55 protein-coding genes and 1 tRNA gene (2 of these 56 running past the window's edge) are annotated in these 57,671 nt (G+C 37.9%); 45 read left to right on the top strand and 11 right to left on the bottom strand.

Annotation, left to right across the window (positions count from 1 at the left end; translation table 11 throughout):
• The 3 genes in view from LS48_RS04620 to LS48_RS04610 are tightly spaced (at most 18 nt apart) and all read left to right on the top strand, a layout consistent with a single transcriptional unit that may run on beyond the window.
• Positions 1-401, top strand: the 3' portion of a protein-coding gene (locus tag LS48_RS04620) for an MBL fold metallo-hydrolase (protein WP_062620421.1). 460 nt of this gene lie to the left of the window's left edge; the window shows 401 of its 861 coding nt (coding positions 461-861); its start codon lies beyond the left edge, outside the window; the stop codon is at positions 399-401.
• An 18-nt stretch (positions 402-419) separates the two neighbouring features.
• Entirely contained in the window at positions 420-2,090 is a 1,671-nt protein-coding gene (locus LS48_RS04615; protein ID WP_062620419.1) for a S8 family peptidase, read from the top strand.
• Entirely contained in the window at positions 2,087-3,919 is a 1,833-nt protein-coding gene (locus tag LS48_RS04610) for a M1 family metallopeptidase (protein WP_062620416.1), read from the top strand. Before LS48_RS04615 ends, LS48_RS04610 begins: the two co-directional genes overlap by 4 nt.
• 29 nt (positions 3,920-3,948) lie before the next feature.
• Here LS48_RS04610 and LS48_RS04605 read toward each other — a convergent pair whose 3' ends face one another.
• Positions 3,949-4,503: a transposase gene (locus LS48_RS04605; protein WP_062620414.1), complete on the bottom strand. Its 555-nt coding sequence runs from the start codon at positions 4,501-4,503 to the stop codon at positions 3,949-3,951.
• A gap of 133 nt (positions 4,504-4,636) precedes the next feature.
• Between LS48_RS04605 and rnpA the strand changes: the two genes are divergently transcribed.
• The 6 genes from rnpA to LS48_RS04575 all read left to right on the top strand — a co-directional run bounded on the left by rnpA (position 4,637) and on the right by LS48_RS04575 (position 9,217).
• The gene (gene rnpA / locus LS48_RS04600; RefSeq protein WP_062620412.1) at positions 4,637-5,002 is read left to right on the top strand and encodes a ribonuclease P protein component; all 366 of its coding nucleotides are present in this window, start codon (positions 4,637-4,639) and stop codon (positions 5,000-5,002) included.
• Positions 4,989-5,816, top strand: coding sequence for a DUF4349 domain-containing protein (locus LS48_RS04595; RefSeq protein ID WP_062620409.1), 828 nt, complete (start codon positions 4,989-4,991; stop codon positions 5,814-5,816). The genes rnpA and LS48_RS04595 overlap by 14 nt, the downstream gene beginning before the upstream one ends.
• A 51-nt stretch (positions 5,817-5,867) precedes the next feature.
• Positions 5,868-7,490 (top strand): S41 family peptidase, encoded by a 1,623-nt coding sequence (locus LS48_RS04590; RefSeq protein WP_062620407.1) that lies wholly within the window; start codon positions 5,868-5,870, stop codon positions 7,488-7,490.
• Positions 7,491-7,540: 50 nt separating this feature from the next.
• A complete protein-coding gene (locus LS48_RS04585; protein ID WP_062620404.1) occupies positions 7,541-7,957 on the top strand; it encodes an FEKKY domain-containing protein in 417 nt (138 codons plus the stop codon).
• The gene (locus tag LS48_RS04580) at positions 7,954-8,772 is read left to right on the top strand and encodes a sterol desaturase family protein (RefSeq protein ID WP_062620402.1); all 819 of its coding nucleotides are present in this window, start codon (positions 7,954-7,956) and stop codon (positions 8,770-8,772) included. Before LS48_RS04585 ends, LS48_RS04580 begins: the two co-directional genes overlap by 4 nt.
• A 73-nt stretch (positions 8,773-8,845) precedes the next feature.
• On the top strand, positions 8,846-9,217 hold the full coding sequence (locus tag LS48_RS04575) for a hypothetical protein (RefSeq protein WP_045080375.1): 372 nt from the start codon (positions 8,846-8,848) through the stop codon (positions 9,215-9,217).
• 68 nt (positions 9,218-9,285) lie between these two features.
• Here the strand turns inward: LS48_RS04575 and LS48_RS04570 are convergent, their stop codons facing one another.
• The 4 genes from LS48_RS04570 to LS48_RS04555 all read right to left on the bottom strand — a co-directional run bounded on the left by LS48_RS04570 (position 9,286) and on the right by LS48_RS04555 (position 11,936).
• Positions 9,286-9,726, bottom strand: a complete 441-nt coding sequence (locus LS48_RS04570) for a GNAT family N-acetyltransferase (protein ID WP_062620399.1) — start codon at positions 9,724-9,726, stop codon at positions 9,286-9,288.
• A gap of 15 nt (positions 9,727-9,741) precedes the next feature.
• Positions 9,742-10,671 (bottom strand): cation diffusion facilitator family transporter, encoded by a 930-nt coding sequence (locus tag LS48_RS04565; protein WP_062620396.1) that lies wholly within the window; start codon positions 10,669-10,671, stop codon positions 9,742-9,744.
• Between the two features lie 9 nt (positions 10,672-10,680).
• A complete protein-coding gene (gene rpiB, locus LS48_RS04560; protein ID WP_062620394.1) occupies positions 10,681-11,112 on the bottom strand; it encodes a ribose 5-phosphate isomerase B in 432 nt (143 codons plus the stop codon).
• Positions 11,113-11,696: 584 nt separating this feature from the next.
• The gene (locus LS48_RS04555) at positions 11,697-11,936 is read right to left on the bottom strand and encodes a hypothetical protein (RefSeq protein WP_062620392.1); all 240 of its coding nucleotides are present in this window, start codon (positions 11,934-11,936) and stop codon (positions 11,697-11,699) included.
• 111 nt (positions 11,937-12,047) lie between these two features.
• Here LS48_RS04555 and rnr point away from each other — a divergent pair, with 111 nt between their 5' ends.
• A complete protein-coding gene (rnr, locus tag LS48_RS04550; RefSeq protein ID WP_062620390.1) occupies positions 12,048-14,255 on the top strand; it encodes a ribonuclease R in 2,208 nt (735 codons plus the stop codon).
• Positions 14,256-14,301: 46 nt separating this feature from the next.
• Entirely contained in the window at positions 14,302-15,015 is a 714-nt protein-coding gene (locus tag LS48_RS04545; RefSeq protein ID WP_062620387.1) for a LysE family translocator, read from the top strand.
• A gap of 116 nt (positions 15,016-15,131) precedes the next feature.
• Here the strand turns inward: LS48_RS04545 and LS48_RS04540 are convergent.
• A tRNA-Cys gene (locus LS48_RS04540) sits at positions 15,132-15,202 on the bottom strand.
• A 57-nt stretch (positions 15,203-15,259) separates the two neighbouring features.
• Positions 15,260-15,616, bottom strand: coding sequence for a dihydroneopterin aldolase (folB, locus tag LS48_RS04535; protein ID WP_062620384.1), 357 nt, complete (start codon positions 15,614-15,616; stop codon positions 15,260-15,262).
• A 108-nt stretch (positions 15,617-15,724) separates the two neighbouring features.
• On the opposite strand from folB, the gene LS48_RS04530 reads away from it, so the two are divergent.
• The 4 genes from LS48_RS04530 to LS48_RS04515 all read left to right on the top strand — a co-directional run bounded on the left by LS48_RS04530 (position 15,725) and on the right by LS48_RS04515 (position 18,654).
• Entirely contained in the window at positions 15,725-17,404 is a 1,680-nt protein-coding gene (locus tag LS48_RS04530) for a glutamine--tRNA ligase/YqeY domain fusion protein (protein WP_062620696.1), read from the top strand.
• A gap of 167 nt (positions 17,405-17,571) precedes the next feature.
• Positions 17,572-17,949: a YtxH domain-containing protein gene (locus LS48_RS04525; protein WP_062620382.1), complete on the top strand. Its 378-nt coding sequence runs from the start codon at positions 17,572-17,574 to the stop codon at positions 17,947-17,949.
• A 1-nt stretch (position 17,950) separates the two neighbouring features.
• Positions 17,951-18,397: a hypothetical protein gene (locus LS48_RS04520; protein ID WP_062620379.1), complete on the top strand. Its 447-nt coding sequence runs from the start codon at positions 17,951-17,953 to the stop codon at positions 18,395-18,397.
• A gap of 5 nt (positions 18,398-18,402) precedes the next feature.
• A complete protein-coding gene (locus LS48_RS04515) occupies positions 18,403-18,654 on the top strand; it encodes a DUF6327 family protein (RefSeq protein WP_062620376.1) in 252 nt (83 codons plus the stop codon).
• An 82-nt stretch (positions 18,655-18,736) separates the two neighbouring features.
• Here the strand turns inward: LS48_RS04515 and LS48_RS04510 are convergent, their stop codons facing one another.
• Positions 18,737-19,729 carry an SPFH domain-containing protein gene (locus tag LS48_RS04510; protein ID WP_062620694.1) on the bottom strand — a complete coding sequence of 331 codons (993 nt, stop codon included), beginning with the start codon at positions 19,727-19,729 and terminating at the stop codon, positions 18,737-18,739.
• A gap of 83 nt (positions 19,730-19,812) precedes the next feature.
• Here LS48_RS04510 and LS48_RS04505 point away from each other — a divergent pair, with 83 nt between their 5' ends.
• Positions 19,813-20,469 (top strand): hypothetical protein, encoded by a 657-nt coding sequence (locus LS48_RS04505; RefSeq protein ID WP_062620374.1) that lies wholly within the window; start codon positions 19,813-19,815, stop codon positions 20,467-20,469.
• On the opposite strand, the gene gltX is transcribed toward LS48_RS04505, so the two are convergent.
• Positions 20,466-22,004 carry a glutamate--tRNA ligase gene (gltX, locus tag LS48_RS04500; protein ID WP_062620371.1) on the bottom strand — a complete coding sequence of 513 codons (1,539 nt, stop codon included), beginning with the start codon at positions 22,002-22,004 and terminating at the stop codon, positions 20,466-20,468. The genes LS48_RS04505 and gltX overlap by 4 nt on opposite strands.
• Before the next feature lie 163 nt (positions 22,005-22,167).
• Here gltX and LS48_RS04495 point away from each other — a divergent pair, with 163 nt between their 5' ends.
• The 4 genes from LS48_RS04495 to LS48_RS04480 all read left to right on the top strand — a co-directional run bounded on the left by LS48_RS04495 (position 22,168) and on the right by LS48_RS04480 (position 28,872).
• On the top strand, positions 22,168-25,557 hold the full coding sequence (locus LS48_RS04495) for a DUF4175 family protein (protein ID WP_062620368.1): 3,390 nt from the start codon (positions 22,168-22,170) through the stop codon (positions 25,555-25,557).
• Entirely contained in the window at positions 25,550-25,969 is a 420-nt protein-coding gene (ybeY, locus tag LS48_RS04490) for an rRNA maturation RNase YbeY (RefSeq protein WP_062620365.1), read from the top strand. Before LS48_RS04495 ends, ybeY begins: the two co-directional genes overlap by 8 nt.
• A 105-nt stretch (positions 25,970-26,074) precedes the next feature.
• The gene (mnmG, locus tag LS48_RS04485) at positions 26,075-27,946 is read left to right on the top strand and encodes a tRNA uridine-5-carboxymethylaminomethyl(34) synthesis enzyme MnmG (RefSeq protein WP_062620363.1); all 1,872 of its coding nucleotides are present in this window, start codon (positions 26,075-26,077) and stop codon (positions 27,944-27,946) included.
• 80 nt (positions 27,947-28,026) lie between these two features.
• Entirely contained in the window at positions 28,027-28,872 is an 846-nt protein-coding gene (locus tag LS48_RS04480; RefSeq protein WP_062620359.1) for a class I SAM-dependent methyltransferase, read from the top strand.
• Between the two features lie 143 nt (positions 28,873-29,015).
• Here LS48_RS04480 and LS48_RS04475 read toward each other — a convergent pair whose 3' ends face one another.
• A complete protein-coding gene (locus LS48_RS04475; RefSeq protein WP_062620357.1) occupies positions 29,016-30,170 on the bottom strand; it encodes a DNA polymerase III subunit in 1,155 nt (384 codons plus the stop codon).
• Between the two features lie 150 nt (positions 30,171-30,320).
• Here LS48_RS04475 and LS48_RS04470 point away from each other — a divergent pair, with 150 nt between their 5' ends.
• The 3 genes from LS48_RS04470 to LS48_RS04460 all read left to right on the top strand — a co-directional run bounded on the left by LS48_RS04470 (position 30,321) and on the right by LS48_RS04460 (position 34,260).
• A complete protein-coding gene (locus LS48_RS04470) occupies positions 30,321-31,508 on the top strand; it encodes a phosphoglycerate kinase (protein ID WP_062620354.1) in 1,188 nt (395 codons plus the stop codon).
• Between the two features lie 186 nt (positions 31,509-31,694).
• A complete protein-coding gene (locus LS48_RS04465; protein ID WP_045080396.1) occupies positions 31,695-33,263 on the top strand; it encodes a LysM peptidoglycan-binding domain-containing protein in 1,569 nt (522 codons plus the stop codon).
• 19 nt (positions 33,264-33,282) lie between these two features.
• Positions 33,283-34,260, top strand: a complete 978-nt coding sequence (locus LS48_RS04460) for a DUF4837 family protein (protein ID WP_045080397.1) — start codon at positions 33,283-33,285, stop codon at positions 34,258-34,260.
• Between the two features lie 76 nt (positions 34,261-34,336).
• On the opposite strand, the gene tatA is transcribed toward LS48_RS04460, so the two are convergent.
• On the bottom strand, positions 34,337-34,528 hold the full coding sequence (gene tatA, locus LS48_RS04455) for a twin-arginine translocase TatA/TatE family subunit (RefSeq protein WP_045080398.1): 192 nt from the start codon (positions 34,526-34,528) through the stop codon (positions 34,337-34,339).
• 119 nt (positions 34,529-34,647) lie between these two features.
• Between tatA and LS48_RS04450 the strand changes: the two genes are divergently transcribed.
• The 22 genes from LS48_RS04450 to LS48_RS04345 form a co-directional block, all read left to right on the top strand.
• On the top strand, positions 34,648-35,511 hold the full coding sequence (locus LS48_RS04450) for a M23 family metallopeptidase (RefSeq protein ID WP_062620352.1): 864 nt from the start codon (positions 34,648-34,650) through the stop codon (positions 35,509-35,511).
• A 6-nt stretch (positions 35,512-35,517) separates the two neighbouring features.
• A complete protein-coding gene (locus LS48_RS04445; RefSeq protein WP_062620349.1) occupies positions 35,518-37,020 on the top strand; it encodes a GH3 auxin-responsive promoter family protein in 1,503 nt (500 codons plus the stop codon).
• 17 nt (positions 37,021-37,037) lie between these two features.
• Positions 37,038-38,738, top strand: a complete 1,701-nt coding sequence (locus tag LS48_RS04440; RefSeq protein ID WP_062620346.1) for a DUF6909 family protein — start codon at positions 37,038-37,040, stop codon at positions 38,736-38,738.
• Between the two features lie 2 nt (positions 38,739-38,740).
• On the top strand, positions 38,741-39,751 hold the full coding sequence (gene rfbB / locus LS48_RS04435; RefSeq protein ID WP_062620344.1) for a dTDP-glucose 4,6-dehydratase: 1,011 nt from the start codon (positions 38,741-38,743) through the stop codon (positions 39,749-39,751).
• Positions 39,752-39,817: 66 nt separating this feature from the next.
• Positions 39,818-40,675 carry a glucose-1-phosphate thymidylyltransferase RfbA gene (rfbA, locus tag LS48_RS04430; RefSeq protein ID WP_045080403.1) on the top strand — a complete coding sequence of 286 codons (858 nt, stop codon included), beginning with the start codon at positions 39,818-39,820 and terminating at the stop codon, positions 40,673-40,675.
• A gap of 2 nt (positions 40,676-40,677) precedes the next feature.
• Positions 40,678-41,223 (top strand): dTDP-4-dehydrorhamnose 3,5-epimerase, encoded by a 546-nt coding sequence (rfbC, locus tag LS48_RS04425; protein WP_062620342.1) that lies wholly within the window; start codon positions 40,678-40,680, stop codon positions 41,221-41,223.
• Entirely contained in the window at positions 41,220-42,083 is an 864-nt protein-coding gene (gene rfbD, locus LS48_RS04420) for a dTDP-4-dehydrorhamnose reductase (RefSeq protein ID WP_062620338.1), read from the top strand. Before rfbC ends, rfbD begins: the two co-directional genes overlap by 4 nt.
• An 11-nt stretch (positions 42,084-42,094) precedes the next feature.
• Positions 42,095-43,060: a hypothetical protein gene (locus tag LS48_RS04415; RefSeq protein ID WP_062620336.1), complete on the top strand. Its 966-nt coding sequence runs from the start codon at positions 42,095-42,097 to the stop codon at positions 43,058-43,060.
• Positions 43,061-43,070: 10 nt separating this feature from the next.
• The gene (locus tag LS48_RS04410; protein WP_062620334.1) at positions 43,071-43,826 is read left to right on the top strand and encodes a cytidylyltransferase domain-containing protein; all 756 of its coding nucleotides are present in this window, start codon (positions 43,071-43,073) and stop codon (positions 43,824-43,826) included.
• Positions 43,823-44,875, top strand: coding sequence for an N-acetylneuraminate synthase family protein (locus LS48_RS04405; RefSeq protein WP_062620332.1), 1,053 nt, complete (start codon positions 43,823-43,825; stop codon positions 44,873-44,875). The genes LS48_RS04410 and LS48_RS04405 overlap by 4 nt, the downstream gene beginning before the upstream one ends.
• A complete protein-coding gene (locus tag LS48_RS04400; RefSeq protein ID WP_062620330.1) occupies positions 44,856-45,392 on the top strand; it encodes a 3-deoxy-D-glycero-D-galacto-nonulopyranosonate 9-phosphatase in 537 nt (178 codons plus the stop codon). The genes LS48_RS04405 and LS48_RS04400 overlap by 20 nt, the downstream gene beginning before the upstream one ends.
• Before the next feature lie 67 nt (positions 45,393-45,459).
• A complete protein-coding gene (locus tag LS48_RS04395) occupies positions 45,460-46,692 on the top strand; it encodes a lipopolysaccharide biosynthesis protein (RefSeq protein WP_078056370.1) in 1,233 nt (410 codons plus the stop codon).
• 3 nt (positions 46,693-46,695) lie between these two features.
• A complete protein-coding gene (locus tag LS48_RS04390; protein ID WP_062620326.1) occupies positions 46,696-47,721 on the top strand; it encodes a polysialyltransferase family glycosyltransferase in 1,026 nt (341 codons plus the stop codon).
• Positions 47,722-48,437: 716 nt separating this feature from the next.
• Complete coding sequence (locus tag LS48_RS15520; RefSeq protein ID WP_204376465.1) at positions 48,438-49,004, top strand: DUF6418 domain-containing protein; 567 nt, start codon at positions 48,438-48,440, stop codon at positions 49,002-49,004.
• The gene (locus LS48_RS04380) at positions 48,979-50,211 is read left to right on the top strand and encodes an O-antigen ligase family protein (protein ID WP_062620322.1); all 1,233 of its coding nucleotides are present in this window, start codon (positions 48,979-48,981) and stop codon (positions 50,209-50,211) included. The genes LS48_RS15520 and LS48_RS04380 overlap by 26 nt, the downstream gene beginning before the upstream one ends.
• Complete coding sequence (locus tag LS48_RS15435) at positions 50,212-50,511, top strand: hypothetical protein (RefSeq protein WP_062620320.1); 300 nt, start codon at positions 50,212-50,214, stop codon at positions 50,509-50,511.
• Positions 50,462-51,529: an MBOAT family O-acyltransferase gene (locus LS48_RS04370; protein ID WP_062620318.1), complete on the top strand. Its 1,068-nt coding sequence runs from the start codon at positions 50,462-50,464 to the stop codon at positions 51,527-51,529. The genes LS48_RS15435 and LS48_RS04370 overlap by 50 nt, the downstream gene beginning before the upstream one ends.
• Positions 51,530-51,641: 112 nt before the next feature.
• Entirely contained in the window at positions 51,642-53,345 is a 1,704-nt protein-coding gene (locus LS48_RS04365) for an alginate O-acetyltransferase AlgX-related protein (RefSeq protein WP_062620316.1), read from the top strand.
• 133 nt (positions 53,346-53,478) lie between these two features.
• The gene (locus tag LS48_RS04360) at positions 53,479-54,612 is read left to right on the top strand and encodes a glycosyltransferase (protein ID WP_235811008.1); all 1,134 of its coding nucleotides are present in this window, start codon (positions 53,479-53,481) and stop codon (positions 54,610-54,612) included.
• 97 nt (positions 54,613-54,709) lie between these two features.
• A complete protein-coding gene (locus LS48_RS04355; protein ID WP_062620314.1) occupies positions 54,710-55,933 on the top strand; it encodes an O-antigen ligase family protein in 1,224 nt (407 codons plus the stop codon).
• A 77-nt stretch (positions 55,934-56,010) separates the two neighbouring features.
• Positions 56,011-57,324 carry a UDP-glucose dehydrogenase family protein gene (locus LS48_RS04350; RefSeq protein WP_062620312.1) on the top strand — a complete coding sequence of 438 codons (1,314 nt, stop codon included), beginning with the start codon at positions 56,011-56,013 and terminating at the stop codon, positions 57,322-57,324.
• A gap of 82 nt (positions 57,325-57,406) precedes the next feature.
• Positions 57,407-57,671: the beginning of a UDP-glucuronic acid decarboxylase family protein gene (locus LS48_RS04345; RefSeq protein WP_062620311.1), read on the top strand. Its footprint extends 722 nt past the window's final position; only the first 265 of its 987 coding nucleotides appear in the window; its start codon is at positions 57,407-57,409; the stop codon falls past the right edge of the window.

Below are 57,671 nucleotides of genomic sequence, written 5' to 3'. Positions count from 1 at the left end.
AAAACATTTTGCCTATGCAGGAAAGCGGACAATTGAAATTTGTATCGCAGCCCAAATCAGAATTTGCAGAGCCCGATGAAATGGACTTTGGAATTCTTTTTGTGGATGGACATACCGACAAACAAATGATTCCACACATCAACTATAAAGGAAAGACCCTGGTTTTTATGGCAGATTTACTTCCCACGGCGGGCCATTTGCCGCTTCCCTTTGTAATGGGATATGATACACGGCCTTTACTGACACTTCCCGAAAAGGAAAAATTTCTGAACAAAGCTGCCGAGAATAACTTCTATCTTTTTTTGGAGCACGATGCCCACAACCCGATAATAACGGTTAAAAATACCGATAAAGGCGTTCGATTAGACGAAACCTTATCACTTAACGAATTTTTTAATTAACACTTATTTCAAAAGAAAATGAACATTTTTAAGACTACACTATTCGCAGTTGCCATCTCAACTGTTTTGGCAGGCTGCGGAAGCGGAGCAGCCATCGTCGCCACTCCCATTCAGAATATTGATTCCAATCCTTTAAAAATTACGCCGCTAACCGAGGAACAGCTAAAGCACTGGCCAGCAATGGATTTAGTAAAAGATACCGTGCCCGGGATGAGTGTGGACAAAGCCTACAGCGAAATCATAAAAAAACGCAAAGGCGAAACAGTTATCGTGGGCGTTATTGATAGCGGGGTAGATATTGAACACGAAGATCTTAAAAATGTGATTTGGACCAATCCAGGCGAAATAGCTGGAAACGGAATAGATGACGACAACAACGGTTTTATTGACGATATTCACGGTTGGAATTTTCTAGGAGATATTGTTGGTGAAAACATGGAGTACGTTCGCATCATCAGAAAATTTAAACCGAAGTTTGAAGGAAAGAGTGAAGCTTCAATCAGCGCTGCAGAGCGAGATAATTATGCAACTTATCAAAAAGCCAAAGCTGAATATGAGAAGGAATTTTCAGAAATAACGGCAAACAAGGCACGTTACGAGCAGATTCTTTCGCAATTAAAGCCAACACATGAGACAATGGTCAAAAAGCTTGGAAAAGAAAATTATACCAAGGAAGATCTTTCTGCGGTACAAAACCCATCACCACAGGAACAACAGCAAATAGCGATGCTTAGCCAAATGCTGAATTTTGCCGATTCGGTTCCGGAAGTTTTGGAAGAACTGGAGGGAGGCATTGAGTATTTTACCGATAGATTGGATAACAATTTCAATATGACTAAAGATTTCCGTGGCGTTTTGGGTGATAATCCTGAAGATATTGCAGATAATATTTACGGCGACAATAACGTATCCGGGCCAGACCCCACAAGAGAAAATGTAAAGCACGGAACCCACGTGGCAGGAATTATTGCAGCAGAGCGCAACAATAACATCGGAATGGACGGAGTTGCAAACAACGTAAAGATTATGGCAATCCGTGCAGTGCCGGATGGTGATGAATATGATAAAGACATTGCATTGGCCATTCGTTATGCGGTTGACAATGGTGCAAAAGTACTTAACACTAGCTTCGGAAAATATTATTCCCCACAAGCAGATTGGGTTTATGACGCCATTAAATATGCAGCCTCAAAAGATGTTTTAATTGTGAATGCAGCCGGAAATGACGGCTTTGATTTGGATACCGTAAACGTTTATCCAAACGATCAATTTGATAACGGTTCCGAAATGGCAGATTCATTTTTGACTGTTGGAGCACTTAATTATAAATATGGAAGCGAAATGGTTGCAAACTTTTCAAACTACGGAAAAACCAACGTGGATGTTTTTGCGCCAGGCGTTAAAATTTGGGCAACTACACCTTTAAATACCTACGAATTTTTACAAGGAACCTCAATGGCTGCACCTGAAGTTGCAGGTGTTGCAGCAATGATCCGTTCCTATTACCCAAGCCTTTCCGCAGCACAAGTAAAACAAATTTTGATGGATAGCGGCCTTTCAATCAACACTCAGGTTGTTTTGGGCGGGGAATCTTCGAACACTGAATCTTTCTCAAATATTTCAAAATCGGGAAAAATGGTGAATATGTACAACGCCCTAATTATGGCAGATAAAATGGCTAACTTATGAAGCATGTTTTAACCAGCTTATTCTTTATTGCTGTATTTTTTTCCGCCTTTGCACAGAATAGCAGCTATTGGCAACAGGAAGCTGATTATAAAATGAACGTCGATGTGGACGTAAAAAACTTTCAATATAAAGGAACACAGGAGTTGAAGTACACAAACAATTCTCCCGATACTCTAAACAAGGTTTTCTATCATCTTTACTTCAACGCATTCCAGCCGGGCAGTGAAATGGACGTGCGCTCGCGTACCATTGCCGATCCGGATAGCCGTGTAATGGATAGGATTTCCAAATTATCACCTTCGGAAATTGGATATATTAAACCAACGCTTTTCACACAAAATGGCGTTGCTGCAAATTATACCATAAAAGGCACGGTGATGCAGGTATTGCTGAACAAACCTATTCTGCCGGGCGAAAGCACCGTTTTCAATATGAACTGGGACGCGCAAGTGCCGTTGCAGATCCGACGTTCGGGGCGTGACAGTTCTGAGGGCGTTGCTTTAACGATGACCCAATGGTACCCAAAAATAGCCGAATACGATTTTGAAGGCTGGCACGCCGACCCATACATAGCCCGCGAATTTTACAGCGTTTGGGGCGATTATGACGTTACCATAACCATAGACGCCGATTATACCATTGGCGGAACCGGTTATCTTCAAAATCCCGCCGAAGTAGGTCACGGTTATACTTTACCCGGCCAAAAGTGGATGAAACCCAAAAAAGGAAAATATACTTGGCGTTTTTTAGCGCCTGACGTGCACGATTTTGCTTGGGCTGCAGATGATGAATATATACACGATACCTATCCCGGTCCCAATGGTGTCACGCTTCATTTTTTCTATAAAAATGATCCTGAAATTGCCGAAAATTGGAAAAACCTGCAACCGAAAACGGCGGCATTGATGGAATTTTTCAACGAGCAGATTGGGGAATATCCCTATGAGCAATATTCCGTAATTCAAGGTGGTGACGGCGGAATGGAATATGCCATGAGCACAATGATTACAGGAAAACGTGAGTTTGGAAGTTTAGTTGGCGTAACTGCCCACGAGCTTGCACATTCCTGGTTTCAGTTTGTTTTGGCTACCAACGAAAGCAAACACGAATGGATGGATGAAGGCTTTACTTCTTACATTTCAGATGAAGCCATGAATTATGTAATGGAGGAAAACAAACCAAATCCGCACGCCGGTTCCTACAGAAGTTATTTCTATATGGCCACAAGCGGCGCGGAACAGCCCCTCAGTACCCACGCAGACAGATATGCAAGCAATCGCTCGTACGGTATCAATGCTTACAGCAAAGGCTCGGTTTTCATTACCCAGCTTGGTTATGTGATTGGTCCCGAAAATCTTGCAAAAACACTGAAACGTTACTATTCAGATTTTAAATTTAAGCACCCAACACCAAACGATTTTATCCGCACTGCGGAAAAAGTTTCGGGCTTTGAGTTGGATTGGTACCTAACAGATTGGACGCAAACCACAAACACCATCGATTACGGAATAAAAGCTGTGGAAAGCGAAGGTGAAAGCACGAAGATAACTCTGGAAAGAATTGGCTTGATGCCAATGCCCATAGATCTTTACGTAACCTATGAAGACGGTTCGCAGGAATTGTTCTACATTCCATTGCGGATGATGTGGGGCGAAAAACCAAACCCTTTTACCGATTTAAATCGCACTGTTTTGGCAGATTGGGCTTGGGCATATCCAACGTATACCTTTGAAATAAAAAACGGTAAAAAAGTAAAAAATATGATGATTGACGCCACCCGAAGGATGGCAGATATTAATCCTGAAAACAATCTTTGGGAAGTAAAATAATTTAAACCAATAATCTTGCAGGCGCGCGATTAATCGCGCGCCTGCATTTTTAAACCTGCTTCATTATTCCGGTCTCTATACCACATTTTCGGGTTGTTTTGAATATAATCCTGAATTTTTAAAAATGATGTTTGGTTTCGGATGATATGATCGTAAAATCTTGGCTGCCAACCAAATTTTGTATTTATTTTTCTACAGTCAAACGTTGTTTTTCCTTTAAACCAACGAACCGCAGTTGAAATATTCTGATGCAACATGGGGTTTTTATTTCCTGTAATTCCTCCTGTTTTTTCATCAATGGCGAAATCATTGGTTTTTAAATGTTTTAAACCATCTATTATCAAAATACCATGCAAATGATTCGGCATAATCACAAAATCGGCAATTTCAATATTTGAATATTGTGTTTCAATATTACGCCAATTTGATTCCACAATTAAGCCCACTTCATTTAAAACCATTATATCATTTTCAATATTTCCAAAAAAATGTTCTTTCTTCTTGGTACAAATTGTCAAAAAATATAATCCAATATTGGAATAATCCCAATTTTTTAATCTGAATGAACCATCTTTGTGTTTCACAATAAATGTTTTATTTAACTAAATGTAACCCATTTTCTTAAATTTATCACTACAATTGAGGATTGACGATGCGCAGAAATGGCGTGCGATTATACGGAAAGGCGCGCGATAAATCGCTCGCCTACAAATAATTATGGCCCAAAAATTTCACAAAAACGAAAAATTAAAAAGCGCCAAGACAATTGAAAATTTGTTTTTGGAAGGGATAACACATTCCAAATTTCCCATAAAAATATTTTTTCTTCCGAAGGAAAACTTGAAAAACCATCTCGCTGCTTTCGCCGTTCCGAAACGGAATTTTAAATCGGCAGTGGAGCGAAACCGAGTGAAAAGACAGCTTCGCGAAGTCTATCGTCTTAATAAACACATGCTTGACGAAATTCACGGCAAGAAATTTGTGATGCTCTTTCTTTTTTTGGGAAAAGTCAAACCGCAGTACACCGAACTTGAAAAAGCGATGATAAAGCTGCTTAAAAAATTAGGATATGAAAATAGTTAGTCTTTTATTGTTCGTTTTTATGATGGCCTGTTCGCAGGGTAGTTCCAACAAAAGTTATGAGGGAGGTTCGTCGATGTCGGATTTGGAAATAGCTGAAGAAATTCCGACAGCGCAGCAACTTACACCACCGCCCCCTCCATTGAATAAAGAACAAAAAATAATCAAAACTGCCCGTCTCGCTTTTGAAACCAAAGATGTGGAAGCAACGCACAAAAAAATCCTGCAATTAGCCTCGCAGTACAAGGGATTGGTTCAGAATGACAATAGTGGCAAAGACTACAACCGTATTTATAAAAATATGACCGTCCGCATCCCCACGGAAAATTTTCAGCAATTTATCGACGGCATTTCAGAAGGTGTAGCCTATTTTGACCAAAAAGACATTTCAAGGCAGGACGTTTCCGAAGAATTTGTGGATTTGGAAGCGCGTTTAAAAGCAAAGCGTGTGCTTGAGGAACGCTATCTTGAACTGCTTAAAAAAGCGAATAAAGTTGAGGAAATGTTGCAAATAGAACGCGAACTTTCAACCATTCGTGAGGAAATTGAAGCTAAACAAGGACGATTGCAATATCTGCAGAGCCAGGTTTCAATGAGCACCGTAAACATTGAATTTTATAAAACCACTGCGGAAACTGGTATTACACAATCCTACGGCCAAAAAATGAAAAACGCGCTGCAAGGCGGTTGGAACGGCATTTCGGTATTTTTCTTGGGCATTTTATACCTTTGGCCTTTATTCCTCGTTGCAATAATAGTTGTTATCATTCTTCGTATATTTCTGAAGAAGAGAAAACCAAAAAATCCCAAAAACTAAAACTCCAAATTCCAAGTTTTGGAGATTCCTTTTAAATTAAATTTTCAGAAAATGAAAAAAAGAATAATAGTTCCCATCATCGCTGTCGGTATATTTTTTACCACGGTAAGTTTCAAAAGTGACTTTTTTGAAATAGCCAAGCAGATTGAAATCTTCACCACGCTTTTCAAGGAATTGAACATGAACTACGTGGACGAAGTAACGCCCGCAACGCTTATGGACAAAGCCATTAAAGGTATGTTGGAAGATTTGGATCCATACACCGTTTATTGGAACGAACAGCAAGTAGAGGATGCCAAAATCAACAATTCCGGTATTTATACGGGCATTGGCGCAACCGCGCAGAGCAGAAAGGATAAAATTATAATCGTGGAGCCCTACAAGGATTATCCTGCCGATAAAGCGGGATTGAAGGCTGGGGACGAAATCGTAAAAATAGGCAACGTTAATATTGCCGATTTGGAAGACGATGCCGGCGAATTATTAAAAGGCGCACCCGGTTCAACCGTTGATGTAACCTACAAAAGACAAGGAAAAACCGCCACTGCAACCATTACAAGAGGGGCGGTAGATTTAAAAGCGGTTCCCTTTTACAAATTGATAAATAACGACATTGGATATATTGTGCTTTCACAATTCAACCGAAAAACTACTATTGAAACCAAAGCTGCGCTGATTGATTTAAAATCGCAGGGCGCAAAAAAAATCATTTTGGATTTACGCGGAAACCCAGGCGGCTTGCTAAATGAAGCCATAAACGTAGTAAACCTATTTGTGGATAAAGGCGAAGTGATTACCACGACCAAATCGGTTATTGAAAAATACAACCAAACCTATAAAACCAAAAGCGACCCCGTAGATACTGAAATTCCACTTGTAGTTTTGGTAAACGGAAGAAGCGCTTCGGCCAGTGAAATTGTTTCGGGCGGATTGCAGGATTTGGATCGTGCGGTAATTGTGGGCGCCCGAAGTTTCGGAAAGGGACTCGTGCAGCGTCCAAAAAAATTGACTTACGGAACACAGCTGAAAGTTACCATTTCGCGTTATTATACCCCCAGCGGCCGCTGCATACAGGCCCTTGACTACTGGCACCGTGACGAAAACGGCGACCCCATCCGGAAAGATGCCAAGGAATACAACGCCTTTAAGACCAAAGGTGGCAGAACGGTTTATGACGGCGGCGGAATCTTGCCCGATGTGGAATTGAAATCGGCGGTATTTAGCCCTATAACCACGGCTTTGCTGAAGGACAACGCCATTTTTGATTATGCCACAAAATACTATTACAGCCATCAAATGACCGATTGGAAAAACTTCAAATTTACCGAAGCCGATTTTCAGGATTTTCTGAAATTTTTAAAAGACAACAATTTTGAATACGAAACCGAGACCGAAAAGAAGTTTGCCGAAGGTTTAAAAATCTCGGAAGATGACGATATGAGTAAGGATATTTCAGCAAGTTATAACCAACTTATGGCCGCAATTGACAAAGCCAAGGACAAAGCGATTGTGGACAAAAAAGTGGAAATAGAATCGTTGTTGACCGATGAAATTTTAAAGCGCTATTTCTACCGCGAAGGTTTGTACAATTACCAAATAGAGCACAATCCTGAGATTTTGGAGGCCGTTGCTGTTTTGAATGATGCTGGGCGGTATGCTAAGATTTTGAAGTAGATTTTTTTAAAAAAATTTACTATTCAAATTTGATATAGATCAAAGAAAATATGAAAAGAACTCTATTTACAATTTCAATAATTCTATCTATTTCAGCTTTTGGTCAAGAAGAAATTGAAGCTGTTGATTCTAACAATTTTGAAAATAGTTATGCTTCAAAAGTTATAAGCGCAGACAATATTTCTGATGCAGAAGTATTTGCTAAGGAAGACATTAAAAATAATTCTCTATTTCTAATTGTTCCTGGAGGAATTGCTCCAGTGATTTATAAATCTGACTTTGATTTTAAATCTAAATATGGTGTTTCAATGATAAATTTTGGTTGTGAGCCATTAAATAAAGAAATTTCGATAAGTTATAATATGAAAGTTTTAGATTTTCTAACAGAAAATTACGGAAAAGAATGGCTAAAAGAAATTAGAGATGACGTGATTGGTTTGGCAGAATATAAAATGAAAATAGAGTGAACTCCTTCCTAACCTTCTTCGAAACCATGCCCGTTTGGATGAAAGCCGGTTGGGTGTTTTTTGTACTTACCATTTTCTGGATTCTTGAAGGGTATTACAAACTCGTTTTTACCAAATACAACAAATGGCGGCACGCAAAAACCAATTTAATTTTGCTGGCCTTTGTGATGCTGATAAACGTGGTTTTCGGGATTGCGACCGTTGGTATTTTTCTGTGGTTAAACGATTCCAACTTTGGGTTGCTACAACTTTTTGATGGGCCTGTTTGGTTGGAATTACTGCTTTCCATCCTGGTTTTGGATTTGATTGCACAGTATTTTGTGCATTATCTGCTTCACAAAGTAAAGTGGATGTGGCGGCTGCACACCGTGCACCACAGTGATAAAAATGTGGATGTTACAACAGGCACGCGCCACCATCCTTTCGATTTTATTATTCGGGAAACTTTCGCCTTGATTGCCGTTGTAATTATGGGAATGCCAATTGCTTTCTATCTTTTTTACAGAATTTTGAGCGTGCTTTTTACCTATTTCACCCACGCCAATATTTCACTTCCGAAGCAATTGGACAAAGCGCTCAGCTACATAATTGTAACCCCGAATATGCACAAATTTCATCATCATTACGAAATGCCGTGGACGGATAGCAACTTTGGAAATATGTTTTCAATTTGGGACCGCTTGTTTGGCACGTTTGTCTACGGAAAAACTTCGGATATTAAATACGGGTTGGACATTGCCGACCATCGCGATGATGAAAATATTTTGCAACAATTGAAACTTCCATTTGACAAATCCATTCGCTATAAAAATTAATTTAACAGCTAATTTTTTTCGCTTAACATAACCTTAACTGACTGTTTATCAATGATATTGTATCTTAGCAGTTATGGTACAATCAGAAAGAGACGAAAACAAGGAGATTCTAAAGGAATCTGTGGCCTATTTAGAGAACCGGGGTTTTGAACACATCCAGGCCGATGTGGACGGTTATGAAACTCCAAAATCCTATCACAAAAAAGATAGCGATGTGGTAATTACTCCAGACATAGTAGCAGATCGCGCGGGAATTAAGCATTATTTTGAAATCAGTCTAAAATCTGAAAAACCGCGATTGCTAAAATCCAAATGGCAGTTTTTGGATACATTGACGCGTATGCGGAACCAGCGTTTTAAAATCATTACCCGCCGAGGGCATTACAAGTTTACGGACGAAATGCTGAAAGACCTTAATTTGGAAAAAAATCTTATTAAACTGTAATCAGTTTATACTTGAAAATTTCCTCCTTTTTTACCCTAACCCTAAAGGGAAAAGAAGAGGAAATTTTTTTAAACTCTAAGCATGGCAATGTGCGGAATACCATCTTCCATATAACGATCGCCGATGGTTTTAAACCCGTGGCTTTCGTAAAAAATAACCAAATACACCTGGGCCGATATCTTTATTTTATCGGCTTTATAGTTTGTTTTAATGGCTTCTATTGATGCTTTGGTAATCGCGTGGCCATAGCCCATTTTTCGGTAGTTTTCGCGTACCAAAACCCTTCCTATGGACGCTTCGTCAAAATAATCGCCCGCTTGGAAACAGCGCGCATAGGCTACTAAATTACCGTCTTCCCAACCCATAATGTGCAAGGCGCGTTCGTCCTTTCCATCAATATCTTGATAAACACAATCTTGCTCCACCACAAAAACCTCGCTTCGCAATTGTAAAACGTCATACAATTCCTTTGTGCTCAATTCACCGAAATTCTTTACTTCAATTTTCATAGCATTTTAAATAAATCAATCCTGAACAATAATATCCTTTGGATCATCCTTTTGGTGTTCGGGCTGGATGGTTACGTGGTTTATTCCGAAATCGTGATACAGCATTTCCTCTACCTTGGTCAAAGCGGCATCAAATTGGGTTAGCGTTATGTCCTCGTGAAATTCCACATGCGCCTCCAAATGGGTTTCCTGCTCATTCAATTGCCAAATATGGATATGGTGCATATTCTTTATCTCAGGAATTTTGCACACCGCCTTGTTAATTACTTCCAAATTTAAGTCATCCGGCGTGAAAAGCATCAAAACCTTGAAAGAGCTTTTCAACAAATCGTAACCCATTATCAATAAATAAAGTGCAATCAAAACGGTCAAAAGGCTATCGACCCAAAACCATTCGTAATATTTCATGAGCAGACCGCCAATCAAAACGGCAACGGAAGCTGCCATATCAGTCAACAAATGTAAATAGGCAGAGCGCATATTCATATTGCTTTTTGAATCTTTAAAAAGAAGCAAAACACTGAACCCGTTGAAAATAATTCCTAAAATAGCCAGCCAAATAACCAATCCGCTTTCAATGGTATGCGGATCCATAAAGCGAAGGATTGCTTCATAAATAAGATAAACTGCAACGATAATTAAGGTAGCGGAATTCACGAAAGCAGCAATAATTTCTGCACGTTTGTAACCGAAAGTTTTGGTTACCGAAGCATCTTTTTTTGAATACCTATCGGCAATGTAACTCACAACCAGTGAAAGCACATCGCTAAAATTGTGAAGCGCGTCCGAAAGCAGCGACAAACTCCCGGAAATTACCCCACCGATTGCTTGTGCCACGGTAATTCCTATGTTCAAAAGAATGGAAAGCAACAGCTTCCTTCCCTTTAAATCGGGATGCGGATGCCCATGCGAATCGTTAGGGGAATGTGCGTGGTTATGCGCCATTTTATTGGGTTATGAGCAGGCTATTTTTTCAACCCGGTTTTGGTGGCGGCCGCCTTCAAATTCGGTTTTTAGAAAAGTTTTTACCATCTCAACTGCTTGTGGTTTGCTGGTAAAACGTGCTGGAATACTCAAAATATTGGCATCGTTGTGCTGACGGGCAAGCTCGGTAATTTCTTTGGTCCAACAAAGTGCGGAACGCACTTTTTGGTATTTGTTGGCGGTCATATTTGCACCGTTTCCGCTACCGCAGATTATGATTCCCATATCTACATTTCCGTTTTCAACATCGTTTGCAACGGGATGTACAAAATCTGGATAATCCACACTTGCTTCGCTGTCGGTTCCGTGGTTAATAACTGTATGGCCTTCTTTTTCAAGAAAGGAAACGATTTCAAATTTATACTCTGTACCTGCGTGGTCGTTACCGATGGAGATTTTCATGATGCTAATTTTTTTTCAAAGATAAAACATCACGTATTTATTTAAGCAGAAATACATTTATAATTATCCCAACAATCATGTTCGATACCTATTGATTTTCAATTGATAACGATTTCTTAACGCTACCGTCATTATTTGGTTAACAACATTGTTGATATTTGTTTGCGGAATTACGACAATTAAAATTGCACGTTCGGGGATTATTTACAATAGGTTTAAAATTTGCAGAACACCAAAAATTTAAGTCATTTTTTACGTGTAATTTATTAGCAGCATTTCTTTCTTTTCAAACAACATTTCCATAAAAACTTATAAGATTTTAATTGTCAAAATACGTTATACACCGTTGTTAACTACTTTTGTTATTCCATTATTTCCAAGGCTTTTAAATCTTAAATATATGTTAACAACATTTTATTAAATGGCAATAAATTCATTTCAAAACAAAACCTCAAAAAGTTATTGTACATATTAACACCCTATCATCATCACTTTTTTTTATTTTAAAATTTTCAAAAAAAGAAATGATATATAATTATATGTTGATAACAATAAAAATTACTGAAATGGATTTTAGAAAAGTACTATACTATTTTTAAATTGGAAGGATGGTCTAGATTTTTTATAATTTCCTCTGCCTTGGCAATATCTTCTATATGAACTTGGAGGCGAATCCCGCCAATAGCGTTGGAATAGAAAGGAAAAACACTGATCATGGTTTCATTTTGAAAAATGTACCGAATCTCTGCCTGGTCAAACAAAAGCTGAAGCACCGCATATTCTGCAGGATACTGAAATATAGCTATGGTTTTAAAATGCTTCATTGTAAACTTTTAATTAATATTCCATATGCTTTCCTAAGGTACTAAATCTTTCCTAATGTAAACACGTCATTCTTTGAGAAGTAGTACTTTTACGATAATTACAAAACAACTATGCCAAAACACAAACGAAAAAAGAAAAACAATAAAATTGAAAATCTTTCCCAAACCATACTGAACATACTTCGGAAAGATCATTCACAAGCTTTCAACTATAAACAAATTGCCGCAAAACTACAATTGGACGACCCCAGCAGTAGAAACCAAATAGTAAAAAAACTAAAGGATCTGCAGGGCAAGGGAAGCATACAGGAAATTGAGCGCGGCAAATACATACTTACCCCTTCCCAAAATTATTACACCGGAAAAGTAGATATAGCAGGCCGTGGCCAAGGTTATATTATCGTTGAGGATTTAGAGGACGATATTTATGTGAAAAGCAAAAATTTAAACAAAGCTTTAAACGGCGATATTGTTGAAGTTTATGTTTTTAAGCGTAAAAAAGGCGGAAAGACTGAAGGCGAAGTAACCAAAATTTTAGAGAGAAAACGAACCGAATTTGTAGGTACCATCCAAGTGCAGGAAAACTTTGCCTTTGTGGACGTTACCGATTATAAAATGTACACCGATATTTTTGTTCCGAAGAATAAAATAAACGGGGCAAAAAATGGTGAAAAAGTATTGGTTGCAATGGAGGAATGGCCCGAAAAAGCCGATTCTCCTTATGGAAAGGTAATCAAAGTACTCGGAATGCCGGGCGAACACAATACCGAGATCCATTCCATTTTGGCGCAGTACGGTCTTCCGTATGAATTTCCAAAAGAAGTGGAGGATTTTGCCAATAAAATTGACACTTCCATAAAAGCTTCAGAAATAAAAAAACGCCGCGATATGCGCGATGTTCTCACGTTTACCATAGATCCAAAGGACGCTAAGGATTTTGACGATGCTCTTTCATTTGAAAAATTGGAAAATGGAAATTACGAAATAGGAATTCACATCGCGGACGTTTCACATTACGTAAAACCCGGAACGGAGTTGGATGACGAAGCGTATGAACGTGCAACTTCGGTCTATTTGGTAGATAGGGTTGTACCCATGCTTCCGGAAATTCTTTCAAACAACGCATGTTCACTTCGGCCCAATGAGGAAAAATATACGTTCTCTGCAGTTTTTGAAATAACGCCCAAAGCGGAAGTAAAAAAGCAGTGGTTTGGAAGAACAGTAACGTACAGTGACGCCCGATTTGCGTATGAAGAGGCGCAGCATATTATTGAAAATCCGAAGGATGAAACACATACAATTCCCTCAAAAATTTCAATCACCGATAAGGAATATACGGTTAAACCGGAAATTGTCGAGGCCATTCTGGAAATGGACCGTCTTGCAAAAACGTTGCGAACCAAACGTATGCGTGCCGGTGCCATTTCTTTTGATAAAGTTGAAGTGAAATTCATACTCGATGAAAATAACAATCCCGAAGGAGTTTATTTCAAGGAAAGCAAAGATGCTAACAAACTAATTGAGGAATTTATGCTTTTGGCAAACAGAAGCGTTGCCGAATTCATAGGAAAACAGGAACCTAAAAAGACGTTTGTTTACAGAATTCACGACGAACCGGACGATGAAAAAATTGCCGCTTTGGAAAATATTATCAAACGTTTCGGCTATAAACTGAATACCAAAGACCGCCATTCCACCGCCCAATCCATGAACAAACTTTTAAAGGATGTACAGGGCAAAAAAGAGCAGAATTTGATTGATACACTCGCCATCCGAAGTATGAGCAAGGCAATGTACACCACGCACAACATCGGCCATTACGGTCTCGCTTTTGATTATTACACACACTTTACGTCACCTATTCGTCGTTACCCGGATGTGATGGTGCATCGATTGCTGCAGCATTATTTGGACGGCGGAAAATCTGCCAAGGAAGAGGAATACGAAGAAAAATGCGGGCACAGCAGCGATATGGAAAATCTAGCCACCAACGCAGAGCGCGATAGCATCAAGTATATGCAGGTGAAGTATATGCAGGATCATCAGGATCAAGAATTTTTGGGAGTAATTTCAGGAGTTACTGAATGGGGAATCTATGTTGAAATTATATCGAACAAATGCGAGGGTATGGTCCGTTTGCAGGATTTAAACGATGATCGCTACGAATTTGACAGGGAAGAATACGCAGTAATCGGCCAACGCACGAAAAATGTGTACCAACTTGGCGATGAAGTTTATGTGAAAGTGAAGAATGCTGATTTAGTGAAAAAGCATTTGGATTTTACGATGTTGGGCCACCGAAAGGATTATAAAAATTAAAATTTTACCATTATTGGGTAAAAGTAATTTGTATTTTTACCCTACTATGTTTGACGGTTTACCCTACGCTGCATTTTACGGATTTCTACTGGCATTTGCCGTCGGTCCTGTTTTTTTCACATTGATTGAAACTGCAATTACCAAAGGTATTAAAGCGGCAATTTTTTTTGATCTCGGGGCAATTTTTGCCGATATTATTTTTATTGTAATTGCCTTTTTCAGTACCAGTAGAATACTTGAAAAGGTAAAGCACGATCCGGGTCTGCTGATTTTTGGAGGTGCCATTCTCATTGCTTACGGAATCATTTCGTACATCCGCACCAACAAATCAATTTTTAAAATTGTAAGGGAGCATTACGCGGTAAAAGTGAAAAAGAACCTCGGCGGATTATTCCTGAAAGGTTTCCTTTTAAATTTCGTAAACTTCGGCGTTTTGGCGGGTTGGATTGGCACATTGATTATGGCAAACGCGCTCACTACTTCAGATAATGGCGTGTTTCTTTTTATTTCCACGGTATTGGCCACTTTTTTCCTCACAGATCTGTTAAAAATGCTCTTGGCGAAGAAACTTAAAAACAAAATGACCCCACGATTTATTTTCAGGACCAAGAAGTGGGTAAGCATTTTAATATTGGCCTTTGGTGTTTTATTGCTGATCCAAGGTATTTTCCCGAAAGGCGTGGAAGCGGGGCTGGAGAAAATTCCCGGGCAAAAACATCCGGTAGAAAGGCCGATTCCGCCGGTTGAGGAACCTTTATAAAAGTACTGTAAAATTTGGAAGCCTTTGAATCACTATTTAATATGAAAGCTTCGGAAGAACCGTTTTGAATTTTTTTAAAAATAAAAAACCCTCAACATAAAGTTGAAGGTTTTAAGAGGCATCGAGCGGATTCGAACCGCTGTAGCAGCTTTTGCAGAGCTGAGCCTAGCCACTCGGCCACGATGCCCTATTAGGCTTGCAAATGTAAAAAAATTAAACTTAAAAATCCTATTTAAAAAGCAAATTACCTTTTCCTTTTCATCGTCACGCTCACTTCTGCCACATCGCCCCCAATGGGTGGATTCCTTTTGGCTACGGTAACTTTCACTTCGTTCACCATTTCAACTTTTAATAAAATGGAGTCGATAATGCGCTTTGCCACGTGTTCCAAAAGCTTGGCTCGCACCGCCATTTCTTCCCTCACAATTTTTTGAAGCATCACGTAATCCACGGTATCGGCAAGTTCGTCGGTTTCGGAGGCGTTCTTTAAATCTGCCTTTATCGAAAGGTTTACCAAATAATCGGAGCCTATCTGTCCTTCTTCAATTAAACAGCCGTGATAGGCGTAAATCTTTATATTTTTTAAGCGGATGGTTCCCATAAGAATAATTTTGACAAAGATAATAAGAGAATGTTGGGTTGGGCTCAGTGGAAACCTGTTTCTTTTTCAGTTAATTGGTTACCTTTGCACTTCATAAAAAATATGTATATGGGTAACGAAGCCGCGCCGCTGAATTTTATAGAACACATTATTGAAGAAGACCTTACCAAGGGCTATACAAAGGAACAATTGTGTTTCCGTTTTCCGCCTGAGCCGAACGGCTATCTTCACATTGGCCACGCCTCTTCAATCTGTTTGAATTTCGGTTTGGGTGAGCGTTACAACGCCCCGGTAAATCTTCGTTTTGATGATACCAACCCCGCAAAGGAAGAACAGGAATTTGTGGACGCCATAAAGCGCGACATTTCTTGGTTGGGCTATGAATGGGCTACGGAATGCTATGCTTCTGATTATTTTCAGCAATTGTACGATTGGGCGGTTCAACTGGTAAAGGATGGAAAAGCGTATGTAGATTCCCAAACTTCGGAAGCCATTGCGGAACAAAAAGGAACGCCGAACACGCCCGGAAAGCCAAGCCCTTTCAGAAACCGTTCCGTTGAAGAAAATCTCGATTTGTTCGAAAAAATGAAAAACGGCGAGACCAAAGAAGGCGAGCACGTGCTTCGCGCCAAAATAAATATGGAATCGCCGAACATGTTGATGCGCGACCCGGTTATGTACCGAACCATCAACAAACACCACCACCGCACGGGAACGGATTGGAAAATCTTCCCCATGTACGATTGGACCCACGGCGAAAGCGATTATATTGAGCAAGTATCTCATTCTTTCTGTACGCTTGAATTTCTGCCGCACAGAGAGCTTTACGATTGGTTTTTGGACCAAGTAGTCGATCCCAAGAAATTGCGCCCAAAACAGCGCGAATTTGCCCGTAGAAATTTAAGTCACACGGTTGTCAGCAAACGAAAACTTGCACAGCTGGTAAGCAGTGGTGTTGTTACGGGCTGGGACGATCCGCGAATGCCCACCATTTCTGGGCTGCGCCGAAGAGGTTATACGCCAGAATCGATTAAGAATTTTGCCGACAGTATTGGCGTTGGAAAACGTGAAAATTTGATAGATGTGTCGCATTTAGAATTCAACGTTCGTGAAGATCTCAACAAAAAAGCGCCGCGCATCATGGTGGTTTTGGATCCCGTGAAGTTGATAATAGACAATTATCCCGAAGGAAAAACAGAATGGCTTGAAGCCGAAAACAATCCAGAGGATGAAACTGCCGGAAGTCGCCAAGTACCCTTTTCAAAAGAACTTTTAATTGAAAGGGATGATTTTCTTGAGGAAGCAAACCGTAAGTTTTTTAGATTGACCCTTGGAAAGGAAGTGCGTTTAAAAAATGCCTATATCATAAAAGGCGAAAGTGTAGTAAAGGATTCCGAAGGAAACATTACCGAAATACATTGCACCTATGATCCGGATAGTAAAAGTGGAAGCGGTTCCGAAGCATCCTTACGAAAAGTAAAGGGTACGCTCCATTGGGTTTCTGCTGAACACGCCTTGCCAGTTGAAGTGCGTTTGTACGATCGCCTCTTCACCGAAGCTTCACCAGATACCAATAAGGAAAAGGATTTTATGGAGTTCATAAATCCAGACTCTTTGCAAGTTATTACTGGGTATGCAGAGCCAAGTGTAAAAGATTCCAAACCTGAGGATAAGTTCCAGTTTCAACGTTTGGGATATTTTGTGGTTGACAGGGATTCGACTGAGGAAAAAATTGTCTTTAACCGAACGGTTCCCTTGCGTGATTCTTGGGCCAAATTGGCTGAATAATTAACATTTCCATTAAAAAATATTTTCATTTTTAAGAGAAATTGGCTAAAATTTTCACTTTTTAAGACAATTTTATAGATTGAAAAATAACTATTAACCGGTTGTTAACAGCAATGCGGGAAGTCTCTATGTACCTTTGGAATTATTAACCAATAAAACATAGAATAATGGCATCAAATACAGGTCAAACACTACTTGCATTATTAACTGGAGCAGCGATAGGAGCTGGAATAGGAATTCTCTATGCGCCGGACAAAGGCTCAAAAACAAGAGATAAACTTAACAAAGAAGCTAGAAAAGCTCAAAAAAAACTTAACAAACAAATTCAAGAAACAAGTAGTACGCTTAGCGACAAGGCACAGCGTGCAAGAATTAGTTTTGAGCACAAGCTTAATGAAACTTTATCCTCTGCAAGCTATAAGGCTGACGATATTCTTTTGGCAATGGAAGACAAACTTGAAGCCTTAAGAAAACAGAATGCTAAATTACAGATAGACGCTCAGACAAATAAAGCGAAAGCCACAGCAAAAAAAGTAACTTCGTAATATGGCATTTAGTAGCCTAAAAGAAAGCCTCCATCAAGTAACCGACAGACTAGAAGATTATAGTGTAAGCATGGCGGAGTATTACAAACTCCGCCTCTTTAAATCTACTATGAAGGGTGCGGTGTCTTTGGTAAACCTATTAGTTTACGGCAGTCTTTTTTTGTTTGTATTTTTATTTCTTTCAATAGGAGCAGCCTTCTGGTTAGCAACTTTTTTTGAGCACGTATATGTTGGATTTCTATTGATAGGTGCATTTTACGGTATCATTCTTATATTTATGTTCATCTTCGGAAGAAAAATAATAGAGCGCAATATGCTGCACAAATTTTCAGGTTTGTTGTATGATGAAGATGATTTGGATCCTAAAGTTGCTACCGAAAATGAATTAAACGAATATCAACATACGCTTTCTGAAGAGAGAATTCAAAATGAAAAAATTTCAAATTAATATTTATGAAGCGATATACTACTTTTGAAGAAATAGATAGAGATTTGAAATATCTTAGGCTTAAGTCACAGATTGATCTTGAAGAAGTAAAACTGGGATTAAATCAAAGTAAGGAAACTATAAATGAAACCTTTTCCCCTATTAATCTAATTGCAGGTACTCTGGGTTCAATAATAAAAAAAGCATTTGTGCTAAAAGTTGTAGACAAGCTTATTGGGATTAAGCCTGTAAAGAAAAAGGAATATGATGATGATTAAAATCATTAAGCATTAAATTATACAAAAACAAAACCGCCCCTGAATATATTCAGAGGGCGGTTTTGTTTTAAGTTATCATGAATTAATAATTCAAATCTTCACCCTCTTCTGGGCGTGGCGGTGCTTGTCGCTTCGGCCTCTTTTTTGACACAATCCCTTTTTCTTCATTTTGTTTTTTCATCTGTTCGCCAATTTGGTTGCTAGCTACAAAAGAAGCAATCATATTATTGAGCATATCGCTACCGGCCTGGGGCGAATTGGGCAGTAGAATAAGGTTGGTATTGGTTTCTTCACCTATGGACTGTAAGGTATCATAATGTTGGGTAACCACTATCAAAGCAGAAGCTTCCTGACTATTTATGCCCACATTGTTCAAAACATCTACACTTTCTTCCAGGCCACGCGCAATTTCCCTACGCTGGTCTGCTATACCTTGACCTTGCAACCGTTTGCTTTCGGCTTCCGCACGAGCCTTTGCCACAATTTTAATACGCTCTGCCTCGGCTTCATATTCTGCTGCCACCTTCTCTCTTTCGGCAGCGTTTATACGGTTCATGGCAGCTTTCACTTGAATATCGGGATCAATATCGGTTACCAGCGTTTTGATAATATCGTATCCATAATCGCTCATGGCCTCATTCAGTTCTGCTTTTACAGCTATGGCAATATCGTCTTTTCTTTCAAAAACATCGTCCAGTTTCATCTTTGGAACTTCGGCTCTCACCACGTCAAAAACATATGAAGTTATCTGGTCGTGCGGATTCTCCAATTTGTAAAAAGCATCGTAAACTTTCAATTTCAATACTTGGAATTGTACCGAAATTTTCAATCTAACAAAAACATCATCCTTGGTTTTGGTTTCAACAATTACATCTAATTGCTGAATTTTCAAGTTGATACGTCCTGCAATACGGTCTATCAAAGGAATTTTTAGCTGTAATCCTGAATGTCTCATACTTTGAAACTTTCCAAAACGTTCTACTATTGCAGCGGTTTGCTGTTTTACTGTAAAAAAACTTGCTAGTAGGATGAACAATCCTACAATTAGTACCGGAACTAGAATAAATCCGCCCATAATTTTTAAAATATTAATGAATATATGTTGTGGAAGATACAAAATTAAAGCTATTTTCACGCCCCTAAAATATATCCCCTGTTATGAGTCTTAAAAAATTAATTTTTGCTACACTTTTTCTTTTCGCACTTCAACAAAGCTATAGCCAGCGCAATTATGACGGTTACAATTTTCTTGGAATACAGGGCGGAATTACCTTTTTCGATATTCAAACAGACGATTTGGTAACCCAACAACAGCAAGGTTTTACAGCTGGTTTTACAACACGGGGTGCCTTCAGAAACAATTTCGACTTAATTTATGGACTTAGTTTTCAAAGCGCTTCCGTGGGCGTGGAGGGGCGAAATCTTTTGGGTAACACCCAAAATATAGGCTATACTATTCAAGGGGTACAGCTTAATTTCTTGGGAAGTTATAATATTGTCGTTAAGCATTTGAGTCTTGAATTTGGCCCTATTTTCGATATAAATGGAAAGATGAAGCTGAAAGATGATAAGTATGAGGATTATATATTAACTGGATATAATACACTTACCGCAGCAGATATTCAGGATATTTCAAAATTTAATGTGCGCCTAGCTGCGGGGCTTACCGCTGGTTTGGAGCACTTCCGCATCAGCGCACAGTATCAATATGGTGTGACCAATATGCTTGGCGGTCTAAACGATAAAGGTTTGGAGAATGAAGATTTTAAAGGCAATAGTTCCACCATCGTTTTAATGGGGGTAATTTACTTTTAGCCCATATAATCAATTGCCTTTTTAATTCGGGCAACGCTTTCCTCTTTTCCTAAAATTGAAAGAATATCAAACACCTCGGGACCTTTCATTTCTCCTACGAGCGCCAATCGGAGCGGCATCATCACTTTTCCGAAGCCTATGTTTTCTGAAGTAATCCAACCTTTCACTTGTTCCGAAAGGTTTTCTGCGGAAAAGTCTTCCGTAGCATTTAAAATCGAAATTACCTTTTTAAGCAATACTGCTGTTTCAGCCTTAAAAGCTTTATCCGCGGCTTTCGCATCGTAAGTAGCTGGAGCCTCAAAAAAGAAACTTCCCTGTTCCCAAAGGTCGCTTACGAAGGTGGCGCGCTCTTTTAAAAGGGTAACGATTTTTCTTATTGTTTCTATTGGTTGTTGAGACAGGGCAATGCCCTGTCTCTCCACCGATAATCTGTTTAAATATCTTTCAAATTCGCTTGCCAATACTGCGTCATCAATCTTTTGCAAATACTGATGCTGAAACCATTTGGTCTTGTCAGGGTCGAATTTCGCTCCGGCCTTGTTGACTCTTTCCAGCTCAAAAGCATCAATCAATTCTTCTAAGCTGAAAATTTCCTGCTCCGTTCCGGGATTCCAGCCTAAAAAGGCAAGCATATTTACAACGGCTTCCGGCAGATAACCATCTTCGCGATAGCCTGAGAAAAGATCTCCTTCCGAAGTTTTCCATTCCAAAGGAAAAACAGGGAAACCCATTTTATCGCCATCGCGTTTGCTGAGTTTTCCGTTGCCTGTTGGTTTCAAAATCAACGGTAAATGCGCAAATTGTGGCGCCCTCCAGCCAAAAGCACGATACAACAAAACGTGTAGCGCCAAAGATGGCAACCATTCTTCACCACGAATAACGTGCGTAATTTTCATTAAATGGTCGTCCACAATATTTGCCAAATGGTAGGTTGGCATCCCATCACTTTTAAAGAGAACCTTATCGTCGAGAATGCTTGTTTCCACTTGCATTTCACCGCGGATAATATCGTTTAAATGAAGCGTTTCATCTTCGGGCGATTTAAAACGGATAACGTATTCTTCGTCATTTGCTATTTTCTGCTGGGTTTCTTCCGAAGAAAAAACCAACGAATTTTTCAGCTTTAAACGGTTGTGCCAATTGTAAATAAAGGTTTTTCCCTTTGCCTCGTGGTCCTTTCGGTGTGCGTCAAGTTCTTCGGAAGTATCGAAGGCATAGTAGGCATTTCCTGATTCAATTAAGGCATCTGCGTATTGTTTGTAAAGTACTTTACGCTCGCTTTGGCGGTATGGGCCGCAATCTTTTTCTTTGCCTGGGCCTTCATCGTAGGGAATATTCAGCCAATTCAACGCTTCAATAATATATGCCTCGGCACCTTCCACATAACGGTTTTGGTCGGTATCCTCTATTCGCAGTAGAAAATCGCCGCCGTGTTTTTTTGCGAATAAATAATTGAACAAAGCGGTGCGAACACCACCAATATGTAAAGGCCCTGTTGGGCTAGGGGCAAAACGAACCCGAACTTTTTGAGACATAATCTGCATTCTTTTTGTGAAATGGCAAAGGTACAATTCTGAAAGCGCATTTTAAAGTTATTGGAGAGCGCGGTTTTTTCTTTTTTTTGGAGCAATATTTGCGGCGTGGTTAGCACAAAATATTATTGTATTTTAGAAGTTTTGAATACACGGGAAAAAAATTATGAGCACTTTTAACATCATCCAGCAAAAACTGGAGGAATTTATCAAGAAATACTATACTAATGAGCTTATAAAAGGAGCCATCCTTTTCTTCGCCATTGGGCTGCTGTATTTGTTGATAACGCTGCTCGTTGAATATTTCCTTTGGCTGAATCCGTTGGGAAGGCGAATTCTGTTTTGGGCATTCATAGTTGTGGAATTGGCATTGTTTGTTCGGTTTATCGCTTTTCCGCTTGCGAAACTTTTCAAACTTCAAAAGGGAATTGATTACGAAGAGGCCTCAAAAATAATCGGAAACCATTTTCCGCAGGTAAACGATAAATTGCTGAATGTAATCCAGCTTAACCAAAACCGTCGCGAAAGTGAATTGCTTGCAGCAAGCATTGACCAAAAAGCTACCGAGCTGCAACCCGTTCCCTTCAAAAGTGCCGTAAATTTTAAAAAGAACGCCAAATATTTAAAATACGCGGCCATTCCGGTTTTGGTGTTTTTACTTTTCAGCGTTTTGGGCGGAATGGATATTTTTTCCAGCAGTTACAAACGTGTGGTACATTACGACACTGCCTTTGAACCACCCGCGCCATTCACTTTTATTGTGATGAACGACGATTTGAATGCAGTTGAAAACAAACCTTTCAACTTAAAAATTAGAACCGAAGGCACTGCGATTCCCGAAAATGCGAGTATAAATTACAACGGTGAAACCTATTATCTGCAGCAGACCTCACCAGGTTTGTTTGAATATACGTTTCAACAACCCGTGGAATCTATCGATTTCAGCTTAAAGGCGAATAAGGTCACTTCCCGGGAATATACCTTGGATGTTATAAAAACCCCTTCATTGCTCAATTTTGAAATGTTTTTGGATTATCCTTCCTATACGGGAAAAAGGGACGAAACCCTGAAAAGCACTGGAAACGCTACCATTCCCGAAGGGACACGTGTAAAATGGAATGTTGCTACGAAAAACACAAAAGCCGTTACTCTAAAAACTGCGGATACTTCTTTTTCATTTGCTTCGAAGGACGAAAATTTCAATTTTGAAAAGGGAATTTATAACAAGCTGGATTATGCAATTACCACTTCAAACGAAAAACTGAAGGATTATGAAAACCTTGCCTTCACACTGAATGTGGTAAAGGATCAATTCCCCGAGATTGAGGTGCAATCAAAACAGGACAGTACGAATACGCAACGGGTTTTCTTTTTGGGCCAAATATCGGACGATTACGGGCTCACCAAACTGAGATTGGTCTATTTCCCCGAAGGCGATGAAAAGCAGGCTAAAACACAGGCCTTGCCATTGAATAAAACCAATTTTGATCAATTCACTTATACATTTCCCGGCAACCTTTCTTTGACTGAGGGAGTTTCCTATGAATATTATTTTGAGGTTTTTGATAATGATGCTATCCATAATTTCAAATCCTCGAAATCGGGAATTTATTCCTTCAGAAAACTTACAAAGGATGAATTGGAAGATGAACAGCTTCAAAATCAGCAAAACGCCATAAAAGGGTTGGACAAATCTTTGGAAGAATTCAAAGATCAAAAACAAACGCTCGAAGAACTATCGCGAACCCAGAAAGAGAAAAATGAGCTTAACTACAATGATAAAAAGAAGTTGGAGAGCTTTCTACAGCGCCAAAAGCAACAAGAGGAAATGATGAAGAACTTTTCAAAAGAAATGAAAGAAGAACTTCAGAAGTTTCAGCCTGAAAACGAAGAAAAGGATTCTTTTAAAGAACAACTTGAAAAGCGTTTGGATGAAAATGAAGAGCGTTTAAAAGAAAATGAAAAGTTATTGGAAGAACTTGAAAAACTACAGGATAAAATAGCAAAAGAGGAGTTGACCGAGAAACTTGAAAAGCTTTCAAAACAAAACAAAAATCAAGAAAAAAACCTTGAGCAATTACTTGAGTTAACGAAAAGATATTACGTTGAAAAGAAAGCGGAGAAGTTAGCCGAGGAACTTTTTGAAATGGGAAAAGAGCAGGAGAAATTAGCAGACAAGCCCGTTGATGAAAATACCAAAGAGGCCCAAGAGGAACTCAATAAAAAATTTGAAGATTATAAAAAAGAGATGGACGAACTTCAGAAAGAAAATGAAGATCTGAAAAAACCTATAGATATTCCTGAGGATAAACCGACAGAACAACAAATTGATGAAGAACAAGAAAAAGCAACCGATAAGTTAAAGCAACAAAAACCTAACGATGCTGGAAAAAACCAGAAAAAGGCTGGCCAAAAAATGAAACAGATGAGTAAGGCTATGCAAATGCAGATGAAATCTGGACAAATGGAATCTATCGAGGAAGATGCCAAAATGCTTCGGCAGATCGTTGACAATCTTGTGGTTTTTTCATTTCAACAAGAAGATTTGATGGAAACCTTTAAAAAAATAGAATATGGAAATCCTATTTTTGGTAAAAAATTGAATGTTCAAAACGATCTTAAAACCAATTTTGAACACATAGATGACAGCATATTTGCACTTTCTCTCAGACAGCCTATGATTGGCACACAAATAAACACTTCCTTAACTGAAATTCAATACAATATTGACAAATCTTTAGAGCGATTGGCTCAAAATCAATCAAGACAAGGTATTGGTAATCAACAGTATACGGTTACAGGCGCCAATGATTTGGCGGTAATGCTGAGTGAAATTCTGAGCAATATGCAAATGCAGATGTCTATGTCTATGGGGTCTGGTTCTGGAAAGGGAACTCCCAAACCTGGTTCTGGAAGTAGTGGCGGATTTCAGCTTCCTGATATTATAAAAAAACAGGAAAGCTTAAGTGAAAAGATGAAAGAAGGAATGAATAAAGGAAAAAAGGGTTCTAAAGGCGAAGGTGAAGGAGAGGGCGACGGTGATGGCAGTGGCGACGGCAATGGTGAGAATGGAGAGAACGGAAGAGATGGAAAAAACGGAAATGAAAAGGGTGATAACAAAGAAGGTAATGGGAACAGTGAAGATTTGAATGGAGAGCTTTTCGAAATTTTTAAGCAACAACAAGATCTCCGAAATCAACTTCAAGACAGATTAAGTAAAGAGGGCCTAAATGGAAAAGGAGGAGATTTGCTAAAGAAAATGGAAGGTATTGAACAACAATTGCTGGATAAAGGTTTTAACCAGAATACCCTTCAGCAAATGCTCAATCTAAAATATGAATTACTAAAACTCGACAAAGCAGATTTGGAACAGGGACAGGAAAATAGAAGAGAATCACAAACTAATAGAAAAGATTTTCGAAATAACGTTCAGCTCGCCCCTGATGATATAAAAAAATACTTTAACACTACTGAAATCTTGAATCGCGAGGCTCTACCTTTGCAACAGGATTATAAGACTAAAGTTCAGGAATATTTTAAGAAAAAAGATGATTGAGTTTAATTATTTAACCGATTTCAGATGTGAGAATGAATCTAATCTTAAAGACTGGATTCTGAATATTATAAATTCTGAAGGACGTGAAGAAGGGGACATTATATATATTTTTTGCGATGATAAATATTTGCATAAATTAAATATTGAATTTTTAAATCATGACACGCTTACCGATATCATAAGTTTTGATTATGGAATGGACAAACAAATAAATGGCGAGATTTATATTTCTATAGAACGTGTTTTAGAAAATTCAGTGGATTTCAAAACCAAATTTGAAGACGAATTACACAGAGTCATGATCCATGGGATACTTCATTTTTGTGGTTATAAAGACAAAAGTGATAATGAGGAAAAACTGATGCGCAAGAAAGAAGACGAATCACTTCAAAAGCTCTCGGAAATCGATTAAATAGTTTCACATTTTATTTACTTTATAATTAGATAATTATTGTAATTTTGCACCCCTTTTAAAAAATTGATTTAATGAAAATGTTCCACGTGGAACAATAGTGATATGTTTCCAAAAGAGTATGATGTAATTGTTGTTGGTGCTGGCCACGCAGGATCTGAGGCTGCTGCCGCTGCCGCCAATATGGGTTCCAAAACCCTATTGGTTACAATGAACTTACAAACAATAGCGCAAATGAGTTGCAACCCGGCAATGGGGGGCATAGCAAAGGGACAGATTGTTCGAGAAATTGATGCTCTTGGCGGCTATAGCGGAATTGTGTCTGATAAAACTGCAATTCAATTCAAGATGCTCAACAAATCAAAAGGACCCGCTATGTGGAGTCCTCGGGTTCAGAGTGACCGCATGCGTTTTGCCGAAACTTGGCGGATTATGCTTGAGCAAACTCCAAATCTAGATTTTTATCAGGAAATGATCTCAGGAATTATTGTTCAAAATGGAAGAATTAAAGGGGTTAGAACTTCACTGGGTTTAGAAATTAAAGCTAAAAGTGTTGTCCTAACAAACGGAACTTTTTTAAATGGATTAATTCATATAGGGGATAAGCAATTTGGGGGCGGACGAGCGGGAGAAAAAGCCTCCACTGGAATAACCCAGGATTTAATAAATTTGGGTTTCGAGGCAGGAAGAATGAAAACGGGAACGCCTCCGAGAGTAGATGGTCGCTCATTGGATTTTTCCAAAATGATAGAACAGCCTGGTGATGATGTTCCCGAAAAGTTTTCTTTTTCTGATGAAACTGCACCTTTAAAGAACCAGCGCTCATGCCATATGAGTTATACTAGTTTAGATGTACACGATATTTTACGTGAAGGGTTTGATAGATCGCCAATGTTCAACGGTGCAATCAAAAGTATTGGCCCACGATATTGCCCCTCCATTGAAGATAAAATAAATCGTTTTGCGGATAAGGACAGGCACCAACTTTTTGTAGAGCCAGAAGGATGGGACACGGTAGAATATTATATTAATGGATTTTCAACCTCCTTGCCGGAGGATATTCAGTTTAAAGCCTTGCGTCAAGTTGCTGGTTTTGAAAACGTGAAGTTTTTTCGCCCCGGTTATGCTATTGAGTACGATTATTTTCCGCCAACGCAACTGAAACACACTTTGGAAACAAAATTAGTTCCAGGCTTGTATTTTGCCGGACAAATCAATGGCACCACGGGCTATGAAGAAGCGGCTTCCCAAGGTTTGATGGCAGGAATAAATGCACATTTAAAAGTTCACGAAAAGGAACCTTTTATACTTCAAAGGAATGAGGCTTATATAGGCGTGTTGATTGATGACCTTATTACCAAGGGAACGGAAGAACCCTACCGAATGTTTACTTCGCGTGCGGAATACAGAACTTTGTTGCGACAAGATAATGCCGATTTTAGGTTAACGCCAAAAGCATTTGAAATTGGATTGGCAAGCGAACAGCGTATGCGTAAAATGGAAAAGAAGAAAGAAAAGGCAAGTGCTTTTGTTCAATTTTTTAAAGAAACCAGTGCAGCTCCGGAAGAAATCAACCCGATATTTCTTGCGCGGGAATCTGCCTTGGTAGATCAAAGTGACAAGATGTTCAAATTCTTTTCACGGCCTGAAGTAACGATGGAGGACATGAAGAAGATTCCTTCGGTAAAAAAGTATATTGAGGAAAATGGTTTGGACACTGAAATGATTGAACAAGCCGAAATCCAGGTTAAGTATTCAGGGTATATTGATAAGGAAAAGAACAATGCAGACAAATTAAATAGGCTGGAAGGTTTAAAAATTCCCGCTTCCTTTGATTATTCAAAATTAAAGTCGCTTTCCTTTGAGGCCCGTGAAAAACTCACAAAAATTAAACCCGCAACCGTTTCGCAGGCATCAAGAATAAGTGGTGTCTCGCCAAATGATGTTTCGGTTCTTTTGGTGTATATGGGGCGTTAGGGCCATTGTTTCACGTGGAACACTTTCCTTCTGATCCCTGAGCTTCATTAAAATCTATTTAATAAATTAAACCTTTCTGCTTGCAAAATCACGAAAAGAAATATTTATCGGTTAAGGATTACTTGGTTTCAGGAGAAACGTTTGAGTTGGTACACGATACCGATTCGGATTTTCTGAAAACCTTTCCGCAGCCAAAAATTGAGGAACTTCCTAAATATTATGAAAGCCAGGAATACATTTCGCATACCGATGAAAAGCGCGGTTTGATTTCGAGCCTCTACCAATTGGTTAAAAAATGGTCCCTTCAAAAAAAGGCTAAATTGATTTTACAACAACATGGGGAGGTTGGTTCTTTGTTGGATGTCGGGGCGGGTACCGGAGATTTTTTAAAAGTTGCAAAAGTAAAAGGTTGGCAGGTTCACGGAATGGAGCCAAACAAAAATGCCGCAAAATTGGCTTTGGAAAAAGGCATTGACTTGAAAGCTTCCTTAAATGATTTTGAAGGCAAGCAATTTGACGTGGTTACACTTTGGCATGTTTTGGAACATATTCCAGATTTGGAAGAGACGATTTTAAAATTAGCAGCATTGGTGAAACCACAGGGCACCTTAATTATAGCAGTTCCAAATTTCAAAAGTTTTGACGCAAGGTATTACGGGAAATTTTGGGCGGCTTATGATGTTCCTAGGCACCTTTGGCACTTTTCAAAAGAATCCATGAAAAATCTTTTTGCGGAAAATTTTCATCTAAAAAAAATAGAACCTATGATTTTTGATTCGTTCTATGTAAGCCTTCTTTCCGAAAAGTATAAAACAGGTAGAAAATTTTCTTTGAAGGCTTTTTGGATTGGTTTATTATCAAATATAAAAGCAAAACACTCAAAGGAGTATTCTTCGCAAGTCTATTGCTTCAAAAAATCCATTTAAACGATTTTGCGCTCTTTTAAGGCGCAAAAGTAAGGAAATGGACTCTCATATAGGATTATCGAGAGTTCTTTTCTTAAAACAAAGGATAAGCAGCGGTTAATAATAAATGAAATTTATAATAATTAAATTGATATAAGATTCACTTATGCAAATTCAGGCTGATGGATCAGCCGGGTCAATTTAATGGAAAGATCAGTAAAAATTATTTTCGCATTTCCATTTCGCTCAATGTGGTACGAGGCATCTTCCAAAGCCGAAATAATTCCGAAAATATTATTCTGATGTACAAAAGGGGCAAATTTCGGAAGTGAAAAAGTGGCATCCTTCGCTTCAAAAAACAAAAGTGGATCCGCACTGTAATTTTTCAAAAGCGCTTGGCGAAATACTTCAATACAATAATTGAAAAATTTCTTTTGCGTTTCCCGACCCTGCGAAGCAAGTTCATCGCTCCAGTCCAGTAGATTATTTATGGCACCTTTGTTTCCTTTGGCCCTAAATGCGGTGCGTACCCAACTGATAAACCATTTCTCAAAAATTTCATCCTCTCCAGTTTCTTCCTGTAATTGTAGCGCTTTGTTATAATCGCCTCGTGCTCTACGGGCAAGCTGAGCTGCCAACTGTTCCTTTATTTTTAAATTCGTTGTGAGAGCTGCGGCAATATCTGTTTCGGATAACAACGGAAATGTTAACTTTTGGCAACGGGAACGAATGGTGGATATAATCTGCTCTTCCCGTTCCGTCAATAGCAGCAGTAAAGTTTTTTCCGAGGGTTCTTCCACGAGCTTTAGGATTTTGTTGGCGCATTCACTGTTCATATTATCCGCCATCCAGATAATCATCACTTTATAACCTCCCTCAAAAGCTTTTAATGATAGTTTTTTTGAAATGTTTTCAGCCTCATATTTGCTGATATTGCCTTGTTTTTTCTCGAGTCCCAGACTCTGTAGCCATTCAAAAAGAGAGGCGTACGGGTTATTTAAAACAAAATTGCGCCAACCTTCAGCATAATTGTCTGAAATAGCATTTTTTTTCGCGATATCACTCGTGTTTACAGGATACACAAAATGAAGATCCGGATGCATCAATTTTGAAACCTTGTTTCTGCAGGAAATATATTCGGCACTGCCCTTTTCGTATTGGCTACTGAGTACCTCTGACGCATAAGCTATTGCCATTGGTAATAAACCGCTGCCATTAACGCCCGAAAACAGCTGTGCGTGCGGGATTCGGCCGTTTTCAACAGTTTTTACAAGGTGAGATTTTATATGCTTGTGACCAATTACTTCTGAAAAATCCATTCGCAAATCTAAGCAATTTTACAGTTCCTTGAAGCGCAAATTTTATATTCCATATTTACTTGTCAAACCTTTGAAAATTATATTTAACCCCGAGATTCCGCCGTGCGGGGAACATCAAAAAAACTATATTTGCAGATAAAATTTTGAAGAATGAAAACAGTTAACGATATTAATTTTAAAAGCAAAAGGGCTTTGATTCGTGTGGATTTTAACGTGCCGCTCGATGAAGACTTTAACGTAACCGATGACACCCGAATGGTCGCCGCAAAACCTACTATCCTCAAAATTCTTGAGGATGGCGGTAGTTGTATACTAATGTCCCATCTTGGTAGGCCAAAAAATAGGGAATCGGAATTCTCCCTGCAACATATTGTGAAACCACTGTCAAACATTCTCGGAGTACAGGTAAAATTTGTAGATGATTGTATAGGGGAAAAGGTAGAAAACGCCGTAGCCGATTTAAAATCTGGCGAAATTTTATTACTGGAAAATCTGCGCTATTATGAAGAAGAAACCAAAGGAGACTCTGCGTTTGCTGAAAAACTCTCAAAACTTGGAGATATATATGTAAATGACGCTTTTGGAACTGCACATCGTGCCCACGCTTCAACAGCGATTATTGCTGAATTTTTCCCTGAAAACAAATGCTTCGGCCTTTTGCTTGCTTCGGAAATTGAAAACGTGAATAAAGTGCTGGAAACCAATGAAAAACCGGTTACCGCTATTATTGGAGGCGCGAAGGTTTCCTCGAAAATCACGATTATAGAAAACATACTCGATAAAATTGACCACTTGATTATCGGTGGTGGAATGGCTTTTACATTTATAAAGGCCCAAGGTGGTAAAATAGGCAGTTCTCTGGTTGAAGATGATAAACAGGAACTTGCCTTGGAAATTTTGGAAGAAGCAAAGAAGAAGCAAGTTTCGGTACATTTGCCCGTTGACGCTGTAATTGCCGACAGTTTTTCCGAGACCGCCGATACAAAAATTTCAGCTATAGATGAAATTCCGGAAGGCTGGATGGGGCTGGATGTGGGGCCCATGACGAATGAAAATTTTGCAGAGGTACTTATCAATTCCAAAACTATTCTGTGGAATGGTCCTGTGGGCGTCTTTGAAATGGAGAAGTTTGCCGAAGGCACCAAAATCTTGGGCAATACTATAGCCAAGGCAACTCAAAATGGAGCTTTTTCACTAGTCGGGGGCGGTGATTCTGTGGCGGCAGTCCAAAAATTTAACCTCGCAGATAAGGTGAGTTACGTATCTACAGGAGGGGGCGCAATGCTGGAAATGCTTGAAGGAAAAACCTTGCCTGGTATCAAGGCGCTATTGCAATAAAAGTTAAATATCACGAAATAAGCATTTTGAGCGTGAAATTTGTGTAATTTCGCGAAATCATTATTTTTGATAAAATTTTTTATTTAAAAAGGCGTTACATTTTTTTAGGAATTCAAATAAATTAACCCTTGAAAAGGTATTAATCAAGCGAGTTTGTTATAATCCCCCAAACGCAATTAAAAGCTGATGAAACTAAACAAAATCTTTCCCCTTGTGCTGTTGCTGGCCTGCAGTATAAGTTTTGCCCAACAGGGTAAAAAGAACAGCAAAAAGTTGAACACGAAAAAAGTTCAGGTAATCGATTCTATTAAAGTCTCAAAAATTGCTGAAGAATTGCCTTCCACAGTAGTGGCTACTTCCCTTAAAGACAGTACTATATTCGATTTAAAGGATATGGCGCTAGCCCGTAAAAAGGACAGTCTATGGCTAAAGGAGTTGTATAAATCAGATCTTTTTGAAGATATCTATAACAGTGTCGTGAATCAGGAGTACGATATGGTGGATTATGACGAATTACCCACCGAGGTTCTGAAACAACGCTTAAAAGACCTAGATGCACGCACCCCATTTAAAGTAGAGTACAATCCTTCCCTGGAAAGTGTTATCAAGCATTATCTAAAGAATCGTCGCGGAAGTTTGGAGCGGCTTATGGGGCTAAGTGAATATTACTTTCCTATGTTTGAACAGGAGCTGGATCGACATAATTTACCTTTGGAATTAAAATATCTGGCTATTGTGGAATCTGCCTTGAATCCACGGGCACAGTCAAGGGTTGGCGCAACGGGACTTTGGCAATTTATGTACCCAACCGGTAAAATGTTTGGACTTGATGTAAGCTCTTATGTTGATGAAAGATCTGACCCTATTATGGCCACTGAAGCCGCCTGCAAATATTTAAAGAGCCTAAACGCAAGCTTCAACGATTGGGATTTGGCACTCGCCGCCTATAATTCCGGTCCAGGAAATGTTTCAAAGGCTATTCGCCGTTCAGGTGGAAAGACAAACTACTGGAATCTTCGCAACTATCTTCCACGTGAAACCGCTGGATATGTTCCCGCATTTTTGGCCACTATGTACATTTTTGAATATGCACAGGAGCACGGTTTTCAAAAACGTCCACCGAGAATCCCTTATATTGCAACCGATACCATTAGGGTGAAACAGCAAATTACGTTAGATCAAGTAGCTAAACTTACCAATCTTGACAAAGAAGAATTGGAATTTTTGAATCCTTCCTATAAGTTGGGAATTATCCCTGTGGTAAAAGATGAAAATTACATGCTTCGTCTTCCATTGACTGCCGTAGGTACTTTCGTGACCAACGAAGATGCCATCTACGCCTTTGCACAGAATGAACAGGAAGATGCCGAAAAGCCAATGCCCGAACTCTATGAGCAACCAGAAAAAATACGCTACCGTGTAAAAAGGGGTGATTATTTGGGTAGAATTGCTGAGAGATATGGAGTGGGCGTTAGCCAGATTAAAAGCTGGAATGGAATGCGCGGTAATACACTAAAGGCGGGACAGAATTTGATAATTTATCCTAAAAAGAGCGCTCAGGATATTGCCAGCAATGCACCGGCACAATCTCAGAGTGTCTCTTCGGAAAAAACATACACCGTGCGCAATGGAGACTCATTATGGAGCATTTCGCAAAAATTTCCCGGAGTTTCGGTTCAAAATATCAAAAAATGGAACGATATTAGTGGCAATAACATAAAGCCCGGAACTAAACTTAAAATATATAAAGGATAGTTCCTAAAACATCCTTTACATGAAAATAATTAATATCGCATTGTTAGCGCTAATTGTTGCTTTCTCTTCTTGCAACAGTGGCGGTAAAAAGGACAAATCACTAGTTCCCAACTCGGTTGGCAACATAAATGCCCTTCAGATTATCACGCCAAACGATCTTTGGAATGGCATTGTAGGTGAAGCTATCCGCAATAACTTTGCAGCTCCTACCGATGGTCTTCCCCAAGACGAACCGCTTTTTTCCATGAATCAAATGTCGCCTGAATCTTTTACGGGGTTTGCCCGTAGTAACAGGCTTTTTTTATATGTGGTTTTGAGTGATGAAGACAAAGTATCCATCACGACAGATGAATATGCAAAACCTCAGGCGGGAGCTATCATAAAAGCAACTTCCGAAGAGAAATTAGTAGAACTGATCAATAAAAATGCCCCCCAGATAATAGAAAAGTTCCAAGCTTCCGAAATAAAGGAAAGACAGCGCAGAACCGCTATTTCGTTAATGAAGACCGATTCGCTTAAAAAAGCTATGGGCGTAACTATGCAAATTCCAAGCGCTTATAGAATTGCAAAGGCAACCGACAGTTTTTTCTGGATGCGGAAAGATTTAAAGGATGGAACAACAAACATTTTGGTATATCAAGTCCCTCTTTCAATGATTGATAACGACAGCACTGCCGTGGGCGACATCATTAAAATCCGTGATTCAGTGGGCAGCAAGCTGCTACCCGTGGAGGACGATGGCCAATTTGTTACCGAAGATGCCTATGCTCCGTACCTTTTCACTACAAAAATAGACGGAAAATTTGCGTATGAAACCAAAGGCACTTGGGAAGTAAAGGACGATTGGATGGGTGGACCCTTTGTAAATTATGCTGTACGTGATGAAAAAAATAACCGTTATTTAATACTTGAAGGCTTCACTTACGCCCCTGCAGTTTCTAAAAGAGATCTTCAGTTTGAGCTAGAATCAATATTGAAGTCGGCCAAAATTGAGTAAATTTCGAATAAAGCAATAAAAAAGAGCCTTTCAATTTTAAACTGAAAGGCTCTTTTTTTATGGGTGTAAAAAAATATTATTTGTTATCGTCTATCTTCTTGTCTGCAGGTTCTTCTTTGGAAGCATCCTTAAATTCCTTAAGTCCGCTACCCAGACCGCGCATAAGTTCTGGAATCTTCTTTCCCCCGAAAAGTAATAACACGATCACAACAATCAATACAATCTGCCAAGGACCAATAACACCTAAAGGAATAAACAATGCACTCATGATTTTAAAAATTTAATTACGCAAAGGTAACAAGAAATGTTTAGATACAACGTTTTGACACTAACTTTAGCGTGTAGGGCTTCAGTTTATTTTATATTTGTAAAAAGCAATTGCAGTTTATGACCCAAAAAGAAAAAAGAGCCAAAAAGTTCAGAAGGAAGCTTTTGCACAAATATCGACTGGTAATCCTGAACGAGGAAACCTTTGAGGAGCGCTTTTCCTTTAAACTGAATAGGCTGAACGTATTCGTTTTTAGCACGCTTTTCGCATTGTTTCTTATTTTGGCAACCACGGTAATCATTGCTTTTACGCCCCTTCGTGAATATATTCCGGGCTATTCTTCCACCGCGCTTAAAAAACGCGCTACGCAATTGACTTACAAAACAGACTCGCTGCAGCAGATTCTCGATGTAAATGAGCAATACCTCGCGTCTATCAAAAAAGTGCTCACAGGCGACGTAAAAACGGTTAATTTCAACAAGGATTCCCTCATTGAAGTGGCAAAAACGGATCCTTCGGTTTTAATACGCACTTCCCGCAAAGATTCACTCCTGCGCGAGACCGTTGCAAAGGAAGACAAGTATAACCCCCTTACTGCCCGTCAAGTGCCACAATATACACTTTTTGCACCTGTAAAGGGAACCATTACCGAAGGCTATGATTCAAAGGCCAAACACTATGCGGTAGATGTGGTAACGGCAAAAAATTCACCCGTTAAGGCCGTTGCGGATGGTACTGTCATTTTCGCCGAATGGACGGTCGCTACGGGATATGTAATTATTTTGAAGCACGACAATAATCTCATTTCGGTATATAAACACAACGCAATGCTTACCAAGGAACAGGGCGAAATTGTGAAAGCCGGCGAAGTAATTGGTACCGTTGGCAATACGGGCGAGCTCACCACGGGCCCGCATTTACATTTTGAACTTTGGCGCGATGGCTTTCCAATAAACCCAACAAGTTTCATCGATTTTGATTGATAGCCTATGTCCCTAAAATCCGTTTCAGCTAAAATATTCTCAAAAATTGTCGCGCTCCGAATTCAAAAATGGGCCAAAAATCCCGTTGAAACACAACAAAAGGTTTTTGAAAAATTAATTTTAGAAGCAAAGAATACTGCTTTCGGAAAAGACCACGATTTTAAAAACATATCTTCATTTGAAGATTTTGCGGCGAAAGTCCCCATTCGCGATTACGAAGCATTGAAACCTTATGTAGAACGTGTGGTTTCAGGGGAAGAAAACATATTGTGGCCCGGCAAGCCGCTCTATTTTGCCAAAACTTCCGGAACTACTTCGGGCGCCAAATACATTCCGCTTACCAAGGAATCCATGCCCCACCATATTGAGGCTGCGCGCAACGCAATTCTTTGCTACATTAACGAAACCGGAAACGCAGATTTTGTGGACGGCAAAATGATTTTTCTGCAGGGAAGCCCCGAAATGCAGGAAAAGAACGGCATTAAATTGGGTCGGCTGTCGGGTATCGTAGCACATTACGTGCCCGCCTATCTTCAAAAAAACCGTTTACCGAGCTGGGAAACCAACTGCATCGAGAATTGGGAGACCAAAGTGGACGCTATTGTCGAGGAAACCAAAAGTGAGGATATGACCGTCATCAGCGGCATTCCGTCGTGGGTGCAGATGTATTTTGAAAGACTTCAACAAAATACCGGGAAGAAGGTTGGCGACCTTTTCAAAAACTTCAACCTGTTTATTTACGGTGGCGTAAACTATGAGCCCTATCGCGCCAAATTTGAAAATTTAATAGGAAGAAAAGTGGACAGCATCGAGCTGTTTCCGGCCAGCGAGGGCTTTTTCGCCTTTCAGGACAGCCAAAAGGAAAAAGGAATGTTGCTGCTTTTGAATTCGGGAATTTTTTATGAATTTGTGGAAGCAAGTAGTTTTTTTGACGAAAATCCAAAACGATTGACCATTGGCGAAGTGGAAATAGGCATTAATTACGTGATGATAATTTCAACAAACGCGGGGCTTTGGGCCTATAATTTGGGCGATACTGTCCAATTCACTTCAACAAAACCGTATCGCGTAATTGTTTCGGGAAGGATAAAGCATTTCATTTCGGCCTTTGGCGAGCACGTGATTGGAAAAGAGGTGGAAGAGGCGATGAACAAAGCCATTTCAAAATTTAATTTTTCCATTACCGAATTCACCGTGGCGCCCCAGATAACGCCTTCCGAAGAAAAACTGCCGTACCACGAATGGCTTGTAGAATTTGAAAATGCTCCCGATGACCTTCAAAAGGTCGCTGAGTTTTTGGATGCCGAAATGCAACGGCAAAATTCCTATTATTTCGATTTAATTGAAGGGAAAGTGCTTCAACCCTTAAAAATTTCTTCACTTAAAAAGGACAGTTTCCAAGAATTTATGAAATCTGAAGGCAAGCTCGGCGGCCAAAACAAGGTACCACGCCTTTCCAACGACCGTAAAATTGCAGATGCATTACTTCAAATACAGCCTCAAAATTAGTGTTATCTTTGCACCCAATGAATAAATTGAAATCACATACCAGAACACGTGCCCAGGAGAGCACGCAGGCCATTGAACGACTTTACATCACTATGCGCCATCTCTTTAACCGTGGGTTTTACAAACCTATGGGCGTTTCGGGAGAAACACTGCGGGAATCCCTTTTAACCCTTCGCCCCGAGATTTATGGCTCCATAAAGGAAGACAAGATTGAATTGCAAGGCCTATTATATGTTATGGACCGCTTGCCTTACGGAATAGAGGAATGCAGGTTCATCAATTTAACGAGTGATGAAGGCTATAAAAATTCGCATTTCGAGCCCATAATTCCGCTGAAACGCCGCCGAAATTGTTACCGGATAGATTCGGAACAGATGAATATTGAAATTACCCGCGGCCGTTCGGAAATCTATGATATACTTACGCACTTAACGTTTCTTTTTATTGAGTCGCACAAGATTATGAAGCAAGTGCTCATAAACGAAAAGGGCGATGTAATCCGCGATTGGAAAAAACTAGAACAGGCAGTTCTAAAAAAAGGCAAACTTTCACAGGAAGAAAAAGAAGTGGCGCTTACGCACACTGCAAATTTCCTGGGAAGAACCTTTGAGGAAGTAAAAAGCGTATATCCCTTTTTTGCAAGTGAAAAGAACGAAAACCGTTTCTTTAACATCATTTACTATTTGGGCAAACTTGCCATAGACGAGGTTATTGCGGATAACAAACGCATAATTACTTTCAGCCCCGTGCTGCGGGAGCGTTTGGGCCATCACATCCACGGTGAATTGTGGGCGTTTCACATTAAACAGACCCTTCAAAACAATGGTTTGTTGGAGCGACCGCTGCACATCATCAGTGCCAATATGCACAGTGTGATGAACAGTCTATACGGTCCGAAGGCACTTGCGGCAGAATTTTCAAAAAAGAAATCCTTGGAAGTTTTTGAGGCCTTGAGTAGCCCTGCGAACATAAAACTGCGTGAAAAAGTTACGAAAACGGCTTTGGCAGAAGGGATGATTTTTCTTGAAGACCAAAGTGGGACAAATATCGATATTCAGATTATAGATACCGCCCAAATAAAGGAAAGCCCTTACACAGAAGGCTTGACGGAACTTGACGATTCAAAAAAACCTGTGATTATCGTGATGGATTACGCCTTTGGCGAGCAGGCCTACGAAACGATGGATGAGCTGCTAAAACCGTTTGTGGACAGCAATAAAAACCGCCATTTTTTAAACGTCGTGTCTGTTTCCATCATGGGAAAGGCAGGAATTTTGGAAGGTGGAAAGGGCGATATCATGATTCCGTCCGCCCACGTTTTTGAGGGCACTGCCGACAATTATCCGTTCAAGAACCAAATAGACAAATCGCTCTTTAAGGATGATGATGTAAAGGTTTATACGGGAACCATGATTTCGGTTTTGGGAACTTCGCTCCAAAATAGGGATGTGCTTAAGTTTTTTCACAATTCCACGTGGAATGTGATTGGGCTGGAAATGGAAGGCGCGCATTATCAAAAAGCGATTCAGGCGGCTTCCAAAATTAGGCGCAGCATTAGCCCAAAAGTGAAGGTGCGCTACGCTTATTACGCTTCGGATAATCCATTGGAAACCGGAAGCACTTTGGCTTCGGGCGGCTTGGGCACCACAGGGGTAAAACCGACCTATTTGATTACCGAAAAGATGTTAAAACAGATTTTAGACACTTCTAAAAATTAATTTTGAAAAACGATAAAGTACTGATTACCGGAGGCGCAGGGTTTATAGGTTCCAATTATGTGGAATACGCCCTTAAAAATTCAGAAAACGAAATTTTCGTGCTGGACAAGCTAACCTATGCCGGAAATTTGAAGAATTTGGAAGCAGTTTCAGATAAAATCACCTTCGTAAAAGGAGATATTTGCGATGCTGAATTGGTTCAAAATTTATTTGCCGAACATCAGTTTCAAAAAGTAGTCCACTTTGCTGCGGAAAGCCACGTGGACAATTCCATTTCGGGACCTTCGGAATTTATTCAGACAAATATTGTAGGTACTTTTAATTTACTTCAAAGCGCCTACAAAACATGGATGAACGGTCCGAATGATTTTAAAGATGAATTCAAAAATGCCCGATTTCTGCATATTTCCACAGATGAGGTTTACGGTACTCTAGGTGAAACGGGACTTTTTACGGAAGAAACACCTTATGCGCCGAATAGTCCGTACAGTGCTTCAAAGGCTTCATCAGATTTTATTGTGCGCAGTTTTTTTCACACCTACGGTTTACCGGTTGTAACCACAAATTGTTCCAATAATTATGGGCCGAACCAACACAAGGAAAAACTGATTCCAACCATTATTCGCAAGGCAATTTCCGGGGAACCAATCCCCATTTACGGCGACGGAAAAAACGTGCGCGATTGGCTTTATGTGATGGACCATTGCAGCGGCATTTATTTGGCTTTGGAAAACGGAAAGCTTGGCGAAACCTACAACATTGGCGGCCGCAACGAACGCGAAAACCTATATATTGCGAATGTTATCTGTGAATTGCTGGATGAAATGCAGCCGAAGAATACTTCGTATAAAAAACAAATAACGTTTGTAAAAGACCGTCCCGGCCACGATTTTAGATACGCCATTGACGCTTCAAAAATAGAAAACGAGCTGGGCTGGAAGGCGAAGGAAAATTTTGAAACGGGAATTCAGAAAACGATTGCTTGGTATTTAAAGAACCGAGATAGATTGTAATTTAAACCACGGATACACGAATATTTTTTGCGATTATTCGTAAAATCGGGGCAAAATAAACACAGAATGAAAGGAATAATTTTAGCAGGAGGTTCGGGCACACGTTTGCACCCAATTACTTTGGCCGTGAGCAAGCAATTAATGCCGGTTTATGATAAGCCGATGATTTATTATCCGCTGTCAACACTTATGTATGCGGGCATTCGCGATATTTTGATTATTTCCACCCCGCAGGATTTGCCGCTTTTCAAACAACTTTTGGGCGATGGCAAAAAGCTGGGCTGCAATTTTCAATATGCAGAACAAGCAAACCCTAATGGCCTTGCAGAGGCGTTCATTATTGGAAAGGATTTCATAGGAAATGATAAAGTGGCATTGATACTTGGCGACAATATTTTTTACGGTTCTGGCTTAAAGGAATTGTTGCAATCAAACAACAATCCCGACGGCGGCGTGATTTATGCGTACCACGTTTTAGACCCCGAAAGATATGGCGTTGTGGAGTTTGATAAAAGCGGAAAAGCGCTTTCCATTGAGGAAAAACCCAAAAATCCAAAATCAAATTATGCAGTTCCCGGAATCTATTTTTACGACAATAGCGTTGTGGAAATTGCGGCAAACATAAAACCCAGCGCCCGTGGCGAACTGGAAATAACCGATGTAAACAACGAATATTTAAAAAAGGGAAAACTGAGTGTCAGCATACTGGACAAAGGTACCGCTTGGCTGGATACAGGAACTTTCGCTTCTTTGATGCAGGCTGCCCAATTTGTTGAGGTTATTGAGGAAAGACAGGGCCTAAAAATTGGCGCCATCGAGGAAGCTGCGTATGAAATGGGTTATATTTCAAAAGAACAATTAGTGGCGTTAGCCGAACCTTTACTGAAAAGCGGCTACGGAAAACATTTACTTCAACTGGATTAGATTTGGAACTACAGAAAACACCATTAAATGATTGCTTTATTCTGAAACCGAACGTTTTTCGGGACGAGCGCGGGCTTTTCTATGAAACTTATAACCAAAAGGTTTTTGAAAAAACTACTGGACTCAATGTTGATTTTGTGCAGGATAATCAATCGGTTTCGTCAAAAGGCGTTTTGCGAGGGCTCCATTTTCAAAGGGGTGAAATGGCCCAGGCCAAGTTGGTTCGCGTTGTAAAAGGAAAGGTTTTGGACATTGTTGTGGATATTCGGAAAGATTCAGCGACTTTCGGAAAATCATTTTCCGTTGTTTTGGACGATGTGGAGCACCTGCAACTCTTCGTTCCCCGTGGGTTTGCGCACGGTTTTATTACGCTTTCGGAACAATCCATTTTTTCATATAAATGTGATAATTATTACGATAAAGCCTCAGAAAGCGGAATCATCTATAATGACGCAACCTTAGCCTTGGATTGGTATCTTCCAAAGGAAGAATTTATTATTTCAGCAAAAGATTTGGAACTTCCCGGTTTTGAGGAAGCGGTTTCATGAAAAAAATACTGGTAACAGGCGCAAACGGACAATTGGGGAAGTGCATAAAAGATGCAGCAGCCGGTTATCCCGACCTTGAGTTTGTCTTTGTTTCAAAAGAAGAACTGGATATTGAAAAGGCTGGTTCGGTAGCAGAATATTTCAGAAAGAATAATTTCTCACATTGTATAAATACCGCTGCCTACACAAAGGTTGAGCAAGCCGAAAGTGAAGAGGAAAAAGCATTTGCAATAAATGCGGAAGCCGTGAAAAATTTGGCTTCAACTTGTAATGAGAATGATGTTGTTTTGCTGCACGTTTCTACAGATTATGTTTTTGATGGTAAAAAGAAAACCCCATATTTGGAAACCGACCCTACAAACCCCATCAATGTTTACGGGGCTTCCAAGCTAAAGGGAGAGCATTACATCCAGAAAATTACTGAAAAACACTTTATTTTAAGGACTTCGTGGCTTTATTCGCAATACGGGCATAATTTCTTAAAAACTATCTTAAAACATGCCGAAGCGGGAAAACCGCTCACTATTACCACCGAACAAACGGGAACGCCCACAAATGCGAATGATTTGGCGAAAGCTCTGTTGCAAATAATTGCACAAGATTCCAAAGAATATGGCGTTTACCATTACAGCAATGGCGGTGAAACCACTTGGTTCGGCTTTGCCGAGGAGATACTTAAGCAAAGCGAAAAATTAAAAGATGCAAATCTTGCAAAAACAAACCATTACCGTACTTTTGCCGCACGGCCCGAGTATAGCGTTCTGGATAACGCAAAGGCATTGAACAATTTAAATATTAAGCAGATAGATTGGCAGGAAAGCCTGGAATCTGTAATAAAAAAGACAGTCATTAATTTATAATATTAGTTTATATGGCACAGCAAAATTCATCGGAAGAGGTTGATTTGGGGTATCTTTTTAATTCCATTGGGAGTATTTTCAAAAGTTTAGTGAAGTTACTCTTTCAAGTTTTAATTTTTATTAGAAAATATCTTTTCCTGATCATTGGATTAATTGTCATTGGAGTTATTTTAGGATATTTTCTTGATAGAAATTCCGTGAAGGTTTATGAGAACAGATTGATTGTAATTCCAAATTTTGAAAGTGTAGAATATCTATATGACAAATCAGAAGAGCTAAACTTTAAAATCCAATCGGGAGACTCTCTGTATTTGAAGGCAATATTTGGAGACCATTATCAAGCCATAAGGAAAATAGAAATTGAACCTATTGTTGATATTTATAATTTTACCACGAAATCAAGAGAAAATATCGATGTTTTCAGAATACTTTTTGAAAATCAAGATATGAAGGAGTTTGTGGAAGATATGACAACAAGCAAGCAATACAAATATCAAAAACTGAGGGTGTACATTAAGGGGAAAGATTCAAAGCTTTTGATTGAAAAATTGTTAGGATTTTTTAATGAGAATGAACATCTTAATGAATATCAAGAAATCTATATTCAGAATACTTCTCAAAGATTATCAGAAACCGATAAGATGCTAGATCAAGCTGACTCTGTAATAAAAGCAATAACTTCAACATCATCATCAATAAATCCTAATCCCCCAGTCTATGCAAGTTTCAATAACGATTTTTATAGTATTTTCCGTTACAAGGATGTATTGTTAAAAGACAAATTAGAATTGCTTAAAAAAAGCAAAGATGAGGTTGCCATTATTAAACCGGTGAGCATAAATTATAATATTTTAGAAAGCGGATTTGCAAATCTTAAGAATATTATCAAGATCCCAATTCTTTTATTCTTTTTATTTTCATTAATCTTTTTCTTACGATTTATTTATTTGGGTTTAAAGCGCGTTGCCAAAGAGTAGTTGCAGATCAATGACAAAATCAGGAATAATAATTCAAGCGAGAACAGGGTCCACCAGGCTACCTAACAAAATGCTTTTGCCTTTTTATGAGAATAAAGGAATATTTGAAATTATTTTGCAACGGCTTAAAGAAAGTCCCATAAATATTCCGGTGATTATTGCCACGACTCCTAATGAGTCTGACAAAAGGTTAATTGAGATTGGGAATAAGTATGGATATAATTATTATATCGGAAGTGAAGAAAATGTGTTGAGACGCTTTATTGATGCCGCAACATATTACAGGCTAGATAACATTGTTAGAATATGCGCAGACAATCCTTTTCTTGACTTAAATGCCTTGGACAATAAGATAGCCCAAATTAATGATAGCTTTGACTATTGGTGTTATGCGAAACATAATTATACCCCTACTATAAAAACCGGTTTTGGGTTTTGGACAGAGGTAGTGACGCTTAAAGCACTTAAAAAGGTGGCCATATCTACAAGTGAAGCCATTTTCAATGAACATGTTACCAATTATATTTACTCACACCCGAAGGACTTTAATATTCATTTTGAGAGGATTAATAAAGAAATTGAAGAGAATGCTGATCTAAGACTTACTGTTGATACGAAAGCGGATTTTGACCTTTTGAAAGAAATTTATGCCACAATAGTTTCCAACAAGATTAATTTTTCTGCGCTTGAAATTTCAAATTTGGTGAAAGAGAATCCACAATGGTTAAATATAATGAGGCACGAAACTTTAAAAAACGTTAAATGAAAAAAGAAACATATATTATTGGTGAAATAGGGCAAAATCATAACGGCTCTGTGGATATTGCGAAACTCATTACAGAATTAGTTACCAAGCCCATAAAAGAAGACCTTTTTGGTTTGAACCTGAAGCCAATGAACGCCGTAAAACTCACAAAACGCGACCTGAATGAAGAACTTTCTGCGAGTCAAATGGCTAGCCCTTATAATACTCCAAATTCCTTTGGCAAAACCTATGGCGAGCATAGAGCTGCCCTTGAACTTTCGGATGAAGAGCATTTTGAAGTCTTTAAGCATGCCAAATCTTTAGGGTTAGACTTTGTGGAGACCTTGTGTTCTCCCGGCTGTACATCACTGCTAAAATTCTTTGAACCTGATTTTTTAAAAGTGGCAAGTAGAGATCTTACAAATATACCTCTACTTGAGACGATTTCTGAAACAAAAATACCTATCATCCTCTCCACGGGAATGGCCAGTAAAAAAGAGTTAGACGAGGCTCTGGATGTTATTGTAAAAAAGCATAACCATATTTCCATACTCCATTGTGTTTCCGAATACCCCACTCATCCAGACCATTTAAATCTTAACACTATAAAATATTTAAAGAAGCACTATCCAAACTATAGAATAGGCTTTTCTGACCATACAATTGGGATATCTGCTCCCGTGGTTGCCGTAGGAATGGGGGCAGAGATAATTGAAAAGCACGTGACCATTGACCGCAGCATGAAAGGTACCGACCAAGCGGGGTCTCTTGGTCCAGAAGGTGTTATGAGAATGGTTAGAGACATTCGCATTGCCGAACGCTGGATGGGTGAGGAAACCTTTTTTATAGAACCAAGTGTTCAAGCTGCACGCGTAAAACTCGAAAGATCCATAGCCTCAAAGAGAGATTTGAGTGTTGGGGAAATAATAAAACCAGAGGATATTCATCTCCTAAGCCCCGGAGATGGTATAAAATGGATTGACAAAGAAGTGATTATAGGAGCAAAAGTAATTAACGCTATTCCTAAAAACGAGATAATATATCCCGAAAATGTCAAAAAAAATAAATAAACTCCCCAAGCTTATACTTACGGATATTGATGGCGTATGGACTGATGGCGGTATGTATTATGACCAAACTGGTAACGAATTGAAAAAATTTCACACCTACGATAGTGCGGGAGTTTTATTCTGTAAATTAAATAATATCCCAGTTGGGATTATCACCGGAGAGACTACTAAAATTGTTGAAAATAGAGCTAAAAAACTTAAGATAGATTTTCTATATCAAGGCGCTCAAAAAAAATTGGAGATTGTTTCATCGCTTTGCGAACAACTAAATATTTCTATGGCCGATGTGGCTTATTTAGGCGATGACCTAAATGATATTGAACTTTTGAAAAATGTCGGTTTTTCGGGAGCACCGGTATCAGCTCCCGAATATATTAAAGAAATTGTTGACCTAGTACTTCAGAAGAAAGGCGGCGAAGGGGTATTTAGAGAATTTGTTGAATTTATTTTGATAGAAAATAATAGGATGGACCAAACGATTCTGCTTTATCAGGACTTAAAAAAAATTCAACAATAATTCTTGGAAGGTACATTTATCCAAAGATTATAGAAGGCGGTTATAAAACTCAAAAAAGCAGTATTTAATGCAGGTTACTTTGTCAAAATTGCCATTAAATAAGGCTGGGTCTCTTTTCCTTAGGATGTCCGCAATGGGATCCAAATTTTTGATATTCACTTACTTGTCAAAATATTTTGATGAATCTGTCTATGGCGTCTACTCACTATTATCAACTACCGTAACCATCGCCATATTTGTACTAGGATTTGATTTTTACAATTATGCTATTCGCGATATATTACTCAAACCCAATGATAGAGCCTCAAAGGTTGCGACCTCATTTATATTTTATGGGATTATTTATGTTGCTTTTATCATTGTAGGATATTTGATTTTTGATCAAGTAGATTATCTTGCCCAATACACAACACTCATAATTTTTATTGGTATTTCAGAACATTTAAATCAAGAAATATATCGCTTACTATTGGCCTTTAAGAAAGTTTTGGTGGCTAACTGGTTTTTGTTCCTGAGAGTGGCTGGCTGGACAATCTGGGTATTATTTCAAATTGTAATCTTGAAAAAAACAATCTCTCTAGAATATATACTCTTTACCTGGCTTTTGTTTAACGGCGCAATTCTTTTGGTAACCCTACTTTGGTTCAATCAATCTATAAGGAACCATATTGCCAAGATTAGATTTAAAAAACACTGGTTAACAACCGGATTAAAGGTGAGCTTAATTTTTTATACCGCAACCCTTGCACTAAAAGTTATAGAGTATTCTAACCGATACATCGTGGAAGGAGTCTTGGACGAAGCTTCAGCGGGTATTTTTTCATTTTATTCAAATATTTCCATGGTCATAGGAATTTATATAAGCACGGTTGTGGTTTCTTATGAGTTACCCGATTTAATAGAAAGCTCAACTAATCATACTTTTGAGTCAAAGCTATTGCGGTTTAAGAATTTGCTTATTCGCCATTCGGCAGTAGCATTTTTGGCTGTAATTATTTTAATATATCCTATACTGTTGTGGCAAGGAAAAGATTCCTTTGCACAATATTGGCCGTTGATAATATTGCTGAACGCAGCAACATTTTTAATGAATGTTTCTCTTATATATCATTCCTATTTATATATTAAGCACCAAGAGAAAAAATTATTGCAAATTGTATTAATTTCCAGTGTTATTAATGTGATATCCACCTTTCTATTCAGTTATTTGTTTGGGATTATAGGTGCTGGAATAGCATTTTTAATCACAGGAATTACAATCTTTGTACTAAGGAAACGCGCTGTTAAAAAGAAAATATAGAAAATGAAGAATTTATTCGTGGCCCTTGGTCAACACCATGTTCAAAATTTTGAAAACCTTATTGATAACGGTATGGTAGGAGAGGGCGAGCGAATACTTTTGGCTGGATCTGGCTTAATTTATGATTCCTTCAAATGGGATAGGGTTATAATGGCCGAACAATCCTTCAATAATAATGCAGATTCTGCTTTTAATCAAGTTGCTGCAATTAACTCTAAAATACGTTCCTATAAGAAGATGATCGGACATATATCTTCTTTGAAAAACGAACCTATTATTTTATATGTTTCCTATATAGAGGACGTTTTAACGAATTATCTGTTTTTGAGCTTTGGAAAGAATACAAAAGCTGTTGTAGTGGAGGATGGCACATTAAATTATTATGATCATTCTTTAAATAATATTTCAAAATTAAAATTTCTTTTAAAACAAAACATTTCTCAACTCCACGGCATTCCATTTAAAAAATATAGGGGCCATTCCTCTGGAGCTGAATATGAACATGTAATTTCTCAGTTTTTAACGCTGCCAAAACACGCTTTTATAAATAAAAATGCAAAGCAGCTTCCTGTGGACAAGATATCTTTATCCGGGTTTAAAAATTCACTTTATATTATCGGGCAAGAATCTTACGGGACGCTGCTTGGACAGAGTTTTTTTGAAAATGCCCTTAAACAATTTTTAGAGCAATTGAAAAGACAGCCTTTTTATAAAGAGATAGAGACTGTATATTATAAGCCTCATAGAAATGGCAGGCAATTATCTGAAGCGTTCTTTGAGACTGTTTTTTCAGAAAAGAAATTCGTTTTTTTAAAGTCTGAAAAGACATCCGAAACTTTATACTTTGAAGAGTTGCATTCGCGATACGTTGCAGGATTTGATTCTAGTACACTTATTAACATATATTCAAAAATTGAAGACCCAAAAAAAAATAAAGTATTGTTTCTGGTAAACCCGTTAAAAAATGACGAATTGGTTCCACTTTTTAAGAGTTTGGGGTTTCAGTTTTTAAATAAAGACAAGTTATAACCATGGGACTTTTTATCAACCTCCTGTTTGCCTTGCTATTTGTGCTTTTCACATATTATTATGTCAAGAAGAGCTTTCTGCTATCTTTTTTATATGGGCTTGTGTTTTTTCAGGCTTTTAGTGTTATCCCGTCACTTATTTATATTGAGCAGGGAATTTACATTAATGAGCAAGGAAGGTTTAGTTTCTTCACAGGAGCTACCATTCTGTGTGTGCTCTATTTTATATTGACTTTCGTCATTATAGCGATGGCCTTTAAGTCCTTTAATGAAAAAAGGCTGCCTGTATTCCAATTTAGTTATAAAGGTAGAAATGTTGAACTTATTGTAGTACTAGCAATGATAGTTCTACCGCTAACTTTACTTCTGATAAATGCAGTCTTATCGCCCTTGCCGATCTTGGACTCTTCGGTTACTCGATTTACTTTTTGGTCCACATCCCGGTTTCCATTTTTAAATAGTCTTTTTGGAAATACAGCTATGTTTGTTCCCTTTGCCATTGGTTTGCTATTCCCTAAATTCAAGAAGTTTTCTGTATTTATGCTCTTTGTTTTTTTTGGATATAACTTTATGATTGGCCAAAAGTTTTCGCCTATACTGCAGGGTTCCTATTCATTCTTATTGCCATTGGTTTTCTATTATAGGAATAACCTAAAAGTTTATATAAAACGTGCTCTAGTGCCATTGTTTATCGTAGGGGGTATTCTAGTATCAATTATGTACACGATTACATATAATAAATATGAAGAGACCAATCCATTTGCCAACATAAAAATATATGATCCCAATGAAGCAATGTTGTATAGAATATTCGGCCTCCAAGGACACTTGTTTTGGGGAGCTACAGACAGATATGTGGTAAAAAATGAAGCGCCCAAATCCTTCAATCCTGCTGATCTTTTGTACGGTATGCGGGTTATGATGGATGATTTTGCAAAAGACCGAAAAATGGTTATTAGCGCCAATGAAGAAGGCGGCTATAATTTTACCAATGCCTATCCGGGAATTCTATTTAAAATCTTTCCATTATCTATTGGATTAGTATTTCATACGTTCCTAACGATAGTATTTCTTGCACTTTTGGGTTGGATGTTAAAAGAACTAATGGTTAAGGGAGCAATGGTTCTTTCCATTATCGCTTATCAATTATTTAACTGGACAATTTATGCGTTTGTAATGGGTTATTTTTATAAATTATATTTTACCATCTTCTTTCTCTTTTTATATGGTATGTATGTTTATCTAAGAAAAAAGAAATATGATGAACAGCTTCAGAATATCTAAAGACAATATTGCTGGATATAGCTTCCTTGGATTTATTGCCGTTCTTCCCTTTGAGGATATTTTTGGGTCAATCATGTTGGTCATTACTATATTTTTAGCACTTCTTTTTAATTCCCAAAAAGAGTTTTTTAAAATATTTAAAGAGAAAAAAGGATTATGGCTTTTAATGGCCTATTATATTATTGCTGTAATAAGTCTTTTATATAGTCAGGATTTTCCAGAGAGTTTAAAAAAGCTCTCAAAGCTTTTAGCTTTTGTATTAATTCCCATAATGTTTCTACTTCTTAATCCTACTGAAAAATTGCTGAAACTTGGAAAAAAGATTTTTGTTTTTGCAATGATCGCTTTTTCTGTTTTTTCTCTCTTGAATTTAGGCTATAATTACATAGTAAATTATGACATAAGCCACTGGTATAATTTTGTTCAAGACTCCATGTATCATAAGTACATGCCCGAGGATGCAATGTATTTGAATACGGCACTAATTCTTCTTTTATTTGGGGATTTTAAGAAGAATTTAAAACTTCTTACGGCAATCCTTTTTTTAGTAATCATTGTTCTTTTCAGTGTTCGTCTCGGACTCTTCATTTACCTGTTGATAGTTACAATCTATTTCTTTTTCAACATTAAATCATTATTGAACTGGAAAACGCTTGTAATTGTTGCTTCAACGGTTTTTACATCTTTGCTATTAGTGAGTCAGAGCCGGTATGCCAACGATAAGTTTTATGATACACTCGACAAAATAGGTTTTAATACGGAAAATCAGGTATCGGAAATCGGTGCGAAATACCATAAAATGGGATTACGTGAAAAGATTTGGTCTTCCAGCATAGAATTGATTGCAGAACGACCAATTTTAGGACAGGGTGCCGGAGTTGAAAAAAGACCTCTAGCTGCTGTCAATCAAACAAAGGGTTATGATATTCCACCCAATTATCACTCGCACAATCAGTTTCTGTCTAGCATATTGCAATATGGTATCATAGGAGGCTTATGGTTATTTTTTGTGTTCCTATATCTATTCCTGAAATCAGTAAAGGCAAAAAACCTGTCAGCATTTCTAATAACTGTAGTGATGCTAATTTCGATGATTACAGAAAGCTATTTAGAATTACAACAAGGGGTGTTTTATTTTTGTTTTTTTATTTCTTTGGAAGCCTATGATTCTACAATACGTCAGATAAAAAATAAAACCAATTCCTAAATGCTATTTAATTCATTAATATTTCTTTTTGCCTTTCTTCCTTTGGTTTTAGGCATTTATTTTTTGTTGCAAAATAAATTACGCAATATCTTCCTTCTTGTCGCCAGTCTCGTTTTTTATGCTTGGGGAGAGGGGGACATGGTTGTAATAATGATTTTTTCGATTTGTTTAAATTATGTTTTTGGACTTTTAATAAATACAGAATTTCCCTTAAATAATCATTTTAGAAAAAAATGGGGGGGGGGGGGTAATGCTTTTAATTGGTATTGCAATCAATCTGAGCATTTTAATTTACTATAAGTATTTTACATTCATTTTAAATAATTTACATTCTCTAGACTTTGAATTTTCTATTTCTGAAGATACAATTTTACTTCCCATAGGAATATCTTTTTTTACATTTCAAAGCATTTCATATTTAGTGGATGTTTACCGTAAGACGGTGCCAGCTCAGAAAAACCTTTTGGATCTAGGGCTTTACATTTCACTTTTTCCACAATTGATAGCAGGCCCAATTGTTCGCTATGAAGATATTTATAAAGAAATAAAGAGTAGGACAGTTGATCGTGAAGACTTTTCAGAAGGTATTTTAAAATTTATCCGTGGCCTTGCCAAAAAGGTAATTATTGCAAACAACGTGGGATTGATTGCTGATAAAGCTTTTGCAATTCCAGCTGCAGACTTAGGGACATCAGTATCGTGGGTAGCGATAATATGTTATTCTCTTCAAATTTATTTTGACTTTTCAGGTTATTCTGATATGGCCATTGGGTTGGGCAGAATGTTTGGATTCAATATAAAAGAAAATTTCATGCATCCCTATAAATCAACATCTGTAAAGGAATTTTGGAGACGTTGGCATATATCTTTATCCACTTGGTTCCGTGATTATTTGTATATTCCACTAGGAGGAAGTAGAGGTTCTAAATTGAGAACTTACATAAATTTAATAATTGTATTTTTTATAACTGGTTTATGGCATGGGGCTAGTTGGAGTTTTGTTGTTTGGGGCTTATTTCATGGGAGTTTTTTATTAATAGAAAGAAGTTTTAAAATACAGTTGCCCGTATATTTAAGGTTTTTAAATCACCTATACTTATTGCTTGTAGTATTAATTGGATGGGTTTTATTCAGATCTGATACTTTAGAATATGCTATTCAATTTATTGGACATCTGTTTGATTTTTCTTCAGGTGTTGATAATTATGTCTTAGTATATCTTAACTACTACACATTACTTATAATCTTTTTAGGAATTCTTTTTTCTATGCCAGTTCGTGAACGAATAAAAAAATGGGTTTTAAATGGAATTTTTTAAATAGCCATATTTTGACATATTTAATACATATAGGCTTGTTTGTTTATACCATCTTTGAATTGCTTCAGTCCAATTATAATCCTTTTATATATTTTAGATTTTAGAATTGACGATGAAAAAATTAATAAAAATAGTATTCTTCCTTATATTTTTATATATAGGAGCCTATACCATTTGGACTATATTGGAAAAAAAGGCTACCCCTCTTAGCATTTTAATAAAAGCTCAATATTCTTTCTCTGATAGAGTTCAGTTGTTTTATACTTTTGGTAAAGACTCCACCTTCACAGAAAATAGATCTATTAATTATAAGATAATTGGCAATACGAACGAACAAGAGATTAAATTTACACTTCCTTTATCAGATGAGAAACTTAGTGGATTGCGCCTAGACATAAGTAGTAATCACAATCAAAAACCTATTTATATCTCCTCTATTACTTTTCAGGCCTCAAATAATAAAGTTGATATTTATAAGAATATACAATCCTTATTCACCACTAATGAAAACGTTAAATTTGAAAATCAAAAATTTTTAACGAGCCCTATAAATGGAAAATATGATCCATTTTTAATTTATACTGGTAGCTTTGAAGAAATTGATAAACTTCTTTCAGTTAATAGAAATTTTCTGTCTAATATATTTGCTATAGCAATTGTTTTTATCTTTTGCGTATTTCTCTATTATCTAATATTCAATTTTACTTTTAATTATTCTAAAAGAACGATTGCCAGGATATCTTTAATAGGTGTTTTTGTCTTTATACTTTTTACCCCACTTGTTTTAAACCCTTTTAAAAAAAAAGAATCCATTTCAAAAATTGAAAATAGAAAATTGAAGGAAAAACCAGAATATCGATTTTCAAAAGAATTTTTTTCTGAATATGAGGAATACTATAATGATAATTTTATTTTTAGGGATGCTTTAATCAGCATGCATACATCGCTAAAAACCAATATATTTCGCGCATCACCATTTCCTGATAAAGTTCTTTTTGGAAAAAATAAATTTCTTTTCAATAATACACAGGAGAGTTATGTGAGTTATTCAAAGAGAAATCTTCTCCCACCCGATCGTTTGGGGATGGTAGTAAAAACTTTTACCGAGCGGAAAGAGGCATTGTTTAACAAAGGCATAAAATATTATTTTGGTTTTTTCCCCAATAAGGAAACGATATATTACGAATATCTGCCTAAGGCCATGAAAATACAGATTAAGGATACCATCTCATTGGCAACACAACTAAAAGTCGCTCTTGCCAAAAAGAATTTTGATTTTTTTGATCCTACAGAACAACTTTTAAATGCCAAGAAAAACTCCTTGCTCTATTTGAAACTTGACACTCACTGGAATAACGAAGGTGCTTATGAAACCTATAAATCATTTTTTGAGTACTATCAAGATTTAGGAATACAGCCATTATCCAAAAATGACTTTTCTATAAGATACACTAATCAAACATTCGGTGACCTAACCAAACTAATGGGAACTGAAAAAATATACGGTTATGATGAAAGCAGACCATTATTCGAGGTATTGAATAAAGAAGATACTTTTAAAAGACTTGAAGTTGAAGACCTTCCTCGCTTAGCAATACATACTCTAAACGAGAATATCGATAATAAACAAAGAGTCTTATTTTTTGGAGATTCTTTTAGTGATAACATTGTAGGTTTCTTCTCGCTTCATTTTAATGAAGTTATATATCTGCGTGATTCCTATAACCAAGCTATGGTAGATAAGATAAATCCCGACATTATTATTGAAATTCCCGTGGAACGATTTATATACAAACATTTCCCGAAATTTAATTGAATGAATTGGGAGATTAATTATGGTTAATTTTCGCTTCACATTTATCAAGAATTTAAAAAATCACCATCTCAATATTTTAAGTTTGTTTTTTTACTTTTGCGGCATTATTCTAAATTTTAAACATCTATACATTTTGAAAACTAAAATAATTCATATTCTCCATGCAGTAGGTGGTGTAGATGTTTCGTTACGATTGATATTGGCCAACATAGATTCAGAAAAGTTTGATTCCATCGTTATCCATGGTGATTCCGATAACAATGAACCATTTCTTAACGATAAAAGCATTCCTGTAAAGAATTACCCCATTTCCATAATTCGGGATATAAAACCGGTTAAGGATTATAAGGCAATAGCAACGGCAAATAAAATTATAAAAAGCGAAGCTCCAGCTTTAATCCATGCACACAGTGCAAAAGGTGGCGTTATTGGCAAAATTGTGGGAAAGATGAACAATATACCCGTATTACACACTCCACAAGCATATTCTTTTCTAAGTGCTGAAAGTAAACTCAAAAAAAATGTTTTTTTGGGTCTGGAAAAGTTTCTTTCAAGATGGAATAATAAAATTCTGGCGTCTTCCAATTCTGAAAAAAACAGAGCTTTAAATGAAGTGGGCTATAATAAAGAAAGAGTATTGCTCTTCAATAATTGCATAAATGCAATAACTGAAATTCCAAATTTAAGCATTGAAAAAACGTGGCCAGATGAATATATCTGTTCGGTAGGAAGGCCGTCCTTTCAAAAAAACATTGAATTGATGATCGAGGTTTTACGAGAGCTTAAAGAAAAAAAACCAAATATACACTTGGTGTTAATGGGCGTGGGTTATCATGCTCCAAATTTAGAACAAGTAAAATCACTCATTTCAAAATATAATTTAGATTCAAACATTACATTATTGGAGTGGACCAAGCGTGAAGATATTTTCAACATAATCAAGAATTCAAAAATATATATATCCACAGCGAGATATGAAGGTTTGCCATATTCTGTTATTGAAGCACTAGCCCTTGGAAAGGCTTGTGTGGTTTCTGACGCAGATGGGAATCGTGATTTAATTGTTGAAAACAAAAATGGATTTGTTATTAAAGAAGAAAACAGCAGCCAGTTTTCAAAGGCAATTTTAGAATTGCTGGAGGACGACAATAAACGTGAGCTATTTGAAGAAAACTCACTAAAACTTTTTAATGAGTACTTCAACATTAGAAATACAATTCACACCCTGGAAAGCATATATAAAACAGAGACGGAGAAAAAGTCTTGAGCTATCGATTTTTTAAAAACTAAATAGCTAAGGGGCAAGTTTATTAATGGATAGTTTTTTATCTTCCCCTAATATTTAGAAATCAGAACTTAAAATAATGAGGATACTGCTGTCCGCCATATACCCTTACGCATTTTTGCTGCTTTACCTCATTATTCCTTTTGATAATTATATTCGAGCATTGCCCAACATTCTCGTGGCAATTCTGGTACTTGCCTTTCCGTTTGTTGTAAAAAAAGAAGATTTCAAGAAACTGAAATCACTTCCCTTAATACTTTTTGTGGGCCTATTAGCCTATCTCTGTATCGATTCATTTATTAGCGGAAGATTGCCAGAGGATTTCAACATCATCAAAAAAGTGATGATAGCCGCAGGGCTTGCCATTCTTTATATTCCAGTGGCAGACGTAAAAAAGATTAACAGAGCTATAATATTTACCTCGCTCGCCGCCATTGTTTTTTCGGTATATAATTTTGTTTTAATTACTGATGCTACCGGAAATTTTGCTTTGGGTGATTCTCCGCAAGTAGTAGAGTCGCTGTTGATAGATAGGCTGTACTTAGGTCTACTTAGCACTTTCAGCATTTTAATTTCCTTTCAGGAAATTAAAAAAAAATATCACCCCAACAACAATTATTACTTGGTCAATATTTTTGTGAACTTGCTCTTCATAGTGTTGATAAACTCAAAGATAGCCATTATATGTCTTTTGGTGTTGTTGGCACTAAAGCAATTTTATGGGCAACGGAAAATTTGGAAGATTGCTATTGTACTTACCACAGCTGCAGCAATTATAGGATTATTCCTTCTTCTTAAATCTGAAAAGGGCTTTCAGCATAACCCAAGAGAAAAACACAAAAATGCGCCGGCCTTTATTGAAAACTCATTGACCTATGAATTGCGATCGATAGTATGGCAATGCGCACAAAATATTATTGAACAAAAAGGTTTTATACTTACAGGGCTAGGATTCGACAAAACAAAAGATGAACTTGTAACCTGTTATAGTAACCAACTGTCAGACCCAACAAAAAGAAATAGATTTGTTGCAGAAAGGTACAATACACATAACCAATTTTTGGATTTTTATTTAGGCGCAGGTTTTATAGCGCTATTGATTTTTCTAACATTTATTTTCGCAAGTTTTTTTATTAACAGAAAACAATTTCTGCCCACGGCATTGCTGGCAATCCTTATAATGTACTCTATGGTAGAAAATGTATTTCATAGGCAAATAGGGGCTTATTATGTTGGCTTTATATTAATTGTATTGATTACAAGTGGCAAATCGTCAGAAAACAACACTATAAAAAAGGTATAAAAAGGTTTGCAAATTGTACTTTTGCGAATTATTAATAAAAACACCTGTATGGGTAGTTAAAAGAGAGTAAAGGATAAATGAAAATTTCAGTAATAGGAACGGGTTATGTAGGCCTTGTAACAGGAACTTGTTTGGCGGAAACAGGCAATGAAGTAATTTGTGTAGATATAGACAAAGCGAAAGTTGAAAAAATGCGCAATGGCATCGTGCCCATTTATGAGCCCCATCTCGACGTACTTTTTGAACGAAACATTAAAGCAAACCGCCTAAAATTTACAACTTCGCTGGAAGAAGGATTGGACCATGGCGATATTATATTTCTGGCATTGCCAACGCCGGAAGATGAAGACGGTTCGGCAGATCTTTCCTATGTTTTGAACGTTTCCGAAGAAATTGGAAAAAAAATAAAGGAATATAAAGTAATCGTAGATAAAAGCACGGTCCCTGTGGGCACTGCCGAAAAAGTTCACAGTGTAATTGCTAAAAATGCTTCCTGTGAATTTGACGTTGTTTCCAACCCAGAATTCCTGCGCGAGGGTTTTGCTGTGGATGATTTTTTAAAGCCCGAACGCATTGTTGTGGGCTCCAGTAGTGAAAGAGCGACCGCACTAATGAAAAAGCTTTACAGTCCCTTTGTACGTTCTGGAAACCCTATAATTATAATGGACGAAAAATCTGCAGAGCTTACAAAATATGCGGCAAATTCATTTTTGGCCACCAAAATTACCTTTATGAACGAAATCGCCAATTATTGCGAAAAAGTGGGTGCCGATGTCGATATGGTTCGCGCCGGTATGGGAACCGACAGCCGTATTGGCAAGCGTTTCCTCTTCCCCGGAATCGGCTATGGGGGCTCTTGCTTCCCTAAAGATGTTAAGGCACTTCAAAAAGCTGGAAAAGACGTAGACTATGATTTCAAGATTTTAAATTCAGTAATAGAAATTAATTCGGCCCAAAAAACCATCTTGCTTCCAAAAATTGAGAGTTATTTCAAAAATGACTTGAAAGGAAAAAACATTGCCATTTGGGGATTGGCATTTAAACCTGAAACAGATGATATTCGCGAAGCGCCTTCCATTGATATGATGGAAGCCTTACTTGCAAAGGGGGCAAAACTTCAGGTTTTTGATCCCGAAGCCATGCCAAATATTGAAAAGCGCTTTGGAAATAAGTTGAATTATTCCGAATCTATGTATGCTGCATTGGAAAATGCTGACGCACTTTTAATCTGTACCGAATGGAGCATTTTTAGAACCCCAAACTTTTCAAAACTGAATCAGCTTTTAAAACAGCCTATAATTTTCGATGGAAGAAACTTATACAATGTAAATGAGATTGAAGCAGAAGGGTTCACCTATATTTCTATCGGAAGAAAAGCAACTAATTTATGAAATGCCTTTTAGACAATTATAAATTTAACGAAGATGAAAGTTTAGGCATTACATCTTCCTATTTTTCAAATATTTTTTAAGGATGAAAAAACGTGTATTAATCACAGGCGGGGCTGGCTTTTTGGGCTCTCACCTTTGCGATAAATTTATTTCTGAGGATTATGAGGTTATCGCAATGGATAACCTAATTACCGGAGATTTAAAAAATATACAGCATCTTTTTAAATTACCGGAGTTTGAATTCTACCACCATGATGTTACAAAATTTGTACACATCCCAGGCAAGGTTGATTACATTCTTCATTTTGCTTCCCCAGCAAGTCCAATAGATTATTTAAAAATACCCA

Source organism: Aequorivita aquimaris, from assembly GCF_001573155.1.
GTDB lineage: Bacteria > Bacteroidota > Bacteroidia > Flavobacteriales > Flavobacteriaceae > Aequorivita > Aequorivita aquimaris.
Note: the sequence above shows the minus strand (reverse complement) of the source record. Positions and strands in the feature narration are given on the sequence as shown.

Coding starts and splice junctions, on each gene's coding strand:
- LS48_RS04520 (WP_062620379.1), top strand. CDS start 17,951: ATGGCATTTAGTAGCCTAAAAGAAAGCCTCCATCAAGTAACCGACAGA.
- ybeY (WP_062620365.1), top strand. CDS start 25,550: ATGATTGAGTTTAATTATTTAACCGATTTCAGATGTGAGAATGAATCT.
- LS48_RS04555 (WP_062620392.1), bottom strand. CDS start 11,936: ATGAAGCATTTTAAAACCATAGCTATATTTCAGTATCCTGCAGAATAT.
- LS48_RS04595 (WP_062620409.1), top strand. CDS start 4,989: ATGAAAATAGTTAGTCTTTTATTGTTCGTTTTTATGATGGCCTGTTCG.
- LS48_RS04530 (WP_062620696.1), top strand. CDS start 15,725: ATGGGTAACGAAGCCGCGCCGCTGAATTTTATAGAACACATTATTGAA.
- LS48_RS04565 (WP_062620396.1), bottom strand. CDS start 10,671: ATGGCGCATAACCACGCACATTCCCCTAACGATTCGCATGGGCATCCG.
- LS48_RS04410 (WP_062620334.1), top strand. CDS start 43,071: ATGACAAAATCAGGAATAATAATTCAAGCGAGAACAGGGTCCACCAGG.
- rfbD (WP_062620338.1), top strand. CDS start 41,220: ATGAAAAAAATACTGGTAACAGGCGCAAACGGACAATTGGGGAAGTGC.
- LS48_RS04585 (WP_062620404.1), top strand. CDS start 7,541: ATGAAAAGAACTCTATTTACAATTTCAATAATTCTATCTATTTCAGCT.
- LS48_RS04615 (WP_062620419.1), top strand. CDS start 420: ATGAACATTTTTAAGACTACACTATTCGCAGTTGCCATCTCAACTGTT.
- LS48_RS04460 (WP_045080397.1), top strand. CDS start 33,283: ATGAAAATAATTAATATCGCATTGTTAGCGCTAATTGTTGCTTTCTCT.
- mnmG (WP_062620363.1), top strand. CDS start 26,075: ATGTTTCCAAAAGAGTATGATGTAATTGTTGTTGGTGCTGGCCACGCA.
- LS48_RS15520 (WP_204376465.1), top strand. CDS start 48,438: ATGTACACGATTACATATAATAAATATGAAGAGACCAATCCATTTGCC.
- gltX (WP_062620371.1), bottom strand. CDS start 22,004: ATGTCTCAAAAAGTTCGGGTTCGTTTTGCCCCTAGCCCAACAGGGCCT.
- rfbA (WP_045080403.1), top strand. CDS start 39,818: ATGAAAGGAATAATTTTAGCAGGAGGTTCGGGCACACGTTTGCACCCA.
- rnpA (WP_062620412.1), top strand. CDS start 4,637: ATGGCCCAAAAATTTCACAAAAACGAAAAATTAAAAAGCGCCAAGACA.
- LS48_RS04355 (WP_062620314.1), top strand. CDS start 54,710: ATGAGGATACTGCTGTCCGCCATATACCCTTACGCATTTTTGCTGCTT.
- LS48_RS04610 (WP_062620416.1), top strand. CDS start 2,087: ATGAAGCATGTTTTAACCAGCTTATTCTTTATTGCTGTATTTTTTTCC.
- LS48_RS04405 (WP_062620332.1), top strand. CDS start 43,823: ATGAAAAAAGAAACATATATTATTGGTGAAATAGGGCAAAATCATAAC.
- LS48_RS04370 (WP_062620318.1), top strand. CDS start 50,462: ATGCTTTTAATTGGTATTGCAATCAATCTGAGCATTTTAATTTACTAT.
- LS48_RS15435 (WP_062620320.1), top strand. CDS start 50,212: ATGCTATTTAATTCATTAATATTTCTTTTTGCCTTTCTTCCTTTGGTT.
- rpiB (WP_062620394.1), bottom strand. CDS start 11,112: ATGAAAATCTCCATCGGTAACGACCACGCAGGTACAGAGTATAAATTT.
- rnr (WP_062620390.1), top strand. CDS start 12,048: ATGCCAAAACACAAACGAAAAAAGAAAAACAATAAAATTGAAAATCTT.
- LS48_RS04450 (WP_062620352.1), top strand. CDS start 34,648: ATGACCCAAAAAGAAAAAAGAGCCAAAAAGTTCAGAAGGAAGCTTTTG.
- LS48_RS04465 (WP_045080396.1), top strand. CDS start 31,695: ATGAAACTAAACAAAATCTTTCCCCTTGTGCTGTTGCTGGCCTGCAGT.
- LS48_RS04445 (WP_062620349.1), top strand. CDS start 35,518: ATGTCCCTAAAATCCGTTTCAGCTAAAATATTCTCAAAAATTGTCGCG.
- folB (WP_062620384.1), bottom strand. CDS start 15,616: ATGGGAACCATCCGCTTAAAAAATATAAAGATTTACGCCTATCACGGC.
- LS48_RS04470 (WP_062620354.1), top strand. CDS start 30,321: ATGAAAACAGTTAACGATATTAATTTTAAAAGCAAAAGGGCTTTGATT.
- LS48_RS04475 (WP_062620357.1), bottom strand. CDS start 30,170: ATGGATTTTTCAGAAGTAATTGGTCACAAGCATATAAAATCTCACCTT.
- LS48_RS04380 (WP_062620322.1), top strand. CDS start 48,979: ATGATGAACAGCTTCAGAATATCTAAAGACAATATTGCTGGATATAGC.
- LS48_RS04390 (WP_062620326.1), top strand. CDS start 46,696: ATGAAGAATTTATTCGTGGCCCTTGGTCAACACCATGTTCAAAATTTT.
- LS48_RS04575 (WP_045080375.1), top strand. CDS start 8,846: ATGGTACAATCAGAAAGAGACGAAAACAAGGAGATTCTAAAGGAATCT.
- LS48_RS04415 (WP_062620336.1), top strand. CDS start 42,095: ATGGCACAGCAAAATTCATCGGAAGAGGTTGATTTGGGGTATCTTTTT.
- LS48_RS04505 (WP_062620374.1), top strand. CDS start 19,813: ATGAGTCTTAAAAAATTAATTTTTGCTACACTTTTTCTTTTCGCACTT.
- LS48_RS04440 (WP_062620346.1), top strand. CDS start 37,038: ATGAATAAATTGAAATCACATACCAGAACACGTGCCCAGGAGAGCACG.
- LS48_RS04400 (WP_062620330.1), top strand. CDS start 44,856: ATGTCAAAAAAAATAAATAAACTCCCCAAGCTTATACTTACGGATATT.
- LS48_RS04570 (WP_062620399.1), bottom strand. CDS start 9,726: ATGAAAATTGAAGTAAAGAATTTCGGTGAATTGAGCACAAAGGAATTG.
- LS48_RS04365 (WP_062620316.1), top strand. CDS start 51,642: ATGAAAAAATTAATAAAAATAGTATTCTTCCTTATATTTTTATATATA.
- LS48_RS04590 (WP_062620407.1), top strand. CDS start 5,868: ATGAAAAAAAGAATAATAGTTCCCATCATCGCTGTCGGTATATTTTTT.
- tatA (WP_045080398.1), bottom strand. CDS start 34,528: ATGAGTGCATTGTTTATTCCTTTAGGTGTTATTGGTCCTTGGCAGATT.
- LS48_RS04515 (WP_062620376.1), top strand. CDS start 18,403: ATGAAGCGATATACTACTTTTGAAGAAATAGATAGAGATTTGAAATAT.
- LS48_RS04545 (WP_062620387.1), top strand. CDS start 14,302: ATGTTTGACGGTTTACCCTACGCTGCATTTTACGGATTTCTACTGGCA.
- LS48_RS04350 (WP_062620312.1), top strand. CDS start 56,011: ATGAAAATTTCAGTAATAGGAACGGGTTATGTAGGCCTTGTAACAGGA.
- LS48_RS04395 (WP_078056370.1), top strand. CDS start 45,460: ATGCAGGTTACTTTGTCAAAATTGCCATTAAATAAGGCTGGGTCTCTT.
- LS48_RS04510 (WP_062620694.1), bottom strand. CDS start 19,729: ATGGGCGGATTTATTCTAGTTCCGGTACTAATTGTAGGATTGTTCATC.
- LS48_RS04525 (WP_062620382.1), top strand. CDS start 17,572: ATGGCATCAAATACAGGTCAAACACTACTTGCATTATTAACTGGAGCA.
- LS48_RS04495 (WP_062620368.1), top strand. CDS start 22,168: ATGAGCACTTTTAACATCATCCAGCAAAAACTGGAGGAATTTATCAAG.